The following is a 51338-nucleotide window of genomic DNA, read 5'->3' as shown; positions in this document are numbered from 1 at the left end:
GTATTTAACTGCTTTTATGCAAAAGTCTCAACTTATCGCTATCTCAATTTAAAAGGATGATGATGAAAAAAATCTTTCAAATAATGACCTTAACAGCCACATTAGCCATAGCCGCACCAAGCTTGGCCTTTGAATTAGAACATACTACTGGCACCATCAACGGTGACAAAACACCAGAACGCATTGTCAGCTATGACTTATCAATTCTTGACAGCTTAAATGCACTAGGCATTGAAGCAGTAGGTGTACCAAAGTCTAACTACAAAGATGAATTAGCAAAATTTGCTGAAGCACCCAAGGTTGGTACATTATTTGAACCTGATTATGAAGCACTAAAAGCCTTAAAACCTGATCTAATCTTTGCCGGTGGTCGTTCTGCCTCTGCTATTCCAGAGCTTGAGAAAATTGCCCCTGTTGCAAATCTAACTAACCGCAACCCAGAATTTTTAGCCGACTTCCGTACTAATACTTTACGTTTGGCTGCTGCGTTTGACAAAACAAAAAAAGCCGAAGAAGGTCTTTCCAATATTGATAAAGACATTGCTGACTTACAAAAATTAAACGCTGGTAAAACGGGTGCTTTCCTTTTTGTCATGAATGGCAATATCATCCCACACGTTGTTGGTGACCGTTTTGGCTTTGTCTATGAGTTAACAGGCTTGGAATCCGTGCTACCAGCTAAAACAGCAGAAGAACTTGCCGTTCCTGCTGCAAGACCAGCGCCAGATAGCCCAGAAGCTAAGGCCGCTGCTGAAAAGCGTGCACAGCAAATCAAAGCGATTGCCAAAGCTGACCCTGATTGGCTTATCGTTTTCGATCGAGCCGCCATTAATGGCGGTGAAAATGCCGGTGAGAAAACGCTTGCTGAGCATCCCGACTTAAGCCAAACATCCGCCTTTAAAAATGGTCGCGTGGTCTATGTTGACCCAGTGCGCTGGTACATCATCACAGGCGGTTTAAATAACTTAAAATTCCTTACGGGTGATTTCTTAAATAAAATGAAATAAATCCACACTAAGACATAAAGTGTGAGAGCCCAAGCAATCAGATATTTTATTGCTTGGGCTTTTTTTTTGCCTATGGCTTTATGAGCGTGAACATGAGTTGAATGCGATTAGCCGTGAGTAATATGACAGGCAATGAATAAACGAAAAAAACAGTTTAAATTTCGAATATTGATAACAACGCGCTTAAGCAATAGCGATTTAGCTCACGCTACAGATAATGCATCACCATATTATGTCCATTGACATCAACTACCTGTGCATCCACACCAAAAAGTTTTTCTAGATTGTCAGAGTTAAGCACGTCACGTGGTTTACCATGCAATACTAACTCGCCCTGCTTCAGGCCAACAATTGAATCAGCATAAGCTGAGGCATAGTTAACATCATGCAAAACCACAATAATTGTGCGTTGATGTTCATCCGCAATATGTCGTAACTGGCGCATGAGCTGACGCGAATGATACATATCCAAGTTATTAAGCGGTTCATCTAATAGTAGATAATCGGTGCTTTGACAAAAAACCATCGCAACCAAAACTCGCTGACGCTGACCACCTGAAAGCTCAGTTAAGTAGCGACCACGTAAATCATACAAGTCAAAACGTCTCAAAGTGTTTTCAACAATGGCCCGATCCTCTTCCGTGGGACGTCCTTTGTGATAAGGATAGCGACCGAACATTAACATTTCTTTAACCATGATACGGCTAGTGATGCTATTTTCTTGACGCAAAATAGCAATTTTCTTGGCCATTTCATCGCTCGGCGTTTTACTAATATCCATACCGTCAATGCTGATCTTGCCTTGCTCAAACTCATTTAAGCGAGACATTAAAGAAAACAATGTCGATTTACCAGCACCATTAGGTCCTACTAAGGCGGTAATGCCGCCTTTAGGGATCTCAAGATTAATATTTTTTAAAATCTCCGTGCCACGGATTTGGAACGATAGCTGATCGATTGTAATCATTGGACTATCACAACGCTTTGCGTCTGAGTAAAAATATAATAAACACAATACCACCAAGAAATTCAACCACTACGCTAAGTACGCTTTGCATACCTAGGAAATGCTCAAATATCAATTGACCGGTAACTAAAATTAATGATCCGATGAGGAAAGCAGCCGGAATTAATACAGCATGACGATGCGTCTTCATCAATGGATAGACGATACCTGATACCAACAAGCCAAAGAAGCTAACAGGACCAACCAAAGCAGTTGAAATAGAAACTAACACCGAAATTAAAAACAGTATCAATACCATGGAGAACTTATAGTTCACACCTAAATTAATTGCATGGTCTCGACCCAAAGCGATCACATCCAACTCATAGCGATAGCGCCAAATAATCAAACTCACAATAGCGACTATCACCAGACTGACACTTAGCAAATCCATGCGGATAACATTAAACTGAGCAAAGGACACAGACTGTACGACCGCAAACTCTTCAGGGTCAATAACACGCTGTAAAAAGGTAGTTAAGCTACGGAACAATACGCCTAATATCACCCCAGTTAAAACCATCCGATATAAATCGTCCTGAGCTTTTAAAAACAAAGTTGAAAACATGACTAAGGAGGCAAACAACATGATGCCTATTTCAAAACCAAACTTATAGACATGACCTAGTGCCACATAGCCTATACCACCAAAAGTAAAAATTAATACTGTTTGGATTAATAAATACAAGGCATCAAAACCCATAATATAGGGCGTTAAAATACGGTTTGACGTGATGGTTTGAAATAGCATCGTTGAAATAGAAATTGCGTAGGCAACAACCAAAAGCGCAACTAACTTGCCTCCCCTAAAACCCAACACAAAATCCCAGTGTCCACCTGATTTTACGGTCATAAATAATGTCATCGAAACTAATAAAGCTCCGCACATTAATAATAGTAACTTACGCGTCTGCATAGCGTTTACGTGCACGAATGGGACGTGCATATAAAAGATAAAGGAAAAGGATTGTACCAACGATACCAATAATGGTACCCACCGGAATCTCATAAGGATATTGAATGATACGGCTGGCAATATCACATGCTAATACCAAGGCTCCACCAAACAACATATTCCAAGGTAAGACTTTACGGACATTATCGCCCATGATACGACTGACGATATTGGGTACTACCAATCCCACAAAAGGTATGGCACCAACAGTCACCACGACAATGGCAGAAATAACAGCAACTATCAATAGGCCTATCGTGGTCACCACATGATGGTTTAAACCTAAATTAGTACTAATTTCTTTGCCCAGTCCAGCAATGGTGAATTGATTAGAATATAAAAACGTAATAATGCAGAGACAAGCAGTAATCCACAACAACTCATAACGTCCTACCACGACACTCGAGAAGTCACCGATAAACCAAGCGATCAAATACTGCATCATGTCATATTCATAGGCAATAAATGTTGCGACGGCACCAAGCACACCACCATAAATCATCCCAACCAGCGGCGCTAATAGCTTAGCAGTCGGTGGTAATACTCTGACAATTGCCATAAAGCCCGCCAAACCGATAATCGCAGCTACACAGGCAATTAGCATTTTAAAAAACACACTGCTCTGAGGCACTAACAAGCTCATTAACAAAATACCTAGTGTCGCTGCTTGTGTGGTACCAGTCATGGAAGGTTCTACAAAACGATTACGCATCAGCATCTGCATAATCAGTCCCGCATTAGCCATTGACATACCCGTCAAAACCACTGACGCCGTTCGAGGAATCCGGCTAGCGAAAAAAACCTCACGCGCCGCAGCATCATGTAGAAGCAGTTCGAATGAGACTTGACTCACCCCAACAAATAGGCTAACTATAATTAAAACAATAAAGCTTATTATTACTAGTAAAGACTTGGTCATTTTTTATTGTTATTACGCTCTCTATCACTACCCTAAAAAGCACTTCAGACCTGAATTCGGCCTGAAGTGCTGCAGGATAATTAAAAACAGGGGGATTTATTGAGCTTTAGCTTTTTGCACAGCATCACGTAATAGTTTAAGCTCTAACATCATTTGTTGATAGCCACCTGAAGCTAAATAAGATGAAACATCTAAATAGATGATGTGGTTATTTTTAAAAGCTTGAGTCTCTCTAAGAAGCGCATTATCAAGCACAGTCTGGGCGTTATCACCTTTGGCCCGCACTGCTGATGTTCGGTCCATCACAATTAGCCAATCAGGGTCGTTTTCGCGAATAAACTCAAATGAAATTGGATTACCATGACGTGCACTACTATCAGTCTTATCCGCCGCTTCCCAACCAAAATCATTAAATAAATAACCAAAGCGAGAATTGACACCATAAGACGCAATCTTGGTACCATTAACCAAAATCATCAATGCCCTGCCTTGGCCTTTTACAATCTCTTTAGTTAAAGCCAATTCATCATTTAAGCTTTTTTGCAACTCTGCAGCGCGCTCTTCTTTATTGAATAACTTGCCTAACTCAGCCAATAGCTTTTGAGAGTTATCAACCGAAACGCCTGTATTAGTTAGATCAACGACAGGGGCAATTTTAGCTAAAGCATCTGCTTTAGGTGCCATACGCCCACCAATAATAATTGCTTCAGGCTTAAGACGATTCAAGGCTTCTAAATCAGGCTCAAATAATGTACCTACTTCAACTGAATCTGCGCTCTTAGCGTCTGCCAAATAATCAACGTAGATCGTAGAAGGAATCCCCTTGGGATTAACGCCCAATGCCTGAAGCGTATCCATAGCCGCAAGCTCATAGACGGCGACATTATCACCGACCGCTTGGTCGAAAGTGACTGGACCTTGTGCTGTATTAATCTCAATAGCTTGAACTGCTGATGCGCCACCAATAAGACAAGCTGTAGTTAAAAACTTCAGGAAAAATTTATTAAGTTTCATGCAGAAAACAGACCTATAAAAAATAATATTCACCAAAACACGACCGATACTAGCTCAAAGGGACGTGCTTACTGGTGAATACTTAATCCGACAGAATAAGAATCATTATCATTATAGTATAAGATTAATTTTTATTCGATCTATTTTGAGACTTAATTTCAAACGTTAATCACAGACGATAATAAATTTGCTAATAATTCAAAGTAAAGGTGCCTGCAAAACTTAAGTCACCTTTTGCATAGCACTTGAACATTGAACCTCGAGGGTCAGCCAAAAACATCAAGACATTAAGCGAAGCCATTGATTTATATAAGAACTATTGGGTGAGCCACGAAAAAGCGCTGTGGGAGGCTTGTGGCTTTAACTTTAAAATCAAGCCAATCAGTCAAAACCAAAATGGCGTCGGTAGCGACGATCCATATTTTCAATATCCACAATCACCGGAAAATCCACCGCATTAAAGTCTTTGTCCCAAGCAGGTTCACCGCAAATACGGGCGCCAAGCTTTAAGTAACCCTTAATCAAGGCCGGCATACGTGACTGACTGATACGCTCGCCGGCTGCCTTTTCTTCTAGTAAATGGATTGGGTATGGGTGGTGTGGAGTGACCTTAGGCTGTCCCTTATACTCCTCAAGCTGCTGCTTAGCCAACTGCCAAACCTGTGCTGCTTGTACTCCATCATCTAAGAGACTGACGCTGGCACAACCAAAAAGATAACGCAAACCATGACAGCGCATAAACTGGGCTAAACCACTCCACAGCAACATAATCACACCACCATCACGGTAGTCCGGATGGGTACAAGAACGACCGCATTCATTCAGCTCAGGGCGCAAATGCTCAAACTCACTTAAATCAAATTCGGACTCGGAATAATAACCACCCGCCTCGACTGCTTTTTGAGGACTAAGAATACGGTAAGTACCTACTGCCTTACCCTCCTTGGTGTCCATCACAATCAAGTGCTGACAAAACTCATCAAAATGATCCACATCTCGACCGTCAATTGCCTCTGGAAAATGGACCCCCATCTCCTGTGTATAGACCTCATAGCGCAGTCGCTGAACCGCCTCAAGCTCTTGCGGCGTATTGGCAATACCTAATACCAAGCTAGGGCCGTCAAGCGCACTTAAGTCCTTTGGAATCTCTATCAGCTCTTGCATATATTAACTATCCTCAACACTTAACGAATCAACTCAGGAAAATATGACAATATATATAGTTTACAAGATGATAACAACGCTAACGACATGATCATCTGCTTACATTATACAAAAGAGATTTGACAGAATTCTTTCAATTTTATAAATTTTAAGCACAACCCTGTTAAGGCATTGTGCTTAAAAATATGATTCAGTCTGAGTGCTACTACTAGGCGTCTAAACTGACATCCGCCAGGCGTTCGACACCACGCTTAGCCAGTTCATGAGTCTCAGCCTCCACCATCAGGCGCAAAATAGGCTCAGTACCTGAGGCACGAATCAGCACTCGCCCCCTATCACCCAACTCGGCTTCTACCTCTGCCCGTACCCGCTGAAGCTCAGCATGATTTTGCCAATCCAAGCCCGGTTTAAGAGGCACATTAATCATCACCTGTGGGTACATCTTTAGGTCATGGGTTAGCTCACGTAGCGTTTTACCACTACGCACGACCGCTGTTAACACCTGCAACGCAGCGATAATCCCGTCACCCGTCGTATGACAATCTAAACACAACAGATGGCCCGAACTTTCACCACCAAAATACCAACCGTTTTGGTGTAGGGCTTCAAGCACATACCGGTCACCCACCTTAGCTCGCTCTAAGGGGATACCTAAATCCTTTAAGCGCTTTTCAAAACCAAAATTAGTCATTAAGGTGCCGGCAACGCCTTTAATTTCCATCTGCTGCATGCGTTCAAGAATAATCGCATACAACAGCTCATCACCGTTGTAAATATTACCCCGAGAGTCAACCATCTGAATGCGATCCGCATCACCATCCAAAGCAATGCCGTAATCAGCGCGCTGAGCATTCACCGTCGCTACCAATTGCTCTGGGTATAAGGCACCAACATTACGATTAATATTGAAACCATCGGGACTACAGCCGATTGGGATCACGGTTGCACCCAACTCTTTAAACACGTAAGGGGCTACATGGTAGGCTGCACCATGCGCCGCATCCACCACGATTTTCAACCCTCTAAGATTGAGGTCGTTAGGAAAGCTACTTTTACAGAACTCGATATAACGACCGGTGGCATCATTTAAGCGACGCGCACGACCAATGGACTCAGACTCCTCGTACTTAATATCCTCATCGATCAGTGCCTCAATTTTTAACTCAATCTCGTCAGGTAACTTTAAGCCGTTTTCTGAGAAAAACTTAATGCCATTATCGTGATAGGGATTATGAGAGGCACTAATCACCACACCCGCATTTAAGCGCAAGGTGCGAGTTAAATAAGCGACCGCAGGGGTAGGAATTGGGCCGGCTAGTAGCACATCCACCCCGGCAGCAGCAAAGCCTGCTTGCATCGCCGCTTCTAGCATATAGCCGGATACGCGGGTGTCTTTGCCGATTAAAACAGTTGGTCTATCACCCTCTTCTAAGCCTTGACTAGCTAGCACTCGACCCGCCGCATAGGCTAATTTTAAAGCGAATTCCGCATTAATCACTGCGCCGCCTACGCGACCACGCACACCATCGGTGCCGAAATACTTACGTGCCATGGTTAATTTACTCCCTGATGAATGGCCTGCCAAACAGCTAATGCCTCAACCGTTTCAGCAACATCATGTACTCTAAGAATGGCAGCACCGCGCTCAGCGCAAGCGATGGCTGCCACCACACTACCAATCAAACGATCCTGAGCCGGCTTATGAGTAACCGCACCAATCATTGATTTACGCGATAAACCAGTTAGTAAGGGTAGATTTAAACTTTGAAGATCCGCCAGTTCATTTAATAGTTGATAATTCTGAGCGACGGTCTTACCAAAGCCAAAACCCGGATCAAGCATGATTCTACTTGGTTCAACACCGCATTTTAACAAAAGCTCAGCTCTTTCTTGTAAAAAATTCTTCACATGCGCGGTAATATTACCATCATAATCTGGGGGATTTTGCTGCATTGTTTTAGGCTCACCCACCATGTGCATAATACAAACCCCACAGTTAGGATGTGCACTCACCACCTCAAGAGCACCCGGTTGACGCAAGGCATAAATATCATTAATCATATCTGCGCCAGCGTCTAATGCGGCCCGCATAACGTCTGGCTTTAAGGTATCGATGGACAAAGGCACGCCAGCTCCCTTAAGCCCTTCAATCACTGGTAGCACTCGCCGCAATTCCTCTTCCACCGTGACGGCGTCGCTACCTGGTCGGGTGGATTCACCACCGATATCCAGTATCTGCGCTCCCTCAGCCACCAGCTTCAAACCATGTTCAATCGCCAAGTCCAATTGTTCTGACTGGGCTCCCCCATCAGAAAAAGAATCCGGCGTGACATTAACAATCCCCATCACTAAGGGGCTAGAAAGATCAAGGACAAAGCGTCCGCATGTAAAAGTTTTAGGCATAAAATTGATATTACTGATTTATATGGGCGTTGAGAAATAGAAAAAGCACTGTAAAAACAACTTACAGTGCTTCAATACAAAAAGAAATATTAAAGTGCTTCTACTGGCTTATCGCCATCTTCATCCTTTTTATCTTTTTTGTCTTTTTTATCTTTAGCACTTTTACTACTATCTTCAGCCTCTTTTTGCTCATCCGCCTTGTCCGTTTGCGGTGCATTACCCGCACTCGGTGGCTGAGAATCATAAGGCTGATCAGGTACCTTAGGGGGACGCGGCGGACGACCCTGCATAATATCCTCGACCTGCTCTGCATCAATGGTTTCCCACTCCATCAAGGCCTTGGCCATGGCATGCATCTTGTCCTTGTTGTCCTCAATGAGTTTACGGGCCACATGATACTGCTCATCAATAATGGCACGAATCTCAGCATCCACCTTTTGCATGGTCGCTTCAGACATTTGCGAAGAACGTGACATTTGACGACCTAAGAAAGGATCGGTGTCATTTTCCGCATACACCATTGGCCCTAAAGAGTCGGTCATACCATAACGAGTCACAATATCTCGGGCGATTTGTGTAGCACGCTCAAAGTCGTTAGAGGCGCCTGTGGTCATCTGATTCATAAAGACTTCCTCAGCAATACGACCACCAAATAAAACCGCAATCATATTGAGTAAGCGCTCTTTATCCATGCTGTAACGATCATTTTCAGGTAACTGCATGGTAACACCCAAGGCACGTCCACGCGGAATAATCGTCACTTTATGAACCGGGTCCGTTTTGGGCAATAAGCGTGCCACCAAGGCGTGACCTGATTCATGATAAGCAGTATTTAAACGCTCCTCTTCAGGCATCACCATCGAACGGCGCTCAGCACCCATAATGATTTTATCTTTGGCCTGCTCAAAGTCCACCATATCGACCATGCGACCGTTACGACGAGCAGCAAAGAGGGCCGCTTCGTTAACCAAGTTAGCTAAATCAGCGCCAGAAAAGCCCGGGGTACCACGTGCAATCACTGAGGCGTCGACATTAGGCGCAACATGCACTTTACGCATATGCACTTTAAGAATTTGCTCACGACCACGCACATCTGGTAAAGATACCACCACCTGACGGTCAAAACGACCAGGACGTAATAAGGCTGGATCGAGTACATCGGGACGGTTAGTAGCGGCGATTACAATCACGCTCTGCCCTGACTCGAAACCATCCATTTCTACTAATAACTGATTCAGCGTCTGCTCACGCTCGTCATTACCACCGCCAACACCGGCGCCACGCTGACGACCCACCGCATCGATCTCATCAATAAAGATAATGCACGGCGCATGCTTTTTAGCCGTCTCGAACATATCACGTACACGTGATGCGCCCACGCCGACGAACATCTCAACAAAGTCAGAACCCGAAATAGTAAAGAACGGCACCTTGGCCTCACCGGCAATGGCTTTTGCCAATAACGTCTTACCCGTACCAGGCGAACCGACCATCAATACACCACGAGGAATGCGACCACCTAAGCGCTGAAAACGAGACGGATCACGTAAGAACTCAACGATCTCGGTCACCTCCTCCTTGGCCTCATCACACCCTGCCACATCGGCAAAGGTGATGCGGTTATTGTTTTGATCCAACATCCGGGCGCGGGACTTACCGAAGCTGAAGGCTCCGCCCTTGCCGCCGCCCTGCATTTGGCGCATAAAGAAAATCCAAACCCCGATCAATAAAAGCATCGGGAACCATGAGAGTAAGGCACTTAAGAAGAAAGAAGGCTGCTCAGGTGGGCGTGCCGTCACCTGCACACCATCACGAATCAAATCACTCACCATCCAAAGATCGCGCGGCGCCGTCAACGAATAGGTACGACCATTAGCCGGGGTGACTGTCAGCTTATCACCTTGGATTTCAACTCTAGATAACTTACCTTGCTTTGCATCTTCCAAAAATTGCGAATAGGTCACCGTATCCATAGGCACTGAAGGTGTATCAAGTTGCCTAAAGACCGTAAATAGGACCATCGCAATGATCGCCCAGATGGCAAATTTCGAAAAGGAATTATTCAAGGCATGGTACTCCAAAAAAACCGAATCTGATAATAATAAAACACTGCGTCAATAAATACAGCAAATCGTAAGCTTGAGATAAAGACAAGCCGCTTTTTATTGAGCATGCTTTATTCTAACGTATTATAGTGGGGGTAAAAAACGATATCTCAAGCAATTTGCTAATTAAAAATCCGCATTAGGATTCCTTAAGACCCTTCGCAACTAAAAAAGTTTCTGCCGAACGATCGCGTGAGGCCTTGGGCTTACGCTCCACAACACGCTTAAAATGGCGTTTAAAAAGCTCCACAATCTGAGAAAAGCCACTACCATGAAAGGCCTTAACAATCACCGCACCTTCAGGCTTTAAATGCGCAATAGCAAATTCCAACACCAATTCACAAACGTGTTGAATCCGAGCAGCATCCGCCGGTCCCACACCAGAAAGATTGGGCGCCATATCAGAAATGACTAAATCCACCTGTTGACCACCCAGCCTGTGCTCAAGTTCATGCAAGACCTCATCCTCACGAAAATCACCCTGAAAGAACTCAACCCCGGCAATCTCCTCCATCGGTAACAGATCCAACGCAATGACACGACCATCTAGCTCACCCGATGGCGTCACTAATCTTTCTCGCGCAACCTGCGACCAACTGCCGGGTGCGGCGCCTAAGTCTACTATAATATCCCCTTGACGCATTAGCTTTTCTGTCTCTAAAATCTCGATAAGCTTAAATGCAGCCCTTGCTCTATAGCCTTTTTGCTGAGCAAGCTTTACGTATGGATCATTAATATGTTGATGCATCCAGTTTTTGGAAAATTTCTTTTTGGCCATTGCCAATCATTCCTATGTCTATTCTTGAACTAACTTCTAAGGAACGTAGTGCGCTACGTTCTGCGGCTCATTCACTCAAGCCCGTGGTCCAAATCGGTGACAACGGACTCACTGAGAGCGTATTAAAAGAGATCGATCGTAACCTAACGGCGCATAGCCTGATTAAAGTTAGGGTTGCATCAGACGAGCGCGAAGAGCGCAGCAATATGCTCGATCAAATTTGTGAAACCTTGTCGTGTGCCAACATTCACCATTTAGGTAAGATATTGATTTTATACCGTCCCGGTAAATCCGTCATTGATACCGAGCCTTATGATGAATTTGCGCCGCAGAACCAACGCAGTTATCGCAAAGCGGGGGAGACCTATACCCCTAAGCGCATCGCTGCCGAGGGCAAAAAGCTCAATCGCCCATTCAAACAGTCAAAGCCTAAGACAGCTGAAAGCAACCGCGAAATTGCTAAGGCCTTTTTCAATCGCCGTAGCACTAGCGGTGCCAGCAAAACTACCCCCTCCACTCGTCGCCGCCCTTCTAGCGCTTTGAGTTTAAGAGCTGGGCGCCGTCGCATGGATTAGCGCTTTTAAATTGGCTGCGCTTTGATGATTTATTGAAGCCACTTCTTTGACTCAATCCTCTCACATTATGTGAGAGGATTGTTGTTTTCTTTACATTAGCTTCTCCGTATTTTCCCTTAAAACCTTAGTTATCACCCTAACAAAACGCCTCTTTTAAGAGCAACTTATAATTAGCTGCCTTGACAATCACTATTTAGCGTTTCATGCTGAGGATTAGTATCACCACAATTCCTTAGATAATCCTCATAGAAAGTGTTTCTTCGTTTTAATCAAGGAGCTTAACCATGCCTACAAGACATTGGTCCCCATCGCGACGCCATTTCCTAAAAGCGGTCGGTGCTGGTACTGTTGCAGTATCACTTCCGGCTGAGGCTAAGATTTCGCCCCCTCCCCCGTTAAATGAATATAAACCCGTCTTTTTCAATCAAGAGGAGTGGGACTTTATTTTAGCTGCCTGTGCCAGACTGATACCCTCTGAGGGAGAAGGGCCTGGTGCATTAGAAACACGGGTACCAGTTTTTATTGATCTGCAAATGGCGGGCGATTTCGGTAAAGCTGCTGATTGGTATATGGAGGGTCCACACTATCCCGACGCTAAATTAGATCGTGGTTTTCAATCGCCCTTAAGTCCAGCGGAAATTTATCGTGAATCCATCACCTATATCAATCAATGGTGTGAACAGCATGAATCAAATAAATTCGCCCTATTAAGCGAGGATATTCAAGACCGTGTTTTGACCTCCTGTCAAACAAATGAGATTGGTCTGAAATCTGAACTAAAAGAATTTTTTTCATTACTACTGCAAAACACGAAAGAGGGTTATTTTGCCGACCCCATGTATGGCGGTAATTATGGCTTGGCGGCTTGGAAGCATATTGGCTTCCCAGGTGCAAGAGCAGCATTTACCGAATGGGTAGATCAGCACAATGTGCCTTACCCATTAGGCCCAGTTTCAATTTCAGGTGAGAGAGGCTAGATCATGAAACGTACCAATCCTAAAAAAGACGTAGTGATAGTTGGCTTAGGTTGGACTGGCTCCATTTTAGGTATGGAGTTGGCTAACCAGGGCTTGGACATTATTGCCCTTGAACGCGGTCCCGAGCAAAATACGGTACCCGACTTTCAATATCCTAAGGTAATTGATGAATTAAAATACGGCATACGCCTCAATTTCGCTCAAAAGCCTAAAAACTCCACCTTAACGATACGTCGCTCACTCGATGAGACCGCCTTGCCATACCGCGTACTTGGCTCCTTTTTACCGGGTAACGGTGAACGGTGTAGGTGGTGCTGGTATGCACTGGAACGGTCATACATGGCGACCACAGGTCGAGGAAATGAAGCTGCGTAGCTATGTGGAGGAAAGATTTGGGGTCGATATTATTCCTGAGGATATGACGATTCAGGACTATCCTTTCAGCTATGATGAATTAGAACCCTTTTTTGACCGCTTTGAATATGTAGCCGGTGTATCTGGAACAGCTGGGAATATTCGCGGACAAAAGCAAAATGGTGGCAATCCTTTTGAAGCACCGCGTAGCCGAAACTACCCAATGCCCGCCCTGCCACAAACCTATGATGCCATGAAGTTTGCTAAAGCAGCGGCGGACCTAGGCTATCACCCCTTCCCCAGACCAGCAGGTATTGCTTCTCAAGCCTATGTCAATGAGTACGGTATGCAAATGGGACCCTGTAACTTCTGTGGTTTCTGTGAGCGCTACGGCTGTTATAACTATTCCAAATCCTCACCACAAACCATGATTTTGGATGCACTTAAACGCAAACCAAACTTTCACTATAAGACTCATGCTGAAGTGTTGAAAATTGAACTGGCTGAAGACGGCAAAACAGCCACTGGCGTAACCTACTTTGATGAAGAAAGTGGGGAGCAGGTTTTTCAACCAGCTGATTTAGTTATACTTTGCGCCTACGCTATTCATAACGTACATTTGATGCTGATTTCCGGTATCGGTCAGCCCTATAACCCACACACTGGTGACGGTGTGGTCGGTAAAAACTACTCCTATCAGATGAATGGTGGCGTCAGTCTATTTTTTAAAGATGAACACTTTAACTGGTTCGTCGGCAATGGTAGTAACGGTATGGTAATTGATGATTTCGGAATCAATAATATTGACTATGCCAAAGAAGGTTTTATCGGCGGTAGTTATATTTCATCTGGCACTTATAACGGTCAACCACTCCGTAGCATGCGCTTACCTGAGGGCACACCCTCTTGGGGCGCCGGATGGAAATCAGCAATTAAAGAGTGGTATTCGCACTCAATGAGTATTGCCTCGCATGGTTCCTGTATGTCCTATAAGCAATTCTATTTGGATCTCGATCCTACTTATAAAGACCGTCACGGACGCCCCTTATTACGTATGACCTTTAATTGGCATCCTAACGATATCCGCATGACACAATTTATGCGTAAAAAAATGGAGGAAATTGCCACATCAATGAAGCCGGATATGATGCAATCCAGCTTCAAGCAAGAAGGCGCTCAATATAATGTACGCCCCTATCAAACCACCCACAATGTGGGCGGCGCTATTGTGGGTGACAGCCCAGAAAACTCTGCTTTAAACAAGTATTTACAAGCTTGGGATCAACATAATGTCTTTGTGATGGGCGCCAGTGCCTTTCCACAAAACATTCAATACAATCCAACCGGCTTGGTAGGAGCATTAGCCTATTGGGCGGCTCATCATATTATCGACAAGTACCTTAAAGAGCCACGTCCTTTAGTTTAAGGGAGAATAAGTATGTCCAGACGATTAAAAAGCTTCATTGCTTTAATGATTTTGGGACTTGTCGCTCTAGCGGCAATAATCTTGATACCTGCTAAGAAAACTAAACCACAGCAACAAATCGACGAGAATTACCAAGCCGATCTTGCGACTGGTAAATACTTGGCAGTAATTGGTAACTGTCTGAGCTGTCACACCTCTGATCCATCCAAGCCCTTTGCGGGTGGTAGGGCCATTGACACTGATATGGGTACTATTTATTCAACAAATATCACGCCAGACCAGGAACACGGTATAGGAAAATACAGTTTAGACGAGTTCCGGGCCGCACTTTATGACGGTTTACGCAATGACGGCAAGCATCTCTACCCTGCAATGCCTTATGAAAACTATAGAAAATTGAGTGAAGAAGATATTCGGGCCATGTACGCATATTTTCAACAAGATGTAGAAGCCATTAATTCGCCAAACCTTGAGCCGGAGATGAACTTCCCGTTCAATCAACGTTGGGGTATTCGACTATGGAAATGGATTAATCTTGAAAAACCGGGTTTCACTGCACCGACAAGTGATAATCAACTGCTCGTGCGCGGTGCTTATCTTGTACAAGCCGTTGGTCACTGTGGCGCCTGTCACAGTCCGAGAAATAGCACGATGGGTCAAAAAGGCATTGATGAACGTAGTCAATCATTTTTGACTGGCGCAGAAATGGGTGGTTTCACGGTGCCAGCGCTACACGGTAAGCACAGCGCAATCGCTAAATGGTCAGTAGAAGATTTACGTTTATTCCTTAGCACGGGACGTAATGAACACGCCACTGCCACCGGCAGTATGGCTGTCACCGTTGAGGATGCACTGCAATTCCAAAGTGAAGATGATACGTTAGCGATGGCCATCTATTTAAAACATCTTAATCAAGATCATCCAAGCACCACCGCCCTCAAGGTAAAGGAAAACGAGAAAACTGCCACTGAGCTTGAGTTGAGCAAGGCCGATCCGAAGTTAGATTTAGGAAAGCGCCTATATCTGGATAACTGCGTAGGATGCCACTTTGTAGACGGTAAGGGAGCGCCAGAAATTTTTCCTAAACTGGATGGCAACTCCATTGTGATTGCTGATAATCCAACCTCGTTGATTAACATCATCTTGCATGGTGCAGAACTCCCCTCAACCGAACTGCGCCCCGCCAGACTTCGGATGCCAGATTTTGCCTGGCGATTAGATGACGAAGAGGTGGCCGAATTAGCAACCTTTATTCGTAAAGGATGGAATAACAAAGCTGGTGCTGTCAGTGCCTCACAGGTAGAAAAGATACGAGCAATGCGCGTTGAGAAATAGCATCTAATTGTACGACTTAACATTAAAAATCCTCTCAGCGCTTACCGTTGAGAGGATTTTATAATTTGAAATTAATCGCCGAAGCTTACAGACGAGATTTTAAGACTTACAGATACTCGACTAATAAGATCTCGAATTCACGCTCACCAGAGGGTACCATCACGGTCACTACGTCGCCCTCGTGCTTACCGATGAGGGCACGAGCAACGGGACTGGAAACGGAAATCAGATTTTGACGAATATCTGACTCAATATCACCCACGATTTGATACTTCAGCTGCTCACCTGTATCTAAGTCTTCCAACTCAACCGTGGCGCCGAACACAATCCGATCACCTGCATCTAAGGTGGCGGGATCAATGATATTTGCTGCCGATAAAACGCTTTCAAGCTCCTTGATACGCCCCTCAACAAAACTCTGACGCTCACGCGCTGCATCATACTCTGCATTTTCAGAAAGATCGCCATGTGCACGAGCAACAGCAATCGCTTCAATAACAGCAGGTCGTTCAACCGTTTTTAAATTAGCTAATTCATCATTAAGGCGCTTCGCGCCAGCAACAGTTAAAGGAATACCTGACATGATCTACCTCTACCCAAAATACAATTAAAAGAGCGCCCCAACATCATCACCACAATGGCAATATAAGGGCGCCTAAAAATAAAACCCCGACCAACGCAGTCGGGGAAGAGTTAACTCTATTATGCTTAAAAAGTTCTTAAAAATCAAGTACTCATCATCATGAAACTATGATTTCTTATTGTCACGCTTAAGACTTAAAAGCTGATACAGTAAAATAGCACCAAAGGTGGCGGTACCAATCCCCTCAAACTTAAAAAATCCTAATTCAATCGTAAAATTACCCGCACCTAAAATAACCGCAATGGCTGCCACAATCAGATTACGGTTATCCGAAAAATCCACCCGATTAATCACCCATATACGCGCCCCAGCAATCGCAATCAAGCCAAACACAACCACTGAAACCCCACCTAAAACAGGTGCCGGTACGCTATGAATTAAGGCACCAAATTTTGGTGAAAAACCTAAGATAATTGCGAAGATCGCCGCAATCACAAAAATCAGGGTGGAGTAAATACGCGTCACCGACATCACACCGATATTTTCACCATAAGTCGTCACACCGGTACCACCGACAGAAGCCGCCACCATGGTTGCTACCCCATCGCCCACAAAGGCACGACCTAAATACTGGTCTAAATTACGACCCGTCATAGCACTAACCGCACGGATATGACCTAAGTTTTCAGCAACCAAAATAATTGCCACGGGCGCAATAACGGTGATGGCAGACAATTGAAATTCCGGCTGATAGAAAGTTGGTATACCGAACCAAGGCGCTGCGGCCACGGCACTCAAATCCACCGGTGTACCAAAGCCGAGTAGATTACTAAACACGTAATACAATAAATAAGATAAGACCAAACCGACCAAAATTAATAAGCGTTGCAGCATGCCATGCGTAAATACAGCCACTAAGCCAACGCTGGTCATGGTTACGATCGCCATTACGGCATCATAAGTGCTACCACTCGCCATCGCCCCTTTGGCAGCCACTGGGGCAAGGTTTAAACCAATCACCGCGACAATAGCACCTGTGACCACGGGCGGCATCAGCCTCTCAATCACCGCCGCGGCACTGCCCTTGGCATTAAAATGCCAAATCACTAAACCAATGAGCGTGTAGATCAAACCACAAATAATGATCGCTCCCAAGGCAACCCCGATATTTGCATTTAAGCCTGAGCCACTATAGGCAGTAACTGACACCACCCCACCAATAAAGGCAAAGCTAGAACCCAAATAACTGGGCACTTGGCCCTTAACCAAAAAGAAAAAGATTAAGGTACCAATACCTGACATTAATACCGCTAAGTTGGCATCAAAGCCCATCAATAAGGGGCCCAATACCGTGGCGCCAAACATCGCCACCACGTGCTGCACACCCATCACAACGGACTGCCCCATCGGCAAGCGCTCGTCTGGTGCAATCATCTGCCCGGGTTGTAAATTTGGTACTAAACGCCACTTAGGAAAGAAAGCGGCTGTCTCCGGCGTGTGTGCAGTCGACTCCTCGCCCACTGGCTGCCCCGAGGCTGAGCTTACACTTTCCTCACCACTATAGCCGAAACCCACTGCTTCATCCGACGTGGCTTGATCCTTGTCCGTCATGAGACTCCCCTTACATAGAGTTAAAAACATAATTTGTGCCAGTAATTTTAGCATGAGGCTTCACTACTCCTGTGCGCTTTGAAGTGATAGAATGAAGCCTGTTTTGAACCCACAACGAGGAGTGATCATGTCCGGACGTAGCACTGACTTACTCATTATCCGTCATGGTGAGACGGATTGGAATGCTTTGCAACGTTTACAAGGTTGGTCTGATATTAGCTTAAATGAGACTGGCAAACAGCAGGCTGAACATCTTAGAAAGTACTTACAAAACGACTATTTGCAAAAACTATATGAAAAGCATGGTCTAAAGCTGACACGTATTTATACCAGTGATTTAAAACGCGCCATTCAAACCGCTACCCCACTGGCTCAAGAGTTATCACTCACTATTCAGATTGATGTTGACTTACGAGAACGTAATTACGGCAAACTAGAGGGTCAAAATTGGCGTGAAGCGTTTCAACACTTCGATACACAACAACATGCCACGCCTAAAGATTTTGCTGAAGAATTAGCGGTGGAACCTTTGGTACTTTTCTCAAAGCGCTTGCAGGGGGCACTGCATGGCATTACCCAACGATATCCAGGTGAGCTAGTGGCGATTGTGTCTCATGGTGGTGCCTTGGATATGATGTGGCGCTATTTTATGGGTCTAGAAAATACCGCTCAACGCGAGGTTTTACAGCGTAATACCACCATCAATCATGTACGTTTTAGCGAGGGTGGGTGGCAACTCATTGATTGGGGTCATGGTGCCCATTTAGAAAGTTAAGGCTAAACATCACAAAAACAAACCCGAAATCATTCGCTAATTTCGGGTTTGTTTATTTCTGCTTTAGTGCGATATTTCTTTATGCAGCTCTTGTAAAGAGTACACCGTCATGTTTTTAGACGCACGCATATAAAGCATCCCCTGTACTGCAGCAGCAGCACCTGCGATCGTGGTAAAGAAAGTTAAACTACCAGCTAAAGCATGGGTGCGGATGGTCTTCGAGTCATTAATCGCATTACGACGCTCCTCAACGGTATTAATCACCATATCGATTTCATCGTTTTTGATCATATCCACAATATGTGGACGACCCTCAGTCACCTTATTCACCGCTTGTACCGGAATACCAGCCTCACTAATTTTGGCAGCGGTACCGCGGGTAGCACGAAGCTTAAAGCCTAACTCATGTAAGCCCTTAGCGATTTCGAGTGCCTTGTCCTTGTCCTGATCCTTAACACTTAAGAACACTGTACCCGATTCCGGTAAGGTGGCACCGGCTCCAATCTGTGATTTAAGGAAAGCTTCACCAAAGGTTTTACCAACCCCCATCACCTCACCGGTAGACTTCATCTCAGGGCCAAGAATGGTATCCACACTTGGGAACTTCACAAATGGGAATACCGCTTCCTTAACACTGTAGAAAGGAGGGACAACTTCCTTATCCACGCCCTGCTCCGCTAAGCTCATACCCGCCATGGTACGGGCAGCAATTTTAGCTAATTGTAAACCAGTGGCCTTAGACACAAAGGGCACGGTACGAGAAGCGCGTGGATTCACTTCCAACACATACACCTGACCTTCTTGGATGGCAAACTGTACGTTCATCAGACCCTTCACATCAAGCGCTTTAGCCATCAGGCTGGTTTGACGCTTAATTTCAGCGATCGTGGCATCATCTAATGAATACGGCGGCAAGCTACACGCAGAATCACCGGAGTGCACACCGGCTTGCTCAATATGCTGCATTACCCCACCGATAAAGACTTGCTCACCATCAGCGATACAATCCACATCGACTTCAATGGCATTATTGAGGAAACGATCCAATAACACTGGCGAGTCATTGCTCACTTTGACGGCCTCACGCATATAGCGTTCTAAATCGCTTTGCTCGTGTACGATTTCCATGGCACGACCTCCTAACACATAGGATGGACGCACGACTAGGGGGTAGCCAATTTCTGAGGCCTGAGCCAAGGCTTCGCTCTCAGTGCGGGCGGTACGGTTAGGCGGCTGACGCAAGCCAAGCTTTTGTAGCAGCTTTTGGAAACGCTCACGGTCTTCAGCAATATCGATGGATTCCGGGCTGGTACCGATAATAGGCACACCATTAGCCTCAAGTGCACGCGCTAATTTAAGCGGTGTTTGACCACCGTACTGCACAATCATGCCGACCGGTTTTTCGACCTCAACAATTTCCAACACATCTTCAAGTGTTAAAGGCTCAAAGTACAGACGGTCTGAGGTATCGTAGTCAGTGGAGACAGTCTCGGGATTACAGTTAATCATGATGGTCTCATAACCGTCATCACGTAAAGCAAAGCTTGCGTGCACGCAGCAATAATCAAACTCAATACCCTGACCAATGCGGTTAGGTCCACCACCAAGCACGATGATTTTCTTGTTAGTGGTAGGCTCTGCCTCACACTCCTCCTCATAAGTGGAGTAGAAATACGCAGTACTCGTAGGGAATTCAGCCGCACATGTGTCAACGCGCTTATAGACAGGGCGGATATTATGCTGATGACGATTTTTACGAACCTCAGCCTCAGTGGTATCGAGCAAATAAGCTAAACGACGATCGGAGAAACCGTTGCGCTTTAATTCACGCATCGTTTCAGGCTCAATCGACGCCAAAGTCATTTTTTCTAGCGCTAATTCAATATCAACAATTTCTTTAATCTGCTCTAAGAACCAAAGATCGATTTTGGTGAGTTGGTGCACTTCCTCTAAGCTAAAGCCCTTGGCAAAGGCATCACCCACATACCAAATACGCTGTGGACCCGGCTCTGCCAATTCAACTTGCAATTTCTCGCGATCGATGGTCATCTGATTTAAACCATCAACACCAACCTCTAAACCGCGCAGTGCTTTTTGGAATGACTCCTTGAACGTGCGTCCAATCGCCATGACCTCACCCACTGACTTCATTTGCGTGGTTAGACGATCATTGGCTTGGGGAAATTTTTCAAAGGCAAAGCGAGGGATTTTAGTGACAACGTAATCAATGGTCGGCTCAAATGAAACCGGGATTTTACTGCCGGTAATCTCGTGCTTTATCTCATCCAAGGTATAACCAACCGCTAAGCGAGCTGCCACTTTAGCAATTGGGAAACCGGTCGCTTTGGAAGCCAAGGCAGATGAACGCGACACACGCGGATTCATCTCAATCACAATAATACGGCCATTATCCGGATTAACCGCAAACTGTACGTTAGAACCACCGGCAGCCACCCCAATCTCACGTAAAATAGCTAGGGAGGCATCGTGCATGATGCGATACTCTTTGGCCGTCATCGTTTGCGCTGGCGCTACCGTGATAGAGTCACCGGTATGCACCCCCATCGGATCCAAGTTTTCGATGGAGCAGACAATAATGCAGTTATCAGCGGCGTCACGCACCACTTCCATTTCATATTCTTTCCAACCAAGCAAAGACTCTTCGATCAATAACTCGCTCGTTGGTGAGGCCTCTAAACCTCGTTGGCAAATGGTTTCGAACTCCTCAGGGTTATAAGCGATACCACCCCCGGTACCACCTAAGGTAAAGCTCGGACGAATCACCACAGGGAAACCCGAGGTACCGATTTCTGCGGCGATATTACGCTGCACTTCCCACGCCTCTTCCATGCTATGAGCAATCCCAGATTTAGCAGAGTCAAGGCCGATTTTAGTCATCGCATCCTTGAACTTCATGCGGTCCTCAGCCTTTTCAATCGCGTCTTGATTAGCGCCGATAAGCTCAACCCCATACTTTTCAAGAACACCATGACGAGCTAAGTCCAAGGCGCAGTTTAATGCGGTCTGACCACCCATGGTGGCTAATAGTGCATCCGGTCTTTCCACCTCAATAATACGCTCAACCGCTTGCCAGGTAATGGGCTCAATATAGGTCACATCGGCCGTTTCTGGGTCGGTCATAATGGTGGCCGGGTTGCTATTAACTAAAATCGTACGATAGCCCTCTGCCTTTAATGCTTTACAAGCTTGGGCACCCGAATAGTCAAACTCACATGCCTGACCGATAACAATCGGACCAGCACCCACAATTAAAATACTTTTTATATCTGTACGCTTAGGCATAATTCTCTACTTTTCTGCCATTAAATGAATGAATTGATCGAAGATGGTCACAGCCGCATAAGGCGCTGTGCTAGCCTCAGGTTGTGCTTGCAAACCGAGGGCCGGACGATCAGTGAATTGAATACCCTGTAGACCGCCATCAAATAAGGAAATATGTGTGGCCTTAAGCGCTGCCGGTAGACTGTCTTTTGCAACCGCAAAGCTCTGGCTCTGTACGGTGATCATGACACGACCCGTGCTAAGATCCTGCACTGGGTGATTCGCACCGTAATTACCTACTTTTAGTTTATAGCTTGTCGCACCACCCGCCAAAGCTAGAATTTGGAAGCCCAAACCAATACCTAATAACGGCACCTTGCGCTCCAATAGTTGCTTAGTATTTTCGATGGCATAAGCACATGCTGAGGGGTCACCAGGGCCATTGGATAAGAACACACCATCTGGATTCAAGGCTAGCACCTCCGCCGCTGGTGTTGTCGCTGGTACAATGGTAATATGGCAGTTTTTATCAGCCAATAGCTGTAATAAACTATTTTTAACACCAAAATCGTAAACCACCACATGGTATGCCGCATCCGCCTCACTTAGCTCAGCAAAGCCCTCATTTAACTGCCACGAGCGCTGGTGCCACTGCGTTGGCGCCTGACGACTCACGACCTTGGCTAAGTCCTGACCCGCAAGACCGGCATGGGCCTTAGCTAATTCGATGGCTTTGGCTGCATCATCACCCACCATAATACATGCTGACTGGGCACCCCCATCGCGTAAAATACGCGTCAATTTACGGGTATCGACTTCACTAATTGCCACAATGCCATTAGCCTTTAAATACTCAGGCAACGACTGCTCGGCGCGGAAATTAGAGTAACGTACAGGACAGCTACGAATCACGAGACCGGCAGCCTGAACTTGGGAAGACTCGTTATCCTCGGAGTTAATGCCGGTATTACCAATATGAGGATAAGTAAGGGTGATAATTTGTTGATGATAGTCGGGATCTGTTAAAAGCTCCTGATAGCCGACCATGGAGGTGTTGAAAACAATTTCTGCTGTGCAATGACCCGCCGCACCGATAGAACGACCTCTAAAGACGGTCCCATCTGCTAATGCGAGAATCGCCGGCTCAACACCTTGTTGATAAGCAAATATGCTACTTGAGTGCGCCATAAAATCTCTTACTAATAAACTGAATTAAACCTGTTTATTATATAGGAAATCCGGGCTCTACTTAAGCAATTCAGCGGATTTGGGGATAATTGTCTATTGAAATAAGTACGCTAAAAGCAGCACCCACCACTCACCCATGGACGCTAGCGCACCCCCTGGAAAACAGCGTCTCGCAACGGTCATTAGCGCTGCATAAAGGCATGCGGACGACCCAATGCATCGTATTCAAGATTTAAGATGGCACTGCGGTGATACTGCTTTGTCGCCGCTTGAAAATCATACACTATGACCTGCTCACCAGTCTTAGTTGAACGACGACTATAAAGTGTTGGATAGGTCGTGCGACTACCTCGATAAACATACAAACGCCCGTGACCGCTTTCGGATAAAATCTCACGCCAACCAGCGCCAGCAGAGCTACCAACGGTAGGACCAATGCCATTAGGCTGCAATCGCTCAAGCAACCACATATGCTGACCATTTGCCTTTGGATTACGCGCATCCTTACACATGGCGAGTACTAAGGGTCGCCCTTCAACCGAAAAATTTACAGTATAAAAGCTCAAATCGCTGATGCTTGCACCCTGACATAGCTGAGCGGAATCGGATAAGGGCAAAGGCAGATTTCTCAAGGCTAAGCTGGGATGTAGCACGGGATCACCAAGTAAAGGCTCCTGACTACGTCGCGCACTCTCGGAGTCAGTATATACGGGTAAGCGATCAATATTGAGATAAACCCACTCGGTAATGCGCGGCAATAAACGACCTAGACAAGAGACATTAGTACATGCCTCAAGTGATTTTGTATGCTTATTGATCTCACTCGCAATCACTGCTGGACGCTCGGTATTGGCCAATAAGGTCGTCGAATAATAATTCCATGTCATCAACTGGCGGGCCACATCCAGATTTTGGCATAAGCCTTTGGGCCATTTAGCTAATTCCCTTTCTTGTACCACTAAGGCATCACGACCGAAACGCTCAAGCAAAACCGCTTCATCTAAGCAAGGGTTGATCACTAGCTCAAATTCCGCTTGAGAAAAACCCAATAATTTATAGGCATTAGGAAAGGCACTGGCCGCCGGAGACATCAGCGACAAGCTAAACAAAAACAAGCAAAAGAAAAGCCTAAAAAATCTTTTCAATTAAAACAGCCTTTGCAAAAATCCAATGAAATTGATAAGCCACATACGTAATGCCATAACTTTTGTAATCGCTTGAAAATATTTGCTTACATAGGATTACATAACTTTAAATAGTATACTATAAGCACTGTTTAAGCAAATAATTTAGCCTAGCAAGATACAGATACATATAGCATCCCCCTTAGTACCCTAGTAGTCAGAGCGATAGTTATTGTATCCTTAGTCAAAAAAAGTTAATTAAAGTTCCAAATGCTTACTTTAATCAAATTAATTTACGCCTTACTCCCTCTTTAACAGCATTTACATATCAAACTAATATAATTTCCTATAGGTAGACGCTTTTAGCACTTAATTTATTCTTTTTTATTTGGGTTTTTAAAATGACGAATCAACTAGATAGCTTAGCCAAATACACCACCATTGTGGCCGATACCGGTGATTTTGAGGCGATGCGTCAGCTGCAACCAACCGATGCCACCACCAATCCATCCCTGATTCTTAAAGCGACACAGGATCAACGCTATCGCCCCCTACTTGATGAAGTCATTCAACAGCACCCTGATGCACCAACTGAGGAGATTCTTGATCATTTATTGGTACTTTTTGGTCGCAAAATTTTAGAGGTCGTCCCTGGTCGTGTTTCTACTGAGGTGGATGCGCGTTTATCCTTTGATACTGCCGCTACCGTTGCTCGTGCACGCCGACTAATCCAATTATATAAAGCGGCTGGTATTGATAGGCAACGCGTACTGATTAAAATCGCCTCGACTTGGGAGGGGATTGAGGCCGCTAAGCAATTAGAACAAGAAGGTATTCACTGCAATCTCACCCTGCTCTTTAGTTTGGTACAAGCCGTGGCTTGTGCCAATGCTGGCGTCAAACTGATTTCACCCTTTGTTGGTCGTATTTATGATTGGTATAAAAAACAGGCAGGTAGCACGTGGGATGATGAGGCGCAAGCCGGCTCACATGATCCTGGCGTCAAATCCGTGACCAACATCTTTAATTACTATAAGAAATTCGCAATTAAAACCGAGATTATGGGCGCTAGCTTCCGCAACATCGGACAAATTCAAGCCTTAGCCGGTTGTGATTTATTGACCATCAGCCCCGAGTTATTACAACAACTCGCTAATACGCACACACCACTGACACCGGCATTGGATGCACATCAAGCCCAAGCCATGGCGATTGAAGAAATAGCATTGGATGAGGCGCGCTTCCGCTTCCTACTCAATGAAGATGCCATGGCAACAGAAAAACTGGCTGAAGGTATTCGTAACTTTGTCAGCGATGCGATTAAGCTAGACCAACTGATTGAGTCTGCGCGCCGGCGCGTATAGTTTACTAGGGGTGCGAGGCATTAGGCCAAAGCGACGCAGTGTTTAAAGTGTGAGCGGTATGAGCGCACGGTTTAGCATGACGTGATGCGCTCACTGCGTTTGGGCGCACATCACCCTGTGGCGCCGTACTTGCTTTGTACTGCGCATCGCAGTGCTTGATAAATTGTCGCAGTCATCAGGCTTAATGCCTACTGCAACTAGCCTTTACGCTCCATTAAAGCCCAGGCGATGGTGCCAGCGTCCACATATTCCAATTCACTACCAGCTGGGATTCCACGCGCAATACGCGTTACCTTAATCTGGTGCGGGCGCAATAACTGCTCCAAATAATGCGCCGTGGTTTCACCCTCACTGGTGTAATTGGTCGCTAAAATCACCTCTTTGATTGTTGTGTCTTGGACTCGCTCAATCAAGCGTTGCAAACTTAAACTGAGTGCCCCTACACCTTGAATGGGCTGCAATTTGCCCATCAACACATAGTACAAACCACGGTAACTGCGGGTGGACTCAATCATCAATTGATCAACTGGCGTTTCCACGACACATAGCACGGAAGCGTCACGCGACTCATCGCTACAGGTTGCGCAGATTTCACCCGTTGTAAAGGAGTTACATAATTGGCAATGGCGCAACTCTGTCAGCGCATGCTCCAATGCGTGTGACAGTCTTAAGCCACTCTCCGGATCGTGTTGCAGCAAGTAATAAGCCATACGCCGCGCACTACGCTCACCAATACCCGGGAGCTGGCATAAACTATCAACCAACTCCTCTAAGGGCTCATCAAACTTAGGCTCGGCTTTAGATCCTGGGATATTCAATGACTTATCTTAGCGATGGATAAAATGAATCACTAGAACGGAAACTTCATACCCGGAGGCATTGGCATACCAGCTGTTGCGGCAGCCATTTTCTCATCCGCCATCGCCTGTGCCTTACGTAAAGCATCGTTAAAGGCAGCAGCGGTCAAATCCTCAAGCATGTCTTTATCATCTTCCAGCAAAGATGGATCAATGCTAACGCGGCGCACATCATTACGACAAGTCATTGTAACCTTTACTAAACCACCGCCGGCTGCACCCTCAACCTCAATATTGGCCAAGGCCTCTTGTGCTTTTTTCACATCTTCCTGCATTTTCTGCGCCTGCTTCATCAGCCCGGCTAATTGATTTTTCATAATCATATGAAGAATTCCTTTTTATCAAAAAATTTACCGTATTGTATCGTATCTAGTCTGTTGATAAAACGCGTACAGAGCCTTCAACCACGTTTGCACCAAAACTTGTCTTTAAACTCTGAATATAAGGGTCATTAGCAACGCGCTCTTCAGCTTGCAACTGACGCTCTTCTTGCTCCCTAATCAGTTGTGCACGTGCAGTGGCATCACCCGTCTCACCGCTTTCAAAGTGTAATTTCACCACCCGAGCAAAATACTCAGTTAAGGCCGTGGTGAGAGTTGATTTAACTGCTAAGCTATCCACATTTTTTAAGAATATTTTTAAATAAATGGTATTGTCCTTGGTCGCCAACCATTGACTATTAAGCAATAGCTCACCTGCCAACCCCGGCAACGCCAAGCGGCGAGTCAACTCAATCCAACGCGCCTGATTAAGCGAAGATAAGGTGATTTTATCCTCATCGGTAGCGGTTGTAGGCACCCACGTCGGATCAAAATCCATATCCGAGCTCAAGGGCTCATCAATAATATCCCCGTCATAATCCACCATGGCACTGCTTTGTAGACTCATCCAGTCGTGCTCTGACATGTCAGAGCTTGCAGCACTTGCCGTAGGTTCTCCGGTAGGCTGCGACGCTTCAAGCACATCATCAACATCGCTACCGCTGCTTGGGGTTAAGGCCTCGGTCAGTGGCATAGGGTCGGATTCTTCGGTACTTGGCTTCTGCCTTGCTTGGTCTAACTCCTCAGGTGAGGAATTCATGGGCGCTGATGAGGATTCCTCAGCCGACCTAAGCGCAGTGGCTTGTGTATCCACTGCGGTCGCCGGGGAAGAAACGGTAGGTTGGGCCGCTTGCGCATTCGGCTCCGGTGCGACGTCTAATTTAAGGTGTTTTTTTTTATCCTCAACGCCGTCGTTCGAGTCAGTTACAGGCGCTACTGTGGCTGTCGCTGTGCTTTGTTGTAGCTCTGACTGAATCGCTGGTGCATTAATCAAAGCCAACATGCGCAGACAAATCATCACAAAGCCAGCATACTCATCAGGCGCTAATGCTAACTCCTTGCGACCATGTACCGTAATACTATAAAAAAGCTGTAATATATCGTGATTCGCACTTTGTACCACTTGCGCCAATTCAGGATAAAGCGGATCATCCCTATCAATCGTACCGGCTAATCGCTGCTCCATCGCTAGACGCGATAACAAAGCCGCCAAGTCAGCCAAGGCCCCCTCATAGGAAAAGCCACGATCCGCAATGGCATCAGCGATCGCTACCACTTGGCTCGCATCACCAGCCAATAAGGCACGAATTAAATTCACTAAATAGCTCTGATCAATGGTGCCCAACATATCCTGCATTGCTTGCACAGTGATATGGTTGCCGCTAAAGGCAATGGCTTGATCAGTAAGTGATAAGGCATCACGCATAGAACCAGCAGCGCCTCGGGCAATTAATTGCAAGGCTGCTTTTTCGTAGTCCACCCCCTCTTCATTGAGCAAATGCTGCAAATGCTCTACCACCGCTTCGGGGGACATTTGCTTGAGGTTGTATTGAATACAGCGAGATAAAACCGTCACTGGGATTTTCTGTGGATCGGTGGTCGCTAGAATAAACTTCAGGTGCGGAGGCGGCTCTTCCAAGGTCTTTAACATGGCGTTAAAGGCGTGTGTGGTCAACATATGCACCTCGTCAATGGTGTAGATCTTAAAACGACCACGTGAGGGTGCATAAATGGCTTGCTCTAACAGCGGCGTAATCTCATCTACACCGCGTCTTGAGGCCGCATCGACTTCAATATAATCAACAAAGCGTCCCTGATCAATTTCCAAGCAAGTTGAACACTGACCGCAGGGATTGGCAGTAATACCAGTTTCACAATTCAGTGATTTGGCAAGAATGCGTGCCAAGGTGGTTTTACCAACACCGCGCGTACCTGTAAATAACCAGGCGTGATGAATTCGTTGCGTTTGCAGCGCATTTGACAATGCGCGAACCACATGATCCTGACCGACTAACTCCGAAAATGAACGAGGACGCCACTTACGGGCAAGAGCTAAATAATTCATAGAACACGTGGATAATGAAAAATAAACGGTGAGCCTGACTTCGGCCTGTAAAAACCCTTTACATCAAAGGCTAACAAAATATGATTAGAAATACTATGAGTAATTAAGTGGATTCATTATAGCAAATAACTTCTTAGCTTAAATAGCGAGTTATCTCATGGGCGCTCTATATCTTGCTCAGCTTCGTTTAGTTTTCTTATCAGTTCTACATCAGGATGACAGCGGACTAAAAAATCCATCATTAGCGTAGCGTCTTTATTGATATAAAAGTCTTGCATTTTTTCGTTAAACTCTTCCTTTTTTTGTGCAGGAATACTAATGCCTGCTATACCATTAGCTAATAATTCACCACACATCATTAATCGAGATGAACGCTTATTACCATCAAAATAAAACTGTTGCAATGCCCCAAAAAGGAAAAAGGCCGTGGCTCTTTCAAAAACTGGCAGTGTTTTTAGTTTCTCTAAGCCCTCATCAAACACTTTATTTAAGGTAGCTGCGTTATCTTCTGTTGGGATAGGATTGTATTGCCCTAACTCTCCTAACGCCACATAGGGCGTATAGTTCTTTTCCTCACCCTCACCTCGAAAATTCCCCCACTCCAACACCTCGTTTCTAGCGACTAACTTATGAATGCTATCAAAGTTTTGTTTAGATAACTCAAACTCACCTGAGCGAACTAAGCTTATAAGGTGACGAGTACTAGCATTTAAGTTAAGAATCTGCTCTTGGTCATCAATTCTATGACCACCAACAGTGATGCCCTCCAATAAGGTTTTAACCTCATTGAAAGTGAATGGATTACCCTCTAAGACCCCAGCGCTCCAAATAAATTCGGGCAAATTTCTCATAAAACGAAAACAAGCTGCCTCTACAGTGTATATAGGAATAATTGAAGGAATTTTGGAACGATCCCATTTAAAACCTAATGCGTTAAATAAAGTTTGGTTGTTCATGTCGCTCTTTGATTATTTTTTAATCAATGCTCTAATTCTATCAGAAACGTTCCTTTCATAAATTGTGGTAATTTGTGCATTTCCTTTAATTCTTCCAAGCGATGACGTTCTTTGTCCCCTATGTCACACGAGTTGTCCGATCATTTAATTTTTACTTTTAACCCATTTAGGGCGGCGGTTAGGATCTTATAATGGCAGTTCATCGTCTTGAGTTTAAAGAAGAACTCATCCGGAAATCATTGCCTTCTCATCATCAACGTATGGCAGACTTGAGCCATGAACAGAGCGCCGTAAAACACAGCAATTGGGAATGCGAACTACGACCTAAGGAGAAGGCCTTGGCTGAAACAGCCGCCTTATTGACCTTATCAAAAAAAGCCCGGGCTATATGGAGGGTATGGACATGCCTCACTACCCTAAGAAGCCCTTTGCCGACATCACAGAAGCACGTCTATAGACGCAAGACCGAGAGATCTTAGCGAAGTGCACGCAAGTCTATGAGGCAGCAAAACAGGCAAAGTCTCCTGTCTTCGTCACTTTTTCTCGGGACACCCATCTATTTCCTTTTAAATCAATTACTTAATATAAAATAAAGGCGTTTTGGGGTGTCCCAATGAGTAAAACAGAAAAAAACACTCGCTTTATCTATTTTGGATACTTAGAAAAGATGTCCAATAATCTAGCGCGATTTTGCTCTAAAAGGTCAGACGGTTTCATCGTCAAACCCCTGACTTTATTCAATATTCATATCCTATCAAAAGCGGCTCTTACTACATGTCACCCCCCTGCTTTCTTGATTAAAACAACTTGAGTTCTCATTTTTTTATTGCATCAAGGCTTAGTATATTTAAGGAAAGAAAGTTGCCACTTTCTTCCTAAAAAACTAAACCGCAATAAAGACAAAACTTAATTTTTAAGCATTTGATTTTTAACTTTAAAAGAGTCATAATTAGAGCTATTAAATGGTCTTTTGTGTATTAAGGAGATTTTAATGTCAATCCGTCAAATTTATGCTAACAATTCAACTAGTATTAGTGAATTAAAAAAGAATCCGATGGCTGTAATGAAACAAGCAGAAGGATTTCCAGTCGTTGTATTAAATCGTAATCAGCCTGTTTTTTACTGTGTTCCTGCGGATGCCTATGAGGCTTTAATGGATAAACTTGAGGATATGGAGCTAGCTGACATTGTGAGACAACGACAAAACTCACCAGAAGTAGAGGTTTCGCTTGATGACTTATAGGTTATTTTTTAAAGCCGAAGCTGAAAAAGAATGGAGAAAGCTTGATCTTACAATAAAGCGACAATTTAAAAAGAAACTAACTGAGTGTTTGAAAAACCCTCACATACCGTCAGCAAGATTAACTGGAATGAAAAATTGCTATAAAATTAAATTGCAAAGCACTGGATACAGGCTAGTCTATGAGGTTAGAGATAAGGAGTTAGTGGTTTCGGTAGTAGCTATTGGTAAACGAGAACGCAACGAAGTTTATAACACAGCAATTAAACGTATTTAGCTTGAGCAAATAGTCGATTTAACAGAGGGCGTACTCGATAAGCTTTTTTGGCTTTAGTGATGCTAGCCATGAGTAATAATTGAGTAATTTCTTTGTCGGGAATTATAAAAATTTATTACTTATTACTGCTGGCTGGCTAAGCGATTGATTTTGTTAGGATAGATAGGATTTTTGCTTATCCTAATAAGGGCGGTGAGCCTGACTTCGGCACTAAGTCTGAATGGCTGTGGCTGCTTCCTTCCGGACCTGACCAGGTTGACCATGGACCTATGCGAAGGGACCCACCGCTGTCAATTATAACAAGTTTAACCAATCACTTCTAGCAATACCCCCTCTTCAATTAAGAATAAGGAAGCTTTAGCTGCTTTGCCATCAATCGCCTGCAAATAATTGCAGTAACTTTGCAGCTGCGGACGGTATTCGCGACACATACGCGCTTTAAACGCCTCCAGGCTTTCATCCGGGCGACGTTGTGAGCTCTTGTAATCAATGACTTGCCAATAGTTATCGTGCGGAACCACCAAATCCATCACCAGCAATTTGCCATTCACATCATATAAAGGCCATTCGAATTGCACTTGCGGATTAGCAAAAATGGCTTTCAGCTCCTCATGATTCAACGTTTTCAATAATAGCTGTTGTAACCTGACGAGCGCTTGCTCAATCCCTGCTTCGCTATAGCCTGCGCTCAGTAACTGATAACGCATCAGCGATGCACCCTGTTGTAGACGCTGCTCATCCCACCTTTGTACTCGATCCAAGGCCATCATTTGTAACCAGGCATGCGCCACCGTACCTAAGATCGCCTCCTGATCACTGATAAACTGCCAAGTACCTGACTGAGTGCTTGCCGCATGGGCTAATTGCTCACCTAGTTGTCGATGCGGTGCATAATGCTGCGCCAATTGCGAAATTGTCTGCTCACTAAAACGCACAAAATCAGCCACCTCAATTGGCTCGCTGGATGCCGTCTGCTGTGATAATTTAGCTGTGCCAATCAATGCCCCTGCCGTCTCATTTTGCTCGGCCGCTTGTGCAGCTAAATAATCTTTTAGGGTCGCTTTAATCTCCTCAATATTGAATGGTAGGGCCTGCTTAATATGATGATAAAACTGGTTTTTACTCGGCGACTTAACTTCTAATTCACCATTTTTTTCATTGAGAGGCATTAAATAAAACAGATGCAGGGCTTGGCAAGGCCGTGTGGTCGCCACATAGAGTAAACGCGCTTGCTCTAAGGATTCACGATAATCTTCACGACTTTTTAATAACTTACTCATCACATCTTCAGCCGCACCATGCTGCCTTGATGGCACCGTCGCAATTAACAAGCCAGGTTTGCTTTGCCCCTCTACTTCATATTCATAAGGTTCAAGACGCAACAGCCGCTCCTGACTACCACGCGATTGAGCATGCAATCCATACAAGATCACCTCCTCAAACTGCAAACCCTTGGCCTTATGAATGGTCATAATTTCTACTGCGGCACCAGCCACCACGCTCTCGGCGTACAACTCCGCCATATGCTGCTCCAATACCTCAAGATCTGGGCTACCATAGGGTGCTAATTGATCTAAGAGGGTGAAGACCGATTCAATATCTGCCCTTTCGGAGGGCTTTGCATAAAGCAAATGGCCACCCAATTGCTGCCAAATCATATTGACCCGTATCGCAAAGCTTAAGCCCTGCTGCTCGGTATTTTGATTTAACATCACTTCACTCACATGCTTAAAGCGCGCAAACTGCTCCGCCCCCAAACGGGCAGGCATCGACGCATCCGCCAAGGCATGACGGATTTGCTTGATCACATTAAGCTCTTCCTTGCTGCCAAAGAGGCAGTGCAAGCTGTTTAAGCTTAAACCACAAAGCGGTGAACGAAATAATGACAACCACGCCACACGGTCGTAGCGATAAGTTAAGGCGCGAATAATTTGCATTAAATCCATCACGTAAGGCTGTTCACTCAGAGGGAACATATCCACTGCACGTACGGGAATATTGGCTTGCAATAAACGCTCATTTAAACGCCCCAAGGCCTTACGATTTTTCACCAAAATAGCAATGGGTTTTTCAGCCCTTGCATGTCGTGCCAAGGCTGCACTCACTAGCTCTACCACTTTTTGCTCAGCCGCCTCAATCGCTTCGGCTCTGGAGTCAACCCCTTTAATCTCTTTAGTGGCGTAATAAAAGGGATAATGCGTGACCGCTTCTAATGCGCCTGGGCCATGAAAAGATACCGAATGTTCATAAGGGACAGCGCCGAATTCCTCGTTATATTCGGCAGGAAAGCTCTCTTGATAAATCTTGTTGTTCCAATCGACTATCCCTTCAACAGAGCGGAAATTTTCTCTCAAATTCAACACTTCCAGCGGCACATGATTCAGTCTTTTTTCACTCGCAACTTTAATAAAAAGACCGACCTCGGCCTTACGGAAGCGGTAAATCGACTGCATGGGATCGCCCACCAAAAATACCGTACGACCGTCTTGCGGTTGCCAACCGGAGGTCAAAAGTGCCAATAAATCAATTTGCAACTGACTGGTATCCTGAAATTCATCCACCAATAAATGCTGAATTCGGGCATCCAATGCCAATAGTAAATCCGCTGGTTCATCCGCACTACCTAAACCATTTAAAGCACTCAGTGCCACCTCGGTAAAATCCACCGCCCCGTCGGCAATATACACTTGATGCAACTGCTCCAAGGCAATGCTCAGCACCTTCGCAAGCTGCTGATAAATAACTAGCTGATCATTATTTAATAGATGCGTCGGCAAGGATTTAACTGTGACCAAAGCGTCTATCAGCTCTGGACTAAAGTCAGTATGCTTTAAATAATCCACCAGCGAGGCCTTAAACGGTGCTTTAGGCGCAACCCCATGTTTGATGGTCAATTGCTTCCGAATGCTATTTCCCGTGGTCAATAGCGACTCTGCTAGCGCCTGCCAACGCTCCACATCATCGGCACTAACAGTTAGCGCTTGACTATCAACCGCTTTGAGAGACGCCAAGGGTGGCCAATGTTGAGCCCAAGCCGCTAATAGCGGTATATATTCCGTCTCAAAACCTAAGGGTAATGCATCCTTTACCCGTTGTATCGCACGTGTCACCAATAATTCCATGCTTTGCACCATGGCGATGATACTTGCTTGAGGATCGCTCAAGACATCCTGCCATTGATCACGGATCTGCAGCATTTCTACCAAAGCACCTTCCAAATGCGCTAGATCCACATTAAGATGACTTAAGACTGCCTGCAACTCAACTGACTGGTCAATTTGACTCAGCGTCAACAAGGCGGCCTGCCGGTATTGACGATACAAAGAATCGGAAATCTCCAAGCTACCCCCGGTCTGTGAAGACCAAGGCATGGTCCGCACCAAACCTGAGCTCAAGGAGTCAAAGGTCATGATGCGTAAGCGACTTGGATACTCTAATAAATGCCAGTCTTTTTGCTCATTGCGTGCTAAGACCTGTCGAGCTAATTGCCAACTGTTTACTTTATGCTCTTCCACAGGCTGCGGCTCCAAACCGGCGCGCAGCTTTTCTAACACACGATTGCGCATTTCACCGGCAGCCTTACGGGTAAAGGTAATGGCTAACACTTGTTCAGGCTGTTCCACAATGGCAAGCAGGGCCAAAATGCGATCGGTGACTAACTCGGTCTTACCGGAACCAGCCGGGGCCTGTACTAAAAAGGAGCTATCTGCTTGCAAAGCACGCTGGCGTTGGGCCAGATCAGAAGGCTTTTTACTCATCATCACTCTCCTCTTCCTCAACGCTTTGCGACAATCTTAAAAAGGGTAATACCTCACAATAGTCCATATCTTTTTTATCTTCATAACGATTAGCCGCGAAGCCATTGGAAATCTCCTCGGCCAAGCTATGTAACTTAGTTTTCCACACCCTTAATAACTCCTCAAAAGCGGCGGCTGTTTTTTGCTCTACCCCTTTGCTGCTTTCTTCGAGCGACCAATTCACTAGACCAATACCGCCAAAACCCATCTTGCCGGGTTTTAAACTGGCAAAACCTACCCCACCAATATCACTTATCGCATGCTCACCATAGGCGGCGTATAAGGGCAGCTGTAAATCGATGGGGCGCTCTCGATACCAATGCTTTTTATAATTTGGCAAACTACCGGTTTTATAGTCTAGGTACAAATAGCTGTTATTTTCTAAATAATCTATTCGGTCAACCGTCACCCGTAACTGTATGGAGGCTAAAGGTAGCTGCACCTTTTTCTCAAGCTCCTGCACGCTAAAGCTTAACTCGCGCTTTTGCTCCAAGCTTAAAAAGTGAAATAACTGATTTTTGGCATACTCTTTTTCTAAGTTCAGTAAGGCATTGGAGTCAAATAGCAGCTCCTCCTTTGCACAAACATCCACCACCTCTGAGATTTTGGCTTTAAGCGCATTCTCATCCATTGCCTGTAAGCTATGTTGATCACGCACCCCTTGCCAAAATAGCTCTAGGGCCGCATGCATAAAGCTCCCCCTTTGCATGCGATCAAGCTCATAGCGAGGATAGGAATGAAACTCACGCATATGCAATCGATAGACTGCAAAGGCCCAAAGCGGGTTCTTGGCCTGTAAATCAATTAGCCTTGTGCCGCCAGATAATAACCCCGCCACCGGCGGCCCGTAATTATCCTGCAAAAATTCAAGCTCCGCCGCTACCAGCTTATCGCTCACAGCGTCCACAGTGCATTGCCCCTCGATGGTAAGCCATTGATCCTCGGGTAGGTATTGGGCTAATAAGGGGGAGACCTTGGTCGGCATTTCGCCACTAAAGGCATGCCAACTAATATGAATCTGCGGCGCCGTGCTTAATAGCTGCTCTAACATGGCTTGAGCCCATTCAAACTCCCGTTGCTGATCTGAACGTGGTGCAGCTACTCGCTGTAGTGCAGTTTTAGGAATCAAGGGATTGGGTTTAGGGACCGTGGGTAAAACATCATCTTGCAAACTTAATATCCACACAGCATCCCACTTGGCGCCCTCGGCCTCCAACATACCCAACACATCTAAGCGTGCTGTGGCAGCTCGCTGAGGTTGGAAAATTTGTTGACTACATAAGCGCTCAAATAAATGTAAGGCCTCAGGTATAGACATCGTGTCTAGCAGCGGTGATAAAGCAGCCGCATTTTTCAAGGTCTCATCAAAGGCCTGACATACTTGATACTGCACCGAACTCAACTTAGCGATACCGGGAAAGTTAAAGAGCTCGAAAAATGCTTTAAATATCGCTAAGTGCTGATTAAATTTGAGGGAACTAACCGTGCCAAAAAGCGCAAACGCTCGCTTTGTTAAGTCAACAAACTCATCCGAAATCTCATAAAAGAATTGTTGCACTTCAGCTTTTTTATAGCTGATTTTATTGGCTTCACGCAACTTTAAATCAATGGCATGAATCTCATCTGACCAGGCTGAGAGTAAAGCCTCCTGCGCTAATAGTAAAGCTTCACCCAGCGCTTGAGTCGCGATGCGGCCACTACTTTCTAAGGTAATAAACAGACGTAAACAAGCCAAGGCTGAACGTACAATCGTCCAATCACTTAAAGGGCGCCCAATGGCTACGTTATAGAGCAAATCAGTTTGTAGTCCGGAAGCCTGAAGACGCTCATGCAAATAGCGACGTACGGTACTATTCTCGCTTTGTAATAAGGGATCGATAATGGCAAAACGACCAGTAGGATGCGCGGCTAATTGAGCCTTAGCCCAATCTACTGCGGCTTCCAACTCCTCGCGCCGACTATGTGCTTGGTACACGCTAAGCTGCGCTGCTAGTTGATTATCATCATGCAAGCGATAAAGACTCGCCCCCAAGGCTTGGCAGGCTGCTAATAAGGCTGATTGCGTTGGCGACAACTCTCTAAAGCCTAAGAGCACAATTGCTTTTCCCGACAACAAAGCACTGGCAGCATTGCCCTCTTGTAATTGCTGTAATAACCATTGATCCCGTAATGGGCCATCAATGGCATCACGCTGTTGTAAAAGTGCTAAATAATGCTGTTTAATGCTTTGATACTCACGGTATTCGGGTGTTAGCTCGGCATCCTCTACGCGAATCGCCCAATCTGTTTCTAGGGTATGGGCCTCGGCCAAGACCCGGGCTAGTTTACTAAGATTTAGGGTGCTTAATTGCTGCTCTTCTAGCACCGCTTCCCAATACAGTAAGGCGGCAAAACGACTGAGCTGCTTGGCGGCAGGCACCGCAGCCACCGCAAAGGCGACACGCTCTGTGAGTGACTCGGTAAAAACCGACCAAGGCTGTATGCGTGGCAATTCAAAAACCTGTGCAGTTTCACGCTTTGCACTAATTAAGAGCCGCTTTAGATGAATGGCCATGCGGTTATTGACCGTCACCACCATAGTCTCAGAGGCTTCTAAATCAAGCAGTTCTTGCTGTGATATACGTATCAAACCATCTAGCATATTGTTATTTGCCTAAAAAATTCTTCGATAAAGCATTCTAACGCAGGATCTTAACGCCCTAAATACACAAAAGCGCCTACAAAGATTGTAAGCGCTTTTGTGCTTGACTCAGCGAAGCGAAGCTTATGAAAATAAGGCTTCTGCCTGCTTTCTTAATTCAAATTTCTGAATCTTACCAGTGGCAGTTTTTGCTAATTCACCAAATACATAGTATTTAGGACGCTTAAAGCCGGCCAAGCGCTCACGACAGTACTGGTCAAGCTCCTCTTCGCTAACCTGAGCGTCGTCTTTGAGCTCCACAAAAGCAACCGGGACCTCACCCCATTTTTCATCGGCAAGTGCGACCACCGCTACATTAGCCACTGCTGGATGCTTATAGAGCACATCCTCAACCTCAATACTGGAGATATTTTCACCGCCAGAAATAATAATATCCTTACTGCGGTCCTTAATCTGCGCATAACCGTCAGGATGTAAGACGCCTAAGTCACCCGTATGGAACCAACCGCCAGCAAAGGACTTCCCAGTCTCAGCGGGATTCTTTAAATAGCCCTTCATCACGATGTTGCCACGGAACATTAATTCACCGATCGTCTTACCGTCAGCAGGCACAGGCTCCATGGTTTCCGGGTCTAACACAGTTAGTGCACCCTGTAAGGTATTACGTACGCCCTGGCGCGCTTTTTGCGCCGCCCGATCTTCAACCGATAACTCATCCCACTCAGGCTTTTCTGCACAGACCGCTGAAGGACCATAAACCTCAGTCAAACCATAGACGTGAACCATATGAAAACCCATCTGCTCCATCCGCGCTAATACCGCCTCTGGAGGCGCAGCACCTGCTACCATGGCGCTCACCGGATGGTCGATCCCCGCCTTCATCTCCGCAGGCGCATTGGCTAGCGCCGCATGCACCACCGGTGCAGCACAGTAGAAGCCTACACGCTCTTGGCGAATTAAATCAAAGCAGGTCTTTGGATCGAATTTGCGTAAACACACGTTAACACCACCGCGTGCAGCAATCGTCCAAGCAAAACACCAACCATTACAATGAAATAAGGGCAAGGTCCATAAATACACTGGACGCTTTGGCATATCGAACTCTAAACTTTGCGCAATCGCATTTAAGGCGGCACCACGGTGATGATAAACCACCCCCTTAGGGTTACCGGTGGTACCAGAGGTATAGTTCAAAGCAATCGCATCCCATTCGTCCTTAGGTAAAACCCAATTATCTAGATCCTCAGCGGATTGCAAAAAGCCTTCATACTCAATGTCACTGAAGGGCTCCACGTCCTTAGGGCCTAATTCATCATTGACCTGAATTATTTTAAGTGCGGGTAAAGCCTTTTTAATCTCAGGGATGTGCGGCGCAAACTCGCTATCGACCAGTAAGAACTCGGCCTCACCATGTTGTAAACAGTAGATCAGACCCTCAGTTTCTAAACGCACATTAAGTGCTAATAAGACGCCGCCTGACATCGGCACACCAAAACCAGCCTCAACCATGGCCGGCGTATTATGTAAAAGCGTAGCAACCGTGGTACCACGATCGGCCCCGTTTTGTCTCAGGGCAGCAGCCATTTGGCGACAGCGATGATAGGTTTCAGTCCAGTTCTGACGGATTGAGCCATGCACAATCGCCAAATCATCACCGAATACCTCATGTGCCCGCACTAAAAAATCAATAGGTGTTAAGGGTGTATAGTTAGCCTCATTTTTACCCAGACCTGTCTCAAAATCAGCCATCATGTCTCCTTATATAAAAACTGATTCCTATGTATTTTAATTAGTAATAAAATTATGACATTGATCTAAATTAAATGACTAATCATATTTGAGCACTTAAGACTAAAGTCATAGCTCTACCTAAGGTCGCTCCCTAAAACTTATGCGCGGGGATGATGCTTTTGATGCAAGGTTTTTAATCGCTCGCGTGCCACATGGGTATAAATCTGCGTGGTAGAAATATCAGCATGCCCTAAGAGCATTTGCACCACGCGCAAATCCGCTCCATGATTCAGTAAATGTGTGGCAAAAGCATGTCGCAACACATGGGGTGATAACGGCACCTGTATATCCTGTTGCTTAGCGTACTTTTTGACTAATTGCCAAAACGCCTGCCGACTCATGGCACTACCCAAGCGGGTAATAAACACCGCATCATCAAGACGACCCTTGAGGAGTTCTGGTCTGGCCTCCAACAAATAGCGCTCCAACCAGTACAAAGCCTCTTCACCTAGGGGCACGATCCGCTCTTTGGAGCCCTTTGCCTCGACCACGCGCAAAAACCCCTCTCTCAACGCCAAATGAAAAACTCTAAGTGCAATCAACTCACTCACACGCAGTCCAGTCGCATACAGCGTCTCTAGCATGGCACGGTCTCTCAAGCCACCCGGCGTTTTCAAATCAGGCGCGGCCAACAGCAACTCCACCTGCGATTCACTAAGACTTTTAGGAAAGCGTGCGGCCTGCCGGACTGCTTTGATATGCAAACAAGGATCCTCCTCCATACGATGATGTTGCATGGCCCAGGCATAGAAACGACGCAAAGTCGCCAAACGTCGATTGGCTGTGCTCGGCTTTGTTTCTACATGCATTTGCGCCAACCAAGCCTGAATATCCTCAGCCTTCACCGTAAATACACTCACAGCTGGGCGCTCACGTTGCAAAAACTCGATAAAGGCATGCATATCCTGACGATAGGCAGCTAAGGTGTTTTTAGCTAAACCGTCCTCTAACCACAAGCTGTCTAAAAAAGCGGAGAGTTCATTTTCCTGCATTTTAATTCCGATTTAAACGCTGATAATTTCAGCTATACTAAACGATGCTTTAAACCATCGCTTAATTATATATAACGCATTATGAATATATAACGTATTATGAGCATTTTATACCTACTTCTACCTGATATTATCCTAGTGGCACTAGGGTGGTTCATGCTCAATAAGCTCAATTTTGCCCGTGAGTTTTTTGCCAATACAGAAAAGATGGTCTATTTTCTGATGTTTCCGGCCTTGCTCTTTCGCTCGGTACTCGCTAGCCCACTTAGTATCAGTACCGCCGGCGCTTCGCTGCTCGCCTGTGTCTTACTAGCCCTTGCTGGTTTATTGCTAGCGCTCGGTAGCCGACTATTTCTCACCGTCGATCAGCGTGCGCTCAATTCCACCCAACAATGCGTTTATCGTTTCAGTACCTATTTAGCGCTCTCTATTGGACCTGGCGTCGGTGGCACCGATGGCCTAGCGATCATGGCGGTATTTATCGGCTTTACCGTCCCCTTAGTCAATGTCATGGCAGTGCGTGCTTTAGCAGCCGAAAGTGGGGGCGGTGTATTAAAATCCATTATCAGCAATCCCCTCGTCATCACAACTGTGTTGGCGGTGAGTTTAAACCTGCTCGGCTTTAAGCTACCTGCGGTACTTGATAATACCCTCCTAAAACTTGGTCAAGCATCTATTCCGCTTGGGCTGATTTGTGTCGGGGCAGCACTTAAGTTGAGAGAAGGCACGGTCAATGCACCGATCGTGGCTTGGATGACGATCACCCGGCTCGTGATGATGCCGCTGTTTGCCTTATTAATCGCCATTGTAGTCGGCTTTAGCACACTACAAACACAGATGTTTATGATTTTTGCCGCCATTCCAACAGCGCCCGCCGCCTATGTGCTAGCTGTGCGGATGGGTGGCGATGCACGGCTGGTGGCCAATATTATCTCGGTTCAGACCCTAAGCTGTTTGCTGACTCTACCTATTTGGCTCTACTTCATTGTAAAAAGTGACTTCTTACAAACGATTACAAATTATTTTTAAAATAAAAGCACTGAATTAAGTCAAAATTTAATTTATTTAACAAATAATTAGCACCCATATCAAGAATTCACATGAAGCAAGCATTAAGTAATTATCGCCTTTTTCTAGCAGATGAAGCGGCGAGTTGCGCCTTGGCAAGTAATCTAGCCAAATCAATTTTTCCTAATTTATCAGAGGGTTACGAGCTCGACCTGAGCGATTTTAGCGGTGCACGGATTTATTTACACGGGGATCTAGGCGCTGGTAAAACCACCTTTGCCCGCGCATTTTTACGCGCTCTTGGTGTAAAGGGCAGAATAAAAAGCCCTACCTACACCCTACTTGAAAGCTATAATGTTTCTAGCTTATACTTATATCACTTTGATTTTTATAGGTTTAATGATTCTGACGAATGGCAAGAGGCCGGATTTGAGGAGCAACTCCTGGAGCGGGCGGTCGTCTTAGTCGAGTGGTCAGAAAAAGCAAATGAGCAGCTCCCTCCTCCTGATTTAAGGCTTTACTTAACTTATCAAGAGGCGGGGCGTGAAGCCGTGTTATCGGCAGTTACAGACAAAGGGAAGCAATGGCTAAACAATTTAAACTCACAGACAGAGGTATAGCGCGGCGCCGTGCCTTAGGCTTTGCGGGTAGCGTGTTGACCCTAAGTGTGATGCCCAAGTGGGCCCAGGCTGCTGCCGCTCAAGTGTTAGCAGTACGTACCTGGCCGGCAGATGAATACACTCGAGTGACGTTAGAGCTAAGTGCACCGCTTAACGCTGAGCATTTTATGCTCGACAATCCAAATCGTTTAGTAGTGGACTTACAAGGCATTAGCCTAAACCAAGCACTTAACTCCTTAGTTTCCCAAATTAAACCAAATGATCCCTACATCCGTTCCATTCGGGTGGCGCAAAATCGTGCCGATGTGGTGCGTTTAGTGATGGATCTCAAGCAACAGATTGCGCCGCAAGTATTTACCTTAAAGCCTATCGGTAATTATCAGTACCGCTTAGTTCTTGATCTTTACCCTAAAGTTGCACATGACCCACTGATGGCTTTATTAGATAGCCCCGGCGATGATCCCTTAGCGAGTGTCATTGATCAGTTAGGCAGCAGCCGCCCTACCACCAGTGCACCAACCGTACAAGGTCAGGTAGCTCCTAAAGCACCGGCAGCCCCTCCCACAAGCGGCAGTCGCAATCGCGGCTCACGTCCTGTGCTAATTGCGATTGATCCTGGCCATGGCGGTGAGGATCCTGGCGCCATCGGTCCACGTGGCACGCGCGAAAAAGATGTGGTACTGGCAATTTCCAAGTATTTGCGTGATCAGATTAATGCGCAGCCGAATATGCGTGCCTATATGACACGTGATGCAGACTTCTTTGTACCTTTACAAGTACGAGTACAAAAAGCAAGACGGGTTAAAGCTGATATTTTTATTTCGGTGCATGCGGATGCCTTTAGTAATCCAAGCGCTCGTGGTACCACGGTCTTTACACTGTCGACCAAGGGCGCCAGTAGCGCCGCTGCCAAATGGCTGGCCAACAAAGAAAATAATGCCGATATGATTGGCGGTGTAGATTTCGGCGCACATGATCGCAGTACTGCCAGTGTATTACTGGATATGTCGACCTCACAACAGATTCAGGACTCCTTAAAAATCGGTCATCGCGTGTTAAGCTCCTTAGGTAAAATTAACGGGGTTCACAGTCGTCGCGTTGAGCAAGCAGGCTTTGCGGTGTTACGTTCACCAGATATCCCTTCGATTCTGGTTGAAACGGCCTTTATTTCTAATCCCAAAGAGGAGCAATTCCTCCGCTCATCTAGTAATCAACGGGCCATCGCTAAGGGGATTTTAGGTGGCGTTCAAGCCTATCTTGCAACCAATCCTCCCTTAGCTAGACTGGGCTAATGACTAGCTTAACAATTTGATGATTGTTAAAACCGCTTGATAAAAATCGAGCGGTTTTTTAATATGTACGGCATGAGTCAAAGAAAAGAAATTCGCCCCCTGCCTGAGCAATTAATTAATCAAATTGCTGCAGGCGAAGTGATTGAGCGCCCTGCTTCGGTGCTAAAAGAGCTATTGGAAAATGCCATTGATGCGGGCAGCACAGAAATTGAGGTGCGTTTAGAGGGTGGGGGGATACGCCGTATTTGCGTGATTGATAATGGTAGTGGCATACCGCAACATGAGTTGCCTTTAGCCTTGACACAGCATGCCACCAGTAAAATACGCAGCTTAGAGGAGTTAGAGTCAGTCGCCTCCATGGGCTTTAGGGGTGAGGCTTTAGCCTCCATCGCCTCGGTTAGTCGGATGACGATTAGTTCACGCACGGCGTCGCAAGATCATGCCTTTAGCATTTGCGGCACTTCTAAAGAAATCAGCCCGGCCGCCGGTGGTATCGGCACCACGGTGGATGTGCGACAACTCTTTGAGCATATCCCCGCTCGACGCAAGTTTTTAAAAACTGAAGCCACGGAATTCGCTCATGCTGTCGATACCTTGGAGCGTTTGGCGATGGCCAATCCACAATTAACGCTGAGAGTGTTTCATAATCAAAAGCCCTATAAGCAATGGCAAGCCACGGATGCTTTTCAACGTGTACGTGATGTGATGGGCAATGAGTTTATGGAGCATGGTCTGGAAGTGCAGCTGGATCATGGCTTGGCCCGTTTACATGGACTCATCATTCACCCCACCGCCGCCCGTCCGCGGGCTGATAAGCAGTATCTTTTTGTGAATGGTCGTTTTATACGTGACCGCGCCATTAGCCATGCCATTCGTCAAGCCTATAGTGATGTTTTACATGGTGAGCGTCAGGCTGCCTATGTGTTGTTTCTTGAGATTGCCCCTGAACTGGTCGATGTGAATGTGCATCCCGCTAAAAGTGAAGTGCGTTTTAGAGAGGCAAGTGCCGTTTATCGCTTATTTATTCAGGCCTTGGGAGCCGCACTTTCTAATACGGGCGGACAAAACCGTAGCGATGCCAATGCCGTGATGAGTAGCTTGGCTCGTAGCGGTGACGATATCGCCTTATCAACTACCCCACAGCCTACTAGCTACAATGCGGATACAAGCAACTACCCTGAAGCGGCAATTTCTAGCAATGCATATCCGCAGCAGCCTGGCAATGATTACCGTCAAAACGCCTTAAATTTGACAGCTGCAGGTGATTGGCGTACTACCTATGCGCCGCTTACCACAAGTAGCACAGCAACAAGCCACACGACAGCTACAACAACACCTACAGTGAGCCCGCAGCCAGCAGAAACGCAGGATGCGAACGATGATTTTCCTTTGGGCATGGCAATTGGTCAATTGCATGGTATTTATATTTTGGCGCAGAACCGCTCCGGCCTTGTATTGGTAGATATGCACGCTGCCCATGAGCGAGTGCTTTATGAGCAATTAAAACAACTTCATAACCAACAAGATATTGTGGTGCAAGAGTTTTTAGTGCCCTACCTACTTTCTTGCAGCGAAAAAGACGTTGCTATTGTCGAGTCGAAACCTGATCTGCTAATGGACTTAGGCTTACATCTCAGCCCTAGCGGACCTAAAAGTATTAGTGTGCGAGGGGTGCCAGCCCTATTGTCGCGCGGTGATATTGAAAGTATGGTACTGGGTGTTTTAAAGGATATCGCTGATATTGGCAGCAGTGAGCGTTTAGCCCTACAGCGTAATGAAATCCTTGCTACCATGGCGTGTCACGGTGCCATTAGAGCACGCCGTATACTGACGATCAACGAGATGAATGCACTACTACGCGCCATGGAAGCCACGGATAAGGCGGATAATTGTAATCACGGTCGCCCTACTTGGTTCCAATGGTCGATGGGTGATTTGGATAAACTATTTATGCGCGGCGAGTAGTTGCAACATGAAAAAACAAATTCTCTGTATATGCGGTCCCACCGCTGCCGGTAAGTCCGCTGCGGTTTTAGCCTTAGCCAAGTTAAGACCCATTGAAATTATTGCCATGGACTCGGCCACCATTTATAAAGGCTTGGATATTGGTACTGCAAAAGCCAGTGCCGCAGAGCAGGCGCAAGTACCACATCATTTATTAGACATTCGCGATCCACTCGCAAGTTATAGTGCGGCGGACTTTGTGAGTGATACGCTAGCGCTCATTCCAGCGATTCAAGCACGTGGTAGTCTACCCGTAATTGAAGGTGGCACCATGATGTATTACAAAGCCCTACGTGAAGGTTTGCATGATTTACCCAAAGCCGATGCCACACTACGGGCTGAGATTGAGGCAGAGGCAAAGCGCATCGGTTGGCCTGCCATGCATCAACAGCTTGCCTCAGTGGATCCAACAACGGCAGCACGTTTGTCGCCCAATGATAGTCAACGCATTGCGCGTGCCTTAGAGATTTACCGTATCAGCGGTAGCACGATGTCGGCCTTAATTGCTACGCAAAAAGCGCCATCGCATGATTATGATTTTGTGACTATCAGCCTGGAACCACGTGAGCGCAGCCGTTTGCATCAACAAATTGAAAAGCGCTTTAAGCAGATGCTGGCTATGGGCTTTTTAGATGAAGTACAAAGCCTTTATCAGCGTCCAGACCTGCATCCCGATTTACCCTCAATCCGCTGCGTCGGTTACCGCCAATTATGGGACTATTTGGCCGGTAACTGCAGCTATGAAGAGGCGGTAGAGCGTGGCATTGCTGCCACCAGACAATTGGCAAAGCGCCAAATTACTTGGTTGCGCAGTCAACCTGAACGAATTCAAATTGACTGCTTTTCTGAGAATGTGCCAGCACAGGTCTTGCGCACGGTGCGTCAACTGGCATTAATTGATTAAATAGTGCGATAGTGCGAGCAACTACTCCTTAATCAATACTCGCGGACCGTCGCCTTGGGGCACAATCTCACCCACGTGGTAGACGGTCTCACCCGCTTCGCTTAACTGCGCCTTGACCGCATCGGCAGCTTCAGCAGCTACGACTATCACCATACCCAGACCGCAGTTAAAGACACGGTACATTTCTTGGGTATCCACATTACCCTGCTCCTGCAACCAAGAGAATAACGGTGGCAACTGCCATTCACCCTTGTGTAGATGGGCAGCTAAGCCCTCAGGCACAACCCGCGGGATATTTTCCAATAAACCACCACCGGTAATATGCACTAAGCCCTTAATCGCCTCACCATGCTGCTCAATAGCGGCTAGTACCGGCTTAACATAAATGCGGGTCGGTGCCATGATGGCATCAGCAAAGGTAGCGTCCTCAAACGGATCCTCAGGTTTAATGCCGGCGCGTTCAATGATTTTGCGGATTAAGGAGTAACCATTAGAGTGAGCGCCACTTGAGGCTAAGGCTAATACCACATCACCAGCTTTAATTGAGGCGCCGTTAATCACCTTAGACTTTTCAACCGCACCGACCGCAAAACCCGCTAAATCATATTCACCCTCGGGATACATGCCGGGCATTTCTGCGGTTTCACCACCAATTAAGGCGCAGCCAGCGAGCTCACAGCCTTTAGCTACACCACCTACCACGGCGGCAGCTTTATCGACTGCCAATACCCCACAAGCAAAATAATCCAAGAAGAATAAAGGCTCCGCCCCTTGAACTAAAATATCATTAACACTCATTGCCACTAAATCAATACCAACCGTGTCATGCTTATCCCAATCAAAGGCCAAGCGCAACTTGGTACCTACCCCATCGGTCCCAGCAACCAACACTGGCTCCTGATAACGCTTAGGCACCTCGAATAAAGCACCAAAACCGCCCAGACCGGTCAAAACCCCTTCGCGCATGGTTTTTGCTGCCAAAGGCTTAATACGATCAACTAAAGCCTCACCGGCATCAATATCCACACCGGCATCGCGGTAACTTAAAGGGGAGTTTTGCTTATTTGTCATGAGAAATATACCCAAATATGTAAGAATAATGATTATTGCTAGATGTTAGTGCAGTCCGCTGCGCAACACGTAGATTATCCTATTTTACGATAAATTATCAATCAGCTGTGCCTGAGTGATAACAATGATTTTGAATGATTGAGCAACTGCCATTGGCTTTATTACCAAGCCAAGATTTTAGTTTTGATAATTTTGTGCCGGGTGAAAACTGGGAAGCGCTCAGCCGGCTCATGGATTGTGCGCCCGGCTCCATGCTGTATCTCTTCGGTGAGCCTGGTAGCGGTAAAAGCCACCTCCTTAAAGCGCTGGCTGCGGAGCGTGCAGCTGCGGTTTATTTTGCGGCGGCGGATTTTCCGACGGACTTAAACGCCTGCCTTGAAAACCAAGCTCAGATTGTGGCAGTTGATGATGTACAGGATCTCAATGAAGCACAGCAAATGACGTTGTTTGACTTGATTAATTATACGCATCGTCATAAAAATCAGGCAGATGCCATTAGTCTCATCAGCGCTGGCGATCAAGCGCCACTTAATATGCCGATTCGTGAGGATCTACGTAATCGCCTCGGTTGGGGCTTAGCCTATAGGCTACACTCGCTCAAAGACGAGGATATTGTGCTAGCGATTCAGCAGCGAGCCTATGAAAAAGATTTAAAAATCAATTCAGAAGCCACTGATTGGCTGTTAAAAAACACGGAGCGTAATATCCGCTCATTATTCGCTTGGCTGGATGCTTTAGACCTATACTCTATTGCTAAGCGCCGCCAAGTCACCCTAAACTTAATTAAAAACTTTATTCAAGAAGCTGAAATTAATCATCACTTATGAGTATCACAACAAAAACACTCGCCCTCTTCGATTTAGATCACACCCTTCTTCCGATTGATACCGATTATGAATGGATCGAATGGCTTAGTCGCAATCAGCTAGCTGGCGACCCAGCCGAGGTGGCACGCAGAAATCAGGAAATCATGGATAAGTATGATGCCGGTCAATTAACCATTGAGGAGTCGGCCGCCTTTGTTTTAAGCTTTTTGGCGATGCATACACCCTTTGATTTAAGCAAATATCATGAGCGCTTTATGGCTGAGGTTGTACGTCCAGCGATCACCGAACAAGCCTTTGACTTAGTGGATCGCCATTTACGTGAGGGCGCTTTATGCTGCCTCGTCTCAGCGACTAATACCTTTGTCATCCAACCGGTTGGCCGCGCCTTTGGTTTTGAGCATATTATCGGCACTTCACCCGAGTATATTAATGGTCGCTACACCGGTCAATTTGTTGGCGTTGCCTCTTATCAAGAGGGTAAAATCACCCGGGTTGAACAATGGCTCAATGGCTTAGGTAGCAGCTTAGATGCCTTTGAAAGCATCTATTTTTATAGTGATTCGATGAATGACTTGCCCTTATTACAAAGAGCCACCCACCCGGTTGCCACTAACCCTAGCCCTGCCCTACGTGAGCTTGCGCAAAAAAACAACTGGGCAATTATCGATTTATTTAAATAATCAGCATAGCTTATGGGCACAGAACATAAACTCTCCATCAATACTTTTTTAAAAAAGCTGTTTAAGGTCCCTCAACACGAACAAGCGACTAAGGGCCGTGCTAATAAAAAGCATCGAGGCTCAAGCAATCAGCCTCAAGCCATTATGTATGATGCGGCTGAGCATCAAATACAAAATCACCTGATTTCGCGCAATGCGATTAAGGTCTGTCAAGTACTACAGGATGCCGGTTTTGAAGCCTATATCGTAGGTGGCGCAGTACGCGATTTGATTTTAGGCCTACAACCCAAAGATTTTGATGTAGCGACAAATGCGACCCCAGAGCAGGTTAAACCCTTATTTCGTCGAGCCCTAATCATTGGACGTCGTTTTAGATTAGTGCATTGCCTATTTGGTCGTGAAATTATTGAGGTTTCAACCTATAGAGCAGCATCGACGCAAAAACAGCATACGGATGAATTCGGTCGTGTGCTCAGTGATAACGTCTACGGCAATCAGGCTCAGGATGCTGAACGGCGTGACTTTACCATCAATGCCCTGTATTACGATCCGATTGCTAAAACGCTAATTGACTATCATCATGGTCTACATGATATTCGTCACCGTCTGGTACGCATTATCGGTGATGCGGAGGCACGCTATCGCGAGGATCCGGTGCGTTTACTGCGGGCTTTGCGCTTTCAAGCCAAGCTCAACGGCAGCTTAGAAGCGAGTACCGCTGCACCGATCAAATCCATGGCCAAGTTACTGCTTAATGTACCCGAGTCCCGTCTGGCCGATGAATCATTAAAGCTGCTTTGTTGCGGCAATAGCAATCTCTGCCTGCAGTTAATTGCAGCACATGGACTGAGCGATGGCATTTTACCTTTAATTAATTTATTGCAACAACAACTTGAACATAACAAGTTTCTACAAATTGCTTTAGAAAGAACAGATTATCGTATCCGCAGCAGTAAGACGGTAAGTCCAAGTTTCCTATATGCTGCCGCCCTTTGGCCCTTGGTCAGTGAACGCTGGCGCTATTATCAAGATGAACACAAAGAGCCGGTCGTGCCCGCCTTGGTTCAAGCAGCGCATGAAGTATTAGAAAAATTTGCCCGTCATCTCTCACTCCAACGCCGTCAAAGCAGTGATATGCGGGAGATTTGGTTTATGCAACCACGCTTTGAAAAGCGCTCATTACGTGCTATTTATCGCATGTTTGAACAGCCACGTTTCCGTGCGGCTGTTGATTTCTTACAGATTCGTGCGGCGGCCGGTGAGTTTGATAGTGTACTTGCTCAATGGTGGATGGATTTAGCTGATGCTGATAGCGATGAGCGTAGCGCCATGCTCACTCAATTGCCTCAGCCGTCACGTCAACAGCGCGCCACCACCGGCATGGATGGCGAGGCAGTCAAAAGCAAGCGTAGACGGCGTCCGCGCAAGCGCAATTATGCCAATCGCAAACGCAAAGCTATGGCGGCTCAGGCAGAACCTACATCAAGCAACACGACCAAAGGGAGTGGTGCTCATGAGTGATGCAGCAGTCATGCATCAGGCCTATATTGCCTTAGGTGCCAATCTTAATTCTCCGGATACAACGCTTGAAGCCGCTATCGACAGCATTGCTGCAAGCCCTGGTATTAAGCTACTTAAGCGCTCCTCACTCTACCGTAGCCCGCCCTTGGATGCGGACGGTCCGGACTATATTAATGCGGTGGTAGAGATTGTGACGAGCCTGCAACCCTTGCCACTTTTACATCGCTTACAAGCCATTGAAAATGCCTATGGCCGCGAACGTGCCTATAGAAATGCGCCGCGCACCTTGGATCTGGATATCTTGCTCTACCAAGACTTTAGCTCCGATAGTGCGGAATTAAGCGTACCTCACCCCCGCCTGCATTTGCGCAGCTTTGTTTTGATGCCATTAATTGAAATTGCTGGCGATATGCAGCTGGCTCAGGGAAGTGCCTCAGAGCTACTCAAAGCAGCATTGGCTTCGGGGCAAATTATTCATAAACTCTAAGAGGTATGAAAATCGAGTAGGGTGAGGTTTGCACCTCATCCCT

General features: G+C 45.9%; 40 protein-coding genes, 1 other RNA gene and 1 pseudogene. 18 read left to right on the top strand and 24 right to left on the bottom strand.

Annotation, left to right across the window (positions count from 1 at the left end; translation table 11 throughout):
- The first annotated feature begins 62 nt into the window (after nucleotides 1-62).
- Entirely contained in the window at nucleotides 63-1007 is a 945-nt protein-coding gene (locus tag HMPREF3144_RS01010) for an ABC transporter substrate-binding protein (protein ID WP_246823823.1), read from the top strand.
- Nucleotides 1008-1215: 208 nt separating this feature from the next.
- Here the strand turns inward: HMPREF3144_RS01010 and HMPREF3144_RS01005 are convergent, their stop codons facing one another.
- The 9 genes from HMPREF3144_RS01005 to HMPREF3144_RS00965 all read right to left on the bottom strand — a co-directional run bounded on the left by HMPREF3144_RS01005 (nucleotide 1216) and on the right by HMPREF3144_RS00965 (nucleotide 11351).
- Entirely contained in the window at nucleotides 1216-1974 is a 759-nt protein-coding gene (locus HMPREF3144_RS01005; protein WP_070475774.1) for an iron ABC transporter ATP-binding protein, read from the bottom strand.
- A 7-nt stretch (nucleotides 1975-1981) separates the two neighbouring features.
- Nucleotides 1982-2902 (bottom strand): iron chelate uptake ABC transporter family permease subunit, encoded by a 921-nt coding sequence (locus HMPREF3144_RS01000; RefSeq protein WP_348967287.1) that lies wholly within the window; start codon nucleotides 2900-2902, stop codon nucleotides 1982-1984.
- 13 nt (nucleotides 2903-2915) lie between these two features.
- On the bottom strand, nucleotides 2916-3887 hold the full coding sequence (locus HMPREF3144_RS00995) for an ABC transporter permease (RefSeq protein ID WP_070475769.1): 972 nt from the start codon (nucleotides 3885-3887) through the stop codon (nucleotides 2916-2918).
- Between the two features lie 96 nt (nucleotides 3888-3983).
- Nucleotides 3984-4934 carry a siderophore ABC transporter substrate-binding protein gene (locus tag HMPREF3144_RS00990; RefSeq protein WP_246823824.1) on the bottom strand — a complete coding sequence of 317 codons (951 nt, stop codon included), beginning with the start codon at nucleotides 4932-4934 and terminating at the stop codon, nucleotides 3984-3986.
- Nucleotides 4935-5282: 348 nt separating this feature from the next.
- The gene (locus HMPREF3144_RS00985) at nucleotides 5283-6065 is read right to left on the bottom strand and encodes a GNAT family N-acetyltransferase (protein WP_036558490.1); all 783 of its coding nucleotides are present in this window, start codon (nucleotides 6063-6065) and stop codon (nucleotides 5283-5285) included.
- Nucleotides 6066-6273: 208 nt separating this feature from the next.
- Nucleotides 6274-7617 (bottom strand): phosphoglucosamine mutase, encoded by a 1344-nt coding sequence (gene glmM / locus HMPREF3144_RS00980; RefSeq protein WP_070475764.1) that lies wholly within the window; start codon nucleotides 7615-7617, stop codon nucleotides 6274-6276.
- 2 nt (nucleotides 7618-7619) lie between these two features.
- Entirely contained in the window at nucleotides 7620-8468 is an 849-nt protein-coding gene (folP, locus tag HMPREF3144_RS00975; RefSeq protein ID WP_026156741.1) for a dihydropteroate synthase, read from the bottom strand.
- 89 nt (nucleotides 8469-8557) lie between these two features.
- The gene (gene ftsH, locus HMPREF3144_RS00970) at nucleotides 8558-10534 is read right to left on the bottom strand and encodes an ATP-dependent zinc metalloprotease FtsH (protein ID WP_018025660.1); all 1977 of its coding nucleotides are present in this window, start codon (nucleotides 10532-10534) and stop codon (nucleotides 8558-8560) included.
- A gap of 178 nt (nucleotides 10535-10712) precedes the next feature.
- Nucleotides 10713-11351, bottom strand: coding sequence for an RlmE family RNA methyltransferase (locus HMPREF3144_RS00965; RefSeq protein ID WP_018025659.1), 639 nt, complete (start codon nucleotides 11349-11351; stop codon nucleotides 10713-10715).
- A gap of 14 nt (nucleotides 11352-11365) precedes the next feature.
- Between HMPREF3144_RS00965 and yhbY the strand changes: the two genes are divergently transcribed.
- The 4 genes and pseudogenes from yhbY (at nucleotide 11366) to HMPREF3144_RS00945 (ending at nucleotide 16018) form a co-directional block, all read left to right on the top strand.
- A complete protein-coding gene (yhbY, locus tag HMPREF3144_RS00960) occupies nucleotides 11366-11926 on the top strand; it encodes a ribosome assembly RNA-binding protein YhbY (RefSeq protein WP_036558501.1) in 561 nt (186 codons plus the stop codon).
- A 284-nt stretch (nucleotides 11927-12210) separates the two neighbouring features.
- Nucleotides 12211-12903: a gluconate 2-dehydrogenase subunit 3 family protein gene (locus HMPREF3144_RS00955; RefSeq protein ID WP_070470944.1), complete on the top strand. Its 693-nt coding sequence runs from the start codon at nucleotides 12211-12213 to the stop codon at nucleotides 12901-12903.
- Nucleotides 12904-12906: 3 nt separating this feature from the next.
- Nucleotides 12907-14683: pseudogene (locus HMPREF3144_RS00950) on the top strand (GMC family oxidoreductase).
- Between the two features lie 12 nt (nucleotides 14684-14695).
- Complete coding sequence (locus HMPREF3144_RS00945; RefSeq protein ID WP_070475761.1) at nucleotides 14696-16018, top strand: cytochrome c; 1323 nt, start codon at nucleotides 14696-14698, stop codon at nucleotides 16016-16018.
- A gap of 106 nt (nucleotides 16019-16124) precedes the next feature.
- Here HMPREF3144_RS00945 and greA read toward each other — a convergent pair whose 3' ends face one another.
- Both greA and HMPREF3144_RS00935 read right to left on the bottom strand, forming a co-directional pair.
- Nucleotides 16125-16601, bottom strand: coding sequence for a transcription elongation factor GreA (gene greA / locus HMPREF3144_RS00940; protein WP_018025654.1), 477 nt, complete (start codon nucleotides 16599-16601; stop codon nucleotides 16125-16127).
- Between the two features lie 165 nt (nucleotides 16602-16766).
- Entirely contained in the window at nucleotides 16767-18035 is a 1269-nt protein-coding gene (locus HMPREF3144_RS00935; RefSeq protein WP_070470971.1) for a solute carrier family 23 protein, read from the bottom strand.
- Nucleotides 18036-18339: 304 nt separating this feature from the next.
- On the opposite strand from HMPREF3144_RS00935, the gene HMPREF3144_RS00930 reads away from it, so the two are divergent.
- Nucleotides 18340-18987 (top strand): histidine phosphatase family protein, encoded by a 648-nt coding sequence (locus tag HMPREF3144_RS00930; protein WP_070470950.1) that lies wholly within the window; start codon nucleotides 18340-18342, stop codon nucleotides 18985-18987.
- Nucleotides 18988-19050: 63 nt separating this feature from the next.
- On the opposite strand, the gene carB is transcribed toward HMPREF3144_RS00930, so the two are convergent.
- From carB to HMPREF3144_RS00915, 3 genes are all read right to left on the bottom strand, one after another.
- Nucleotides 19051-22290 (bottom strand): carbamoyl-phosphate synthase large subunit, encoded by a 3240-nt coding sequence (gene carB, locus HMPREF3144_RS00925; protein WP_070475758.1) that lies wholly within the window; start codon nucleotides 22288-22290, stop codon nucleotides 19051-19053.
- A gap of 6 nt (nucleotides 22291-22296) precedes the next feature.
- The gene (gene carA / locus HMPREF3144_RS00920) at nucleotides 22297-23457 is read right to left on the bottom strand and encodes a glutamine-hydrolyzing carbamoyl-phosphate synthase small subunit (RefSeq protein ID WP_018025650.1); all 1161 of its coding nucleotides are present in this window, start codon (nucleotides 23455-23457) and stop codon (nucleotides 22297-22299) included.
- A 182-nt stretch (nucleotides 23458-23639) separates the two neighbouring features.
- Nucleotides 23640-24548 (bottom strand): hypothetical protein, encoded by a 909-nt coding sequence (locus HMPREF3144_RS00915; RefSeq protein ID WP_070475755.1) that lies wholly within the window; start codon nucleotides 24546-24548, stop codon nucleotides 23640-23642.
- A gap of 434 nt (nucleotides 24549-24982) precedes the next feature.
- Here HMPREF3144_RS00915 and tal point away from each other — a divergent pair, with 434 nt between their 5' ends.
- Nucleotides 24983-25945, top strand: a complete 963-nt coding sequence (tal, locus tag HMPREF3144_RS00910) for a transaldolase (RefSeq protein ID WP_070475752.1) — start codon at nucleotides 24983-24985, stop codon at nucleotides 25943-25945.
- A 197-nt stretch (nucleotides 25946-26142) separates the two neighbouring features.
- Here the strand turns inward: tal and recR are convergent, their stop codons facing one another.
- The 4 genes from recR to HMPREF3144_RS00890 all read right to left on the bottom strand — a co-directional run bounded on the left by recR (nucleotide 26143) and on the right by HMPREF3144_RS00890 (nucleotide 30143).
- Complete coding sequence (gene recR, locus HMPREF3144_RS00905; protein WP_070475749.1) at nucleotides 26143-26763, bottom strand: recombination mediator RecR; 621 nt, start codon at nucleotides 26761-26763, stop codon at nucleotides 26143-26145.
- Between the two features lie 32 nt (nucleotides 26764-26795).
- Entirely contained in the window at nucleotides 26796-27122 is a 327-nt protein-coding gene (locus tag HMPREF3144_RS00900) for a YbaB/EbfC family nucleoid-associated protein (protein ID WP_026156738.1), read from the bottom strand.
- Nucleotides 27123-27171: 49 nt separating this feature from the next.
- Nucleotides 27172-29187 carry a DNA polymerase III subunit gamma/tau gene (dnaX, locus tag HMPREF3144_RS00895; protein WP_070475746.1) on the bottom strand — a complete coding sequence of 672 codons (2016 nt, stop codon included), beginning with the start codon at nucleotides 29185-29187 and terminating at the stop codon, nucleotides 27172-27174.
- Nucleotides 29188-29342: 155 nt separating this feature from the next.
- Nucleotides 29343-30143 carry a Fic family protein gene (locus HMPREF3144_RS00890; RefSeq protein WP_070470958.1) on the bottom strand — a complete coding sequence of 267 codons (801 nt, stop codon included), beginning with the start codon at nucleotides 30141-30143 and terminating at the stop codon, nucleotides 29343-29345.
- 991 nt (nucleotides 30144-31134) lie between these two features.
- Here HMPREF3144_RS00890 and HMPREF3144_RS00880 point away from each other — a divergent pair.
- Together HMPREF3144_RS00880 and HMPREF3144_RS00875 are read left to right on the top strand one after the other, a co-directional pair.
- Nucleotides 31135-31386: a type II toxin-antitoxin system Phd/YefM family antitoxin gene (locus HMPREF3144_RS00880; protein WP_018025641.1), complete on the top strand. Its 252-nt coding sequence runs from the start codon at nucleotides 31135-31137 to the stop codon at nucleotides 31384-31386.
- Entirely contained in the window at nucleotides 31376-31660 is a 285-nt protein-coding gene (locus HMPREF3144_RS00875; protein ID WP_018025640.1) for a type II toxin-antitoxin system RelE family toxin, read from the top strand. The genes HMPREF3144_RS00880 and HMPREF3144_RS00875 overlap by 11 nt, the downstream gene beginning before the upstream one ends.
- Nucleotides 31661-31848: 188 nt before the next feature.
- On the opposite strand, the gene ffs is transcribed toward HMPREF3144_RS00875, so the two are convergent.
- The 5 genes from ffs to xerD form a co-directional block, all read right to left on the bottom strand.
- Nucleotides 31849-31946: signal recognition particle sRNA small type (gene ffs, locus HMPREF3144_RS00870), an RNA gene on the bottom strand.
- Between the two features lie 19 nt (nucleotides 31947-31965).
- Nucleotides 31966-35421, bottom strand: a complete 3456-nt coding sequence (locus tag HMPREF3144_RS00865) for a UvrD-helicase domain-containing protein (protein WP_246823820.1) — start codon at nucleotides 35419-35421, stop codon at nucleotides 31966-31968.
- Nucleotides 35411-38098: a PD-(D/E)XK nuclease family protein gene (locus HMPREF3144_RS00860; RefSeq protein ID WP_070475737.1), complete on the bottom strand. Its 2688-nt coding sequence runs from the start codon at nucleotides 38096-38098 to the stop codon at nucleotides 35411-35413. The genes HMPREF3144_RS00865 and HMPREF3144_RS00860 overlap by 11 nt, the downstream gene beginning before the upstream one ends.
- A 123-nt stretch (nucleotides 38099-38221) precedes the next feature.
- Entirely contained in the window at nucleotides 38222-39850 is a 1629-nt protein-coding gene (locus HMPREF3144_RS00855; protein WP_070470834.1) for an acyl-CoA synthetase, read from the bottom strand.
- 137 nt (nucleotides 39851-39987) lie between these two features.
- Complete coding sequence (gene xerD, locus HMPREF3144_RS00850) at nucleotides 39988-40881, bottom strand: site-specific tyrosine recombinase XerD (protein WP_070475734.1); 894 nt, start codon at nucleotides 40879-40881, stop codon at nucleotides 39988-39990.
- Between the two features lie 156 nt (nucleotides 40882-41037).
- Here xerD and HMPREF3144_RS00845 point away from each other — a divergent pair, with 156 nt between their 5' ends.
- From HMPREF3144_RS00845 to miaA, 5 genes are all read left to right on the top strand, one after another.
- Nucleotides 41038-41910, top strand: a complete 873-nt coding sequence (locus tag HMPREF3144_RS00845) for an AEC family transporter (protein ID WP_048767654.1) — start codon at nucleotides 41038-41040, stop codon at nucleotides 41908-41910.
- A gap of 71 nt (nucleotides 41911-41981) precedes the next feature.
- Nucleotides 41982-42509 carry a tRNA (adenosine(37)-N6)-threonylcarbamoyltransferase complex ATPase subunit type 1 TsaE gene (gene tsaE / locus HMPREF3144_RS00840; RefSeq protein ID WP_070475731.1) on the top strand — a complete coding sequence of 176 codons (528 nt, stop codon included), beginning with the start codon at nucleotides 41982-41984 and terminating at the stop codon, nucleotides 42507-42509.
- Nucleotides 42473-43801, top strand: a complete 1329-nt coding sequence (locus tag HMPREF3144_RS00835) for an N-acetylmuramoyl-L-alanine amidase (protein WP_036560736.1) — start codon at nucleotides 42473-42475, stop codon at nucleotides 43799-43801. The genes tsaE and HMPREF3144_RS00835 overlap by 37 nt, the downstream gene beginning before the upstream one ends.
- 72 nt (nucleotides 43802-43873) lie before the next feature.
- Complete coding sequence (mutL, locus tag HMPREF3144_RS00830; protein WP_026156735.1) at nucleotides 43874-45766, top strand: DNA mismatch repair endonuclease MutL; 1893 nt, start codon at nucleotides 43874-43876, stop codon at nucleotides 45764-45766.
- Nucleotides 45767-45773: 7 nt separating this feature from the next.
- Nucleotides 45774-46709, top strand: a complete 936-nt coding sequence (miaA, locus tag HMPREF3144_RS00825; RefSeq protein WP_018025631.1) for a tRNA (adenosine(37)-N6)-dimethylallyltransferase MiaA — start codon at nucleotides 45774-45776, stop codon at nucleotides 46707-46709.
- A 21-nt stretch (nucleotides 46710-46730) separates the two neighbouring features.
- Here miaA and purM read toward each other — a convergent pair whose 3' ends face one another.
- Nucleotides 46731-47780, bottom strand: a complete 1050-nt coding sequence (gene purM / locus HMPREF3144_RS00820; RefSeq protein ID WP_018025630.1) for a phosphoribosylformylglycinamidine cyclo-ligase — start codon at nucleotides 47778-47780, stop codon at nucleotides 46731-46733.
- 134 nt (nucleotides 47781-47914) lie between these two features.
- On the opposite strand from purM, the gene HMPREF3144_RS00815 reads away from it, so the two are divergent.
- From HMPREF3144_RS00815 to folK, 4 genes are all read left to right on the top strand, one after another.
- The gene (locus HMPREF3144_RS00815) at nucleotides 47915-48607 is read left to right on the top strand and encodes an HdaA/DnaA family protein (protein ID WP_048767656.1); all 693 of its coding nucleotides are present in this window, start codon (nucleotides 47915-47917) and stop codon (nucleotides 48605-48607) included.
- Between the two features lie 2 nt (nucleotides 48608-48609).
- Nucleotides 48610-49287 (top strand): HAD family hydrolase, encoded by a 678-nt coding sequence (locus HMPREF3144_RS00810; protein ID WP_026156734.1) that lies wholly within the window; start codon nucleotides 48610-48612, stop codon nucleotides 49285-49287.
- 144 nt (nucleotides 49288-49431) lie between these two features.
- Nucleotides 49432-50808, top strand: a complete 1377-nt coding sequence (pcnB, locus tag HMPREF3144_RS00805; RefSeq protein WP_371441264.1) for a polynucleotide adenylyltransferase PcnB — start codon at nucleotides 49432-49434, stop codon at nucleotides 50806-50808.
- Nucleotides 50801-51295 (top strand): 2-amino-4-hydroxy-6-hydroxymethyldihydropteridine diphosphokinase, encoded by a 495-nt coding sequence (gene folK / locus HMPREF3144_RS00800; RefSeq protein WP_070475725.1) that lies wholly within the window; start codon nucleotides 50801-50803, stop codon nucleotides 51293-51295. Before pcnB ends, folK begins: the two co-directional genes overlap by 8 nt.
- The last annotated feature ends 43 nt before the right edge of the window (nucleotides 51296-51338 follow it).

The organism is Oligella sp. HMSC05A10 (assembly GCF_001808335.1).
Taxonomy (GTDB): domain Bacteria; phylum Pseudomonadota; class Gammaproteobacteria; order Burkholderiales; family Burkholderiaceae_B; genus Oligella; species Oligella urethralis.
The sequence above is the reverse complement of the archived record's forward strand: the minus strand, read 5'-3'. Positions and strand labels throughout refer to the sequence as shown.

What these genes read in the sequence shown, in the direction of transcription:
- HMPREF3144_RS00815 (WP_048767656.1), top strand. Translation starts at nt 47,915, where the DNA reads ATGATTGAGCAACTGCCATTGGCTTTATTACCAAGCCAAGATTTTAGT.
- HMPREF3144_RS00845 (WP_048767654.1), top strand. Translation starts at nt 41,038, where the DNA reads ATGCTCAATAAGCTCAATTTTGCCCGTGAGTTTTTTGCCAATACAGAA.
- dnaX (WP_070475746.1), bottom strand. Translation starts at nt 29,187, where the DNA reads ATGAATTATTTAGCTCTTGCCCGTAAGTGGCGTCCTCGTTCATTTTCG.
- HMPREF3144_RS00985 (WP_036558490.1), bottom strand. Translation starts at nt 6,065, where the DNA reads ATGCAAGAGCTGATAGAGATTCCAAAGGACTTAAGTGCGCTTGACGGC.
- HMPREF3144_RS01000 (WP_348967287.1), bottom strand. Translation starts at nt 2,902, where the DNA reads ATGTGCGGAGCTTTATTAGTTTCGATGACATTATTTATGACCGTAAAA.
- miaA (WP_018025631.1), top strand. Translation starts at nt 45,774, where the DNA reads ATGAAAAAACAAATTCTCTGTATATGCGGTCCCACCGCTGCCGGTAAG.
- HMPREF3144_RS00945 (WP_070475761.1), top strand. Translation starts at nt 14,696, where the DNA reads ATGTCCAGACGATTAAAAAGCTTCATTGCTTTAATGATTTTGGGACTT.
- greA (WP_018025654.1), bottom strand. Translation starts at nt 16,601, where the DNA reads ATGTCAGGTATTCCTTTAACTGTTGCTGGCGCGAAGCGCCTTAATGAT.
- folP (WP_026156741.1), bottom strand. Translation starts at nt 8,468, where the DNA reads ATGCCTAAAACTTTTACATGCGGACGCTTTGTCCTTGATCTTTCTAGC.
- HMPREF3144_RS01010 (WP_246823823.1), top strand. Translation starts at nt 63, where the DNA reads ATGAAAAAAATCTTTCAAATAATGACCTTAACAGCCACATTAGCCATA.
- HMPREF3144_RS00890 (WP_070470958.1), bottom strand. Translation starts at nt 30,143, where the DNA reads ATGAACAACCAAACTTTATTTAACGCATTAGGTTTTAAATGGGATCGT.
- carB (WP_070475758.1), bottom strand. Translation starts at nt 22,290, where the DNA reads ATGCCTAAGCGTACAGATATAAAAAGTATTTTAATTGTGGGTGCTGGT.
- yhbY (WP_036558501.1), top strand. Translation starts at nt 11,366, where the DNA reads ATGTCTATTCTTGAACTAACTTCTAAGGAACGTAGTGCGCTACGTTCT.
- HMPREF3144_RS00835 (WP_036560736.1), top strand. Translation starts at nt 42,473, where the DNA reads ATGGCTAAACAATTTAAACTCACAGACAGAGGTATAGCGCGGCGCCGT.
- HMPREF3144_RS00965 (WP_018025659.1), bottom strand. Translation starts at nt 11,351, where the DNA reads ATGGCCAAAAAGAAATTTTCCAAAAACTGGATGCATCAACATATTAAT.
- purM (WP_018025630.1), bottom strand. Translation starts at nt 47,780, where the DNA reads ATGACAAATAAGCAAAACTCCCCTTTAAGTTACCGCGATGCCGGTGTG.
- HMPREF3144_RS00955 (WP_070470944.1), top strand. Translation starts at nt 12,211, where the DNA reads ATGCCTACAAGACATTGGTCCCCATCGCGACGCCATTTCCTAAAAGCG.
- HMPREF3144_RS00880 (WP_018025641.1), top strand. Translation starts at nt 31,135, where the DNA reads ATGTCAATCCGTCAAATTTATGCTAACAATTCAACTAGTATTAGTGAA.
- glmM (WP_070475764.1), bottom strand. Translation starts at nt 7,617, where the DNA reads ATGGCACGTAAGTATTTCGGCACCGATGGTGTGCGTGGTCGCGTAGGC.
- HMPREF3144_RS00875 (WP_018025640.1), top strand. Translation starts at nt 31,376, where the DNA reads ATGACTTATAGGTTATTTTTTAAAGCCGAAGCTGAAAAAGAATGGAGA.
- HMPREF3144_RS00865 (WP_246823820.1), bottom strand. Translation starts at nt 35,421, where the DNA reads ATGATGAGTAAAAAGCCTTCTGATCTGGCCCAACGCCAGCGTGCTTTG.
- HMPREF3144_RS00995 (WP_070475769.1), bottom strand. Translation starts at nt 3,887, where the DNA reads ATGACCAAGTCTTTACTAGTAATAATAAGCTTTATTGTTTTAATTATA.
- mutL (WP_026156735.1), top strand. Translation starts at nt 43,874, where the DNA reads ATGAGTCAAAGAAAAGAAATTCGCCCCCTGCCTGAGCAATTAATTAAT.
- folK (WP_070475725.1), top strand. Translation starts at nt 50,801, where the DNA reads ATGAGTGATGCAGCAGTCATGCATCAGGCCTATATTGCCTTAGGTGCC.
- carA (WP_018025650.1), bottom strand. Translation starts at nt 23,457, where the DNA reads ATGGCGCACTCAAGTAGCATATTTGCTTATCAACAAGGTGTTGAGCCG.
- HMPREF3144_RS00915 (WP_070475755.1), bottom strand. Translation starts at nt 24,548, where the DNA reads ATGTCTCCGGCGGCCAGTGCCTTTCCTAATGCCTATAAATTATTGGGT.
- xerD (WP_070475734.1), bottom strand. Translation starts at nt 40,881, where the DNA reads ATGCAGGAAAATGAACTCTCCGCTTTTTTAGACAGCTTGTGGTTAGAG.
- pcnB (WP_371441264.1), top strand. Translation starts at nt 49,432, where the DNA reads ATGTATGATGCGGCTGAGCATCAAATACAAAATCACCTGATTTCGCGC.
- tsaE (WP_070475731.1), top strand. Translation starts at nt 41,982, where the DNA reads ATGAAGCAAGCATTAAGTAATTATCGCCTTTTTCTAGCAGATGAAGCG.
- HMPREF3144_RS01005 (WP_070475774.1), bottom strand. Translation starts at nt 1,974, where the DNA reads ATGATTACAATCGATCAGCTATCGTTCCAAATCCGTGGCACGGAGATT.
- HMPREF3144_RS00855 (WP_070470834.1), bottom strand. Translation starts at nt 39,850, where the DNA reads ATGATGGCTGATTTTGAGACAGGTCTGGGTAAAAATGAGGCTAACTAT.
- HMPREF3144_RS00930 (WP_070470950.1), top strand. Translation starts at nt 18,340, where the DNA reads ATGTCCGGACGTAGCACTGACTTACTCATTATCCGTCATGGTGAGACG.
- tal (WP_070475752.1), top strand. Translation starts at nt 24,983, where the DNA reads ATGACGAATCAACTAGATAGCTTAGCCAAATACACCACCATTGTGGCC.
- HMPREF3144_RS00860 (WP_070475737.1), bottom strand. Translation starts at nt 38,098, where the DNA reads ATGCTAGATGGTTTGATACGTATATCACAGCAAGAACTGCTTGATTTA.
- HMPREF3144_RS00935 (WP_070470971.1), bottom strand. Translation starts at nt 18,035, where the DNA reads ATGATTGCACCAGACGAGCGCTTGCCGATGGGGCAGTCCGTTGTGATG.